The sequence below is a fragment of the Actinoplanes siamensis genome (assembly GCF_016862395.1).
Taxonomy (GTDB): Bacteria; Actinomycetota; Actinomycetes; order Mycobacteriales; family Micromonosporaceae; genus Actinoplanes; species Actinoplanes siamensis.
Genome location: NZ_BOMW01000008.1, coordinates 55,230 through 111,473, shown reverse-complemented (window position 1 = coordinate 111,473; position 56,244 = coordinate 55,230). Strand labels below are relative to the sequence as shown.

The following is a 56,244-nucleotide window of genomic DNA, read 5'->3' as shown; positions in this document are numbered from 1 at the left end:
CCGCCTCACCCCGGAGGGCGAGGAGCGCACCCGGTTCACTCTGGAGCACACCGCGCACGTCGACGACCGCTGGGACCAGTTCGGACCCGGCGCGGTCGGCTTGGGCTGGGACTCCGGGCTGCTCGGGCTGGCCATGCACCTCGCCGCACCGGACGCGCCGCGCGACCCCGAGGCGATCATGGCCTGGCTGGGCTCCGAGGAGGGCAAGCGCTTCCTGCGGCTGAGCAGCGACGCGTGGGCCGAGGCGGACATCGCCTCCGGGACCGCCCCGCAGGACGCGCGGAGGCGGTCCGCCGCGACGTTCGCCGCCTACACCGGCGCCGCTTGATTTTCCGCGGTACGCCCTGATCGGCCGTCCCCGCCGGTCGTGCCCGCGGCGCCGCCGCCACTCCGGGCCGCGGCGCGACTCCCGCTTCCGCCTGGGCGTGATGGCGGCGCGTGCCCCGCGGTTCGGGGGCGGCGCGTGCCGCGCGGTTCGGCGGCGGCGCGTGCCCCGCGGGGTTCGAGGGCGGCGCGTGCCCCGCGCCCGGCCGGGGGCCGCTGGCGGCAGCGCGCGGCCCTTGCCGTTGAAGGACGCCGCGACAGCGCTCGGCGCTGTGCCGCGGAAGGGACCGGCCGTCAGCGGCACGGCGGTGCGACCGAGTGGCCGCGGGGCCGGCGTCGCCGTTCCCGTACCGATCGGTTTAGGGTCGTATTCCTGGACCGGGTCCGTCTAGGAAGTGGGGTACGGGATGGCAGCCGGGATCGTCGTGACCGGTGTCGCGCAGCACGAGGCCTGGCGGGCGCGCGTCCTGCCCCCGGTGGAGCGGCTGACCGACGGCGCCTGGACGCTGCCGGCGGCGGGCCGGCTGACCTGTGGGATCTGGTCGGTGCCGGTGCCGATCCCGGACAATCCGCTGCGATACACCATCTGTTACCTGATCCCGGGCGACGACGGGGTGGTGGTCGTGGACCCGGGCTGGGACAGCGACGAGGGCTGGGCGGCACTGCGGGACGGGCTGGCCGCGGCCGGGGCGACCGCTGACGACGTGGCCGGTGTGGTGGTCACGCACGTGCACTCGGACCATCACGGGCTCTCCAAGCGGCTCCAGGACCGGGGCGCCTGGGTGGCCATGCACCCGGCCGAGCGGGACGCGCTGACGCCCGGCGGCTCGCCCGCCGAGTGGCTGCGGGCGCACCAGGTGCCGGAGGACGAGATCGCGGTGCTGGCCGGGACGATCGGGCAGCACCGGCTCTCCGCACCGGCCAAGCCGGACGTGCTGCTCGAGGACGGCGACCCGGTGCCGGTCAAGGGGCGCAGACTGACCACGGTGTGGACCCCGGGGCATACCCCCGGGCACATCTGCCTGGTCGAGGCGGACGCCGGGGTGCTGCTCACCGGCGATCACCTGCTGCCGCGGATCAGTCCCAACATCGGCCTGCAGCGGCCCGGCTCGTCGCCGCTCGAGGCGTTCCTGGAATCGCTGACGAAGGTGGCGGGGTACGACGAACTGGAGGCGCTGCCCGCGCACGAGTACCGGTTCCGGGGCATCGCGGCGCGCGCCCGGCAGTTGCGGGCGCATCACGACCAGCGGTGCGAGGAGGTCGTGGCGGTCGTGGACAAGCTGGGGGCGCCCACGATCTGGCAGCTGGCCGCTGGCCTGACCTGGTCACGGCCGTGGGCGCAGATCGGTGCGATGCGGGTCGGCGCGATCGCCGAGACCATGGCGCACGTGCGTTATCTGGCCGACCGCGGGGCGCTGCGCTGGTCCGGCGAGGTGGTGACCCGCGCCGGACAGGACGCCGCGGTCCCGCCGCCGGTGCCGGGCACCGGCGGCGGGGCGCAGGTCAGGCGACCTTCTTGGACTTCTTGATCGCGGCGGTCAGGGCCTCCAGCAGCGGGGCGGCGCCGTTCCACGAGTAGATCGGGACGGCCTGCCACGGGAACACCTGGTTGGCCTTGACGGCGGGCAGCGCGTTCCAGGCCGGCTTGGACACCAGGTCCTTGGGCTGCAGGGTGCCGGTGCGGGAGTCCAGGAAAATGATGTCGGCCTTGTACTTGTCGGCGTTCTCCCAGCTCAGGGACTCGTAGTAGTCCTGGCCCTTGACCTCGGGGAGGATCAGGTCGACGCCGAGCTCCTTGAAGTACATCAGGTCGGAGCTGACCGCGGCGCTGGAGACGTAGAAGATGTCCGGGCTACCGGAGCCGAACAGCACCTTGACGCCGCCGGACGCCTTGGCGGCGGCGGTCAGGTCGGCGGCGGCCTTCTCGAAGCGGGCCTTGGCCTCGGCGACCTTCGGCGCGGTCAGGTCGGCGCCGAGGGACTTGGCCAGCTCGGCGTAGCGCTCGATCGGCTTGGTCAGCGGGACGCGGCCGACGGAGATCGCGGCCGCCGGAGCCACCGCGAGGATCTTGTCCTTCGACTCGTCCGGGACGTACCAGTACGCGCCCGGGTCGAACATGTGCGTGATCAGCACGTCCGGGGTGAGCGCGGCGTACTTCTCGACGGAGAACTCACCCCACGCGTTGCCGATGATCTGGACCTTGCCGATGTCCAGCGAGCCGGCCTGCTCCTCGGCGGTGCCGTCGGACTTCTTGGTCTCGCCGAAGACACCGACGATCTTGTCCTGCAGCCCCAGGTCGGCCAGCGCGGCAGCGGTTCCGGTGAAAGCGACGATCTTGGACGGCGTCCGGTCCGCCGTCAACTCCTTGGGCACGTCGTCGGTGAAGGACCACGGGCCGGAGGCGGCGGCCGAGGAAGCCGGCGAGGACGTGTCGTCATCCTTGCTGCCACATGCGCTCAGCACCGCGCCGGCGGCGACGGCCCCGCCGGCCGTCAGCAGGCCACGACGGGACAGGGGAAAGGAGGAAAGTGACATGTTCACATCTTTCGCAGAACAACAGGCCGGTCGCTCGACCGGATGAATGGTTAGGCTAACCTAACGAGCCGAAAGCGCGTCAACAGGATCCGCCGGAAGCGAACGGGAGCCCACCACTGTCCACCATCGACACCCGTTCTGAACAGCGGGTCCGCAGCCAGGGGAGGCTCGCGGCCGGGCTGCTGGCCGCGCTCGCGGTGCTCGCCGTCGTGCTGGTGCTCGGCATCGGGTTCGGCGCGCGTTTTCTCGCCCCCGGCGAGGTCTGGTCCGGCCTGGTCGACTCCGGTTCGCCGTACTACCGGATCGTTCACGAGATGCGGCTGCCCCGGACGTTGCTGGGCCTGCTCGTCGGCCTCGCCCTGGGCCTGGCCGGCGCGATCATGCAGGCGCTGACCCGCAACCCGCTCGCCGACCCGGGCCTGCTCGGCATCAACGCCGGCGCCTCGGCAGCGGTCGCCACGGCCGCCGCCTTCCTGGGCATCGCGACCTTCTCCGGATACGTCTGGTTCGCTCTGATCGGCGCCGCGATCGTCACCGCGCTGGTGTACGCGGTGGGCGGCGGGCGCGCGGCCACTCCGGCCCGGCTGGCGCTGGCCGGCGCGGCGCTGAACGCCACCCTCTACTCGTACGTGAGCGCGGTCCTGCTCGCCCACACCGAGTCGGTCGAGGCGATGCGGTTCTGGACGGTCGGCTCACTGGCCAGCGCGGACTTCCCGACGATCCACCGGGTGCTGCCGTTCATCCTGGCCGGCCTGCTGCTCGCGCTGGCCACGGCCCGCCCGCTGAACGCGCTGGCTCTCGGCGACGACGCGGCCCGCGCCCTCGGCGCCCGGCCCGGCGTCATCCGGGTCCTGGTGATCGTCGCGGTCACCCTGCTCTGCGGCGCGGCCACCGCGGCGTGCGGCCCGATCATCTTCGTCGGCCTGCTCATCCCGCACCTGGTCCGCCCGTTCACCGGGCCCGACCTGCGCTGGATGCTGCCCTACACGGCGGTGCTCTCGCCGGTGCTGCTGGTCGGCGCCGACGTGCTCGGCCGGGTCCTGGGCAGCCCCGGCGAGCTGCAGGTCGGCGTGGTCACCGCGGTGCTCGGCGGTCCCCTCTTCCTCTACCTCGTGCGAGTCGTCAAATGATGGCCACCGTCCGTCCCCGCGCCGTGCTCGTCGGCGCCGTCGCGCTGGCCGGCATGGCCGTGCTGGCCGTGCTCACGCTGGGCACCGGAGACTTCCCGATCGCCCCCGGCGACGTGGTGAGGACCCTGGCCGGTCAGGGCACCGCCGCGCACGCGTTCATCATCAACGAGCTGCGGCTGCCCCGGGTGGTCACCGCCGTCCTGGTCGGCATGGCCCTGGCCGCCTCCGGCGCGACCTTCCAGTCACTCACCCGCAACCCGCTGGGCAGCCCCGACGTGCTCGGCATCGTCAACGGCGCGAGCACCGCGGGGCTGGCCGTGGTGGTCCTCGGCGGCACCAGCGCCCAGCTCTCGCTCGCCGCGGTGGCCGGCGGTGTCGCGGCGGCCCTGCTGATCCAGCTCGTCGGCGGCCGGCGGGGCCTGCACGGGTACCGGTTCATCCTGGTCGGCGTCGGCATGGCGGCGATCCTCAACGGGATCAGCGGCTGGCTGCTGACCAAGGGCGTGCAGATGGAGAACGCCAGGGCGATGCTCTGGCTCACCGGCAGCTTCGACGGACGGGGCTGGGAGGAGGCGCTGCCGCTGCTCGGCGTGCTGGTGGTGGCCGTCCCGTTCCTCGCCCTGGCTTGCGGTCCGGGTCTGCGGATGCTGGAGATGGGCGACGACATCGCGGCCGGGCTGGGCGTTCCGGTCCGGCGCGTGCGCACCGGCGCGCTGCTCGCCGCGGCTCTGGTGGTGGCGTGCGCGGCGGCCGCGGCCGGGCCGGTCAACTTCGTCGCGCTGATCGCGCCGAACATCGCCAGGCGGCTGACCCGCGCGCCGGGCCCGAACCTGCTGCCCTCGATGGCCGTCGGCGCGCTGCTCACCGTCGGCGCGGACTGGCTGGCCATGCACTCCGGCTATCCGCTGCCGGTGGGCGTGGTGACCGGGGCGCTGGGCGGGGCCTACCTCGTCTGGCTGCTGGTCTCGCAACGCAAGGCCGGCCGGATTTGATCCCCGTATTCGCGAAGACCACCACAGGAGCGCAGGAATGAGCCGACTGAGCGGGACCGGGATGACCCTGGCGTACGACAAGCGGGTCATCGCGGAGGAGCTGAGCGTCGACATCCCGGACGGCTCGTTCACCGTGATCATCGGCCCGAACGCGTGCGGCAAGTCGACACTGCTCCGTGCCCTGGCCCGGCTGCTCAAGCCGGCGGTCGGGACGGTGCTGCTGGACGGCAGCGACGTGCACACGCTGCCCACCCGCACCGTCGCCCGGACGCTCGGCCTGCTGCCGCAGTCGTCCACCGCCCCGGACGGGATCACCGTGGCCGAGCTGGTCGCCCGCGGCCGCTACCCACACCAGAGCCTCCTACGCCGCTGGTCCACCGAGGACGAGACAGTGGTCACCGAGTCGATGGCCGCGACCGGGGTGGGCGATCTGGCCGACCGCAGCGTCGACGAGCTCTCCGGCGGCCAGCGCCAGCGGGTGTGGATCGCCATGGCGCTGGCCCAGCAGACGCCGCTGCTGCTGCTGGACGAGCCGACGACGTACCTGGACATCGCACACCAGATCGAGGTGCTGGACCTCTGCGCCGACCTGCACGAGAAGCAGGGGCGCACGCTGGTCGCGGTGCTGCACGACCTGAACCACGCCGCCCGTTACGCCACGCATCTGATCGCCATGCGCGGCGGGCGGGTCGCCAGGGCCGGCGCGCCGGCCGACGTGCTCACCGCCGCGCTGGTGGAGGAGGTCTTCGGGCTGCCCTGCCGGGTGATCGACGACCCGGAGACCGGCACCCCGCTGGTCGTCCCGGCCGCACGGAAGAAGTCCTCGGCGCACGCTGAAGTCTGACGGTCGGGAAGGGCCCCGGGGCTGCTGCTCGGTTTCGGCTGCGCCGTCCCGGTGGTCCGGTTCGCCCCTGGGCGCCGGTCGGCCCGGCTGGACGGCCCGGGTCAGTCGAAGATCGCGTGCAGGACGTGCTCGGCGATCGCCAGCGACGACGTCGCCGCCGGTGACGGGGCGTTGCGGATGGCCGTGACGGCGCCCATCCGGTGGATGCGGAAGTCGTCGACCAGGCTGCCGTCGCGGTCCAGCGCCTGGGCACGCACGCCGGCGCCGGCCCGGACCACGTCGGACGCGCCGATCTCCGGCACGTACCGCTGGGCCTCGGCCATGTAGCGGGTCTTGGAGAGCGAGCCGCGCACCTCTTTGACGCCGGTCCGCCAGTGCCGGCGGGCCATCCGCCAGGTGCCCGGCCACGCGGCGACGGCGGCCAGGTCGCGCACCGAGAGCCCGGAGCGCCGGTAGCCCTCGCGGGCGGTGGCCAGCACCGCGTTCGGGCCGACCTCGACCACGCCGGTGACGCGGCGGGTGAAGTGCACGCCGAGGAACGGGTAGCGCGGGTCGGGGACCGGGTAGATCATGCCGCGGACCAGTCCCGCCTTGGCCGGTCCGACCCGCATGTACTCACCGCGGAACGGGACGATGGCCGGTTCCGCGCGGTCCCCGGCGAGCCGGGCGACGCGGTCGCTCTGGAGGCCGGCGCAGACGATCAGACGGTCGGCGGTCAGGGTGCGCCGCCCCGCGGCGATCACGGTGCGACCGCCGTACTCCGCGATCTTGTCGACCGGCCAGCCGCAGCGGACCTCTCCCCCGGCGGCGGCGATGTCGGCGGCGAAGGCCCGGGCGACGCCCGGGAAATCCGTGATGGCGGTCTCCGGCGAGTGCAGCGCGGCGAGGCCGGCGGCATGCGGCTCGATCTCCCGGATCCCCGCGGGATCGACCCGCCGCAGTCCCGGTACGGCATTCTCCCGCGCCCGCTTCTCCAGGTCGTCCAGTCGCCCCAGCTCGTCGGCCCGCACCGCCACGACGAGTTTCCCGCACTCGTCGTACGCGATGTCCCGCTCCTGGCAGTACTCCTTGAGCAGCGCCCGCCCCCGCGTGCACAGCCGCGACTTCAGGCTGCCCGGCGCGTAGTAGATCCCGGCGTGCACCACCCCGGAGTTGTGCCCGGTCTGGTGCAGCGCGACGTCGTGCTCCTTCTCCAGCACGACGACCCTGGTCCCCGGGCGGCGAAGGGTGATCTCCCGGCCGATCGCCAGCCCGACGATGCCGGCCCCGACGATCGCGATCGTCTCGTCACTCATCGTTGTCACGCCTCTTCCGCCAGGTCGCAGTGCCGCCGAAGTGGACGGTGCACGTCTTGATCCTGGTACAGGACCGCGCCGCCTCGCCGCCCGGAGTCGGGAAACCGTCCAACCGCCGGCCGGTCCGGGGCGGGACCGGCGGACCGCGCCGAGTCGCGCGCGTGTCGTGACCACTGGCCCGCGAAGGCGGCCGAGGCGGCGATGCGCGACCACCTCACCGGTGTCGTCGAGGCGCTCCGCTCGATGGACCACCTCGGCCCCGCCTGACCGATTCGCGGCGCGCCCGCGGCCGGCGGCCGCCCCCGGGGGCGCGGGCCGGGACGCTTGGCGCTACGCCGCGGCGAGCGGCTGGGCCGGGAGCCGGATCGTCACCGTGGTGCCGGCACCGGGCGCGCTGGCCGGGGCGGCGGTGGCGCAGCCGCCGTGCTGGGCGGCGGTCTGGGCGACGATGGCCAGGCCCAGACCGGAGCCGGGCATCGAGCGCGCAGCCGGCGCGCGGTAGAAGCGGTCGAAGACGTGCGGCAGGTCCTCGGCCGCGATGCCCGGGCCGCCGTCGGTGACCGTGAGGACCGTCCAGCCGGGCTCCGCGGTGGTCAGACGGACCTGGACCGAGCCGCCGGGCGGGCTCCACTTGGCGGCGTTGTCCAGCACGTTCACCACCATGCGCTCCAGCTCGCCGGGCCGGCCCAGGACCGGGGCCAGGTCGAGCGCCGTGTCGTAGGCCAGGCCGGGCACCCGGATGCGCACCCGGTCCAGGGCCGCGGACACCACCTCGGCGAAGTCGAGCGGTTCGATCGTCTCGCGGGTGGCCTCCTCCCGGGAGAGCTCAACCAGCTCGGTGGTCAGCGTGGCCAGCTCGCGTACCTGGGCGTCCAGGTCGGCGAGCAGCTTGGCGCGTTCCTCCGGAGGCAGGCGATGCGCCAGCTCCGGGCGGCGTTCCAGCTCCAGCAGCAGCTCCACGTTGGTGCGGATGCTGGTCAGCGGGGTGCGCAGCTCGTGACCGGCGTCCTCGACCAGGGTGCGCTGGGCCCGACGGGAGGCGTCGATCGCGGCCAGCATCGCGTTCACCGAGCGGCCCAGCCGGGCGATCTCGTCGGCGCCGTGGACCACGATCGGCTGGTCCAGGTCCTGGGTGACGGCGACGTCCTCGACCGCCGAGGTCAGGCGTTCCACCGGGGCCAGGCCGGCGCGGGCCACCGTGCGCCCCAGGAACGCCGCGCCGGCGACGCCTGCCGCGCAGCCCAGCGCGAGCAGCACCCCGAACGCGGTGAGCACGCGCTCGCCGGGATCCTCGTCCATGCCGACCTGGACCGCTCCCCCACCGGCGAGCGGCACGGTGAGCATCATGTAGTCGTCCGGACCGAGCACGATCTTCTCCTGCACGGCCTCCTCCCGCGTGCCGGTGGCGATCTCCTTGGCGGTGGTGGTGATCGGCAGCGTGGTGCGGCTGCCACCGGCCGCCGTGCCGTCCGGGTCGAGGATCTGCCAGCACGGGCCGATCTCCCGGTCGCGGCCCGCGCCCTTGCCGTACGCCGGGCGGTTGCCGTCGTCCCGGGTCCGGGAGGACTCGGTCGCCAGCCACTGCTGCGGGTTGGCCGCGATGGACGCGGCGTCGCTGCTCAGCTCCAGCGCCACCTGGTGCCGCTGGATCTGGCCGACCGCGATCCAGGCGCCCGCCGCCACCACCAGCACGGCCGCCCCCACCGCGCCGGTGACCAGCAGCGACAACCGGGCGTGCAGCGGGCGCGCCCGCCACCACCGGCCCGGCGGGAGCCGCGCGACGAACCCGCGCACGGCGGCGCCTCCCCGACGGTCGTTCACAGCGGCTCCTCCCGCAGCACGAAGCCGACCCCGCGCACGGTGTGCAGCAGCCGCGGCTCGCCCCGCGCCTCCAGTTTGCGCCGCAGGTAACCCAGGTAGACGTGCAGGCTGTTCGATCCCTCGCCGAAGTCGTAGCCCCACACCTGCTCGAAGAGCGCGGCCCGGGTGAGCACCTGACGCGGGTGGCGCAGGAACGCCTCGAGGATGTCGAACTCCGTACGCGTCAACCTCAGCGGCCGTCCGGCCCGATGGACCTCGCGTGTGCGGGGATTGAGCCGTACATCCGAAAAGGCCAGCCACTCGCCCGCCCCGGTCTCCACCGGGGCGCCGGCCGGCGCGGTCAGCGCCGACCGGCGCAGCAGGGCCCGGATCCGGGCCAGCAGTTCCTGCAGGGCGAAGGGTTTGACGAGGTAGTCGTCGGCGCCCGCGTCGAGGCCGGCCACCCGGTCGCCGACGCCGTCCCGGGCGGTCAGCATCAGCACCGGCAGCAGCACCCCGCCGGCGCGCAGCCGGCGGCAGGCCTCCAGGCCGTCCATCCGCGGCATGCTGACATCGAGGATCAGCGCGTCCGGCTGGCCGGCGCGGACCGCGTCGAGGGCCTGCAGCCCGTCGCCGGCGATCTCCACCTGATATCCCTCGAAGCGCAGTGTGCGCGCGAGCGAGTCACGCACCGCGGCGTCGTCCTCCACCACCAGGATCCGCATGCCGTCCACCCTGCCAGCACCTCACGCCGGCGGTCAGAGGTGGGCCGCGTCGAGCGTGGACGCAAGGGCTCGAGGTGCCCGTCGCCGGCCGCTGTCGCGCCGGAGACGCCCCAGCAGCGGCGCCGCCGGCTGGGCGGTTCGGTGGCGACCGGCCTGGTACGGGCCGCCCGCTGGCCGGTCGTGGTGATTCCGTGATACGGCCACATAACGCACCAAAAGCTGCCACCATCCCCCAATGACCAGAGTTACGAGGGTTGCCGGAGTGGCCCGTATGCCGTGGCGGGCGCGGCTCGCGATGGGGCTCGGATGTCTGCTGATGGCCGGCAGCCCGGCGGCCGCCGGGCTGGCCGCGGTCACCATCAGCGGCCCGCTCAACATCCTGCTCGTGGGCATCGACCCGCGGGACGCGCACACCGCGCCGCTGGCCGACTCCATCATCGTGGTGCACGTCCCGGCGGACCGGGGCGCGGCCACCCTGTTCTCCATCCCGCGTGACCTGGTCGTGGAAATCCCCGCGTTCCCCAGGTCGGGCAGCCCGGCGCAGCGCACGAAGATCAACGCGGCGATGGCGCTCGGGAGCCGGATCGGTGAGCGGCGGTACGACCCGGCGCAGGGCTTCGAGCTGCTGGCGCGGACCGTCGGCGCGGTGACCGGGATCAGCGCGTTCGACGCCGGGGCGGTGATCAACTTCGGGGGCTTCCGGAGGCTGGTGGACGCGATCGACGGGATCAGCGTGCCGGTCGACCAGGACGTGGTCAGCGAGCACCGCAAACCGGACGGCACCATGCGGGACCGGCTGCCGCAGTGCCCCGGCCACGACAACTGCCACCGGCCGTATGTCGGGGTGCAGAAGACCTACCCGAGCAGCGCCACACCGGTGCACTTCAGCGGCTGGGAGGCCCTCGACTACGTGCGGCAGCGCTACGGCCTGCCGCACTCCGACTACGACCGGCAGCGGCACCAGCGCCAGTTCGTACAGGCGCTGGCGAAGAAGATGAAGCGGAAGATCCTCACCGAGCCCGGCAAACTGGCCCAGATCACCGCGGCGGTCGGCAGCTCGCTGACCTTCGTCGGCGGCGGGCACGACCTCGCCGCGTGGGCACAGGCGCTGCGGGCGCTACGGGTCAGGGAGATGAACTCGGTGGGGCTGCCCGGGTTCGCGCTGTTCGAGGAGGGGACCTACCGCGGCGAGCAGCTGCCGGCCACGGTGCGGCCGTTCTTCGCCGCTGTCGTACAGGACCGGGTGGCGTCGTTCCTGGCGGCCAACCCGGGCGTGGTCAGCGTTTCTCCGCCTGGATAGTGGTGTCGTCGCCGTGCCCGGTGTGAACCACCGTCGCGCCGGGCAGGGTGAACAGCTTGGCCTCGATCGACGCGACGATCAGGCCGGCGTCGGAGTAGGAGCGGCCGGTCGCGCCGGGACCGCCCTGGAACAGGGTGTCGCCGGTGAAGACGCAGCCCAGCTCCGGGGCGTACAGGCAGACCGCCCCGGGCGCGTGGCCCGGCGTGTGCAGCACGGTCAGGGCGGTGCCGGCCACCTCGATCCGGTCGCCGTCGGCCAGATCGGAGTCCCAGGTGACGTCGCTCCCGTGGGTCAGCTCCCAGAGCGGCCGCTCGGCCGGGTGCAGCAGGATCGGCGCGCCGGTGCGCTCGCGCAGGGCCGGCGCGACCCGGACGTGGTCGTCGTGGGCGTGGGTGCAGACGATCGCGCTGACCCGGCGGTCGCCGACGACCGCCAGGATCGCGTCGGCGTCGTGCGGGGCGTCGATCACCACACACTCGGTGTCGTCCCCGACCACCCAGACGTTGTTGTCGACGTCGAAGGTCTGGCCGTCGAGGCTGAACGTTCCGCTGACCACACCGTGATCCACCCGTGCCTGCCGCATGCCCCCGATTCTGCCCGACCGCCTCAGCGGCGGTGCGGCCAGGAGGGAGAACGGGTCAGTCAGCCCGGCTGACGCCTTCGCTCGGAGCCGACCGGCGGCGCCGGCTCCTGGTCGGGCCGCGCCACCGCGGCGTTCCGCGTCCGGTACGACGACTGCCTGGGCGGCCTGCCCGACCCGGTGGCGCACCGGGAAGCGGTCATGGACGCTGCCGGCACCTGAACCGCACCCGGCCGGCACCGGCATCGCACCGCGGGATCGGCACTCTTCGGAACATGACCAATGCCGTGAGCGCCGTAGCGGCCAGACGTATCGCAGGCTGGCACGTGTGCCTGGCCGCCGCCCCGCTGGCCATCGCCGCGTACTACCTGCTGGTCCACTTCGGCCTCTGGCCGGGCACCCAGGTGGCGCTCTACGTCAGCGCGAACGCCACGTTCGCCGCGTGCGCCCTGGTGACCGCCCGCCGCAACCGGGAGCTGCGGCCGATCATGCTGCTGATGGCCGGATCGGCCCTGGCCGGCATGGTGGCCGACATCACGTTCTACTTCCTGGCGCTGGTCAACGAGGAGGTCGCCTACCCGAGCGTCGCGGACATCGGCTACCTGCTCGCGTACCCGCTGATGGCGGCGGGCCTGCTGCTGATCATCCGGCGGCGCACGCCGGGCTGGGACGGCGCCAGCGCCATCGACGCCGCGATCATCGCGGTGGGCGCCGGCTACCTGGTGTACGAGTACATCATCGGCCCCACGGTCAGCGTCACCCCGGGCACGTTCACCAAGCTCGTGTCGGCGGCGTACCCGGTCGGCGACCTGATGCTGATCATGGTGGGCGCCCGGCTGGTGCTCGGCGCCGGGCCGCGCAGCTTCGCCCTGCGCCTGGTCGCCGGCTACCTCGGCACGGTGCTGTTCGCCGACACCTTCTACAGCGTGCAGTCGCTGAACGGCACCTACCACGTCGCCAACTTCCTCGACGCGATCTGGATGGCGGGCTGCTTCATGTTCGCCGCCGCCGTGATCCACCCCTCCGCGGCCGAGATGATCACGCAGTCCAACGCGGTCACGCCGGACGCGACCACGAGCCGCCTGGCCGTGCTGGCGCTGGCCGCGGTGACCGCCCCGGCATCCCTGCTGATCCAGTACGTCACCGACCGCCGCCCGCACGTGATCGCCGCCGCGGCCGTCTGCATCGTGCTGTTCCTGCTGGTGCTCGCCCGGATGGCGGGCCTGGTCCGGGCCCAACGCCTGGCCGCCATCACCGACGGCCTGACCGGTCTGCGCAGCCGCCGGTACTTCGAGGAGGCGCTCGGCAACGAGGCCGCCCGCGCCGGACGCAACGGCCTGCCGCTCGGCGTGCTGCTGCTCGACATCGACCACTTCAAACGGGTGAACGACACGTACGGGCACGCCGGCGGCGACCGGGTCCTGGTCGAGGTCACCCACCGGCTGCGCGAGCTGGTGCGCCCCGGCGACGTGGTGGCCCGCTACGGCGGCGAGGAGTTCGCCGTGCTGCTGCCGGCGACCAGCCCCACGGAGGCGCTGGACATCGCCGAGCGGGTCCGGCGCGGCGTGGCGGCGGCGCCCATCGCGGTCGGCGACGGCCAGCTGGCGCGCGTCTCGGTCTCGGTCGGCGTGGCCGGCATGCCGTCCAGCGCGACGGTCGGCGAACTGGTGCTGGCCGCCGACCGGGCGCTGTACGCGGCCAAGCACGCCGGCCGCAACCAGGTCGCCGTCGCCGAGCGGATCACCGGCAGCCCGCTCGCGGCGTGAGCGCGGGCGTCCGGCCCCGACCCGACCGCCGGCGAGCACCGGGACGGACAGCGCGCCGCGGCCGGCCGGGGCCAGGAAGTCGCGCCGGGTGGCGTCGGAACGTTGCCCGCAACCTCCGATAACGTGCCGCTCATGACGTTCTCGATCGTGGGCCGGTCCGCGGACGGCGCGGCCCTGGGTGTGGCCGTGGCCAGCAAGTTCCTCGGGGTGGGCGCGGCGGTGCCGGCGGCGCTGGCCGATGTCGGCGCGCTGGCCACCCAGTCGTACGCGAATCTGGCCTACCGCCCGCAGGGCCTGGCCCTGCTCTCCTCCGGGGTGCCGGCCGGCTTCGCGGTCAAGGCGCTGATCGCCGGCGACGACGGGCCGGTCGGGCACCGCCAGGTCGGGGTGGTCGGCGTGTCCGGCGAGGGGGCCACGTTCACCGGCGACGACTGCCACCCGTGGGCCGGCGGGACGGCCGGGGACGGCTATGCGATCCAGGGCAACATGCTGGCCGGCCCGGCCGTCGTGGGCGACATGGAGAGCGCGTGGCTGGGCTCCGCGTCCGAGTCACGGCTGGCGTATCGGCTGGTGGCGGCGCTGCGCGCCGGAGACCAGGCGGGTGGGGACCGGCGTGGGCGGCAGAGTGCGGCGCTGCTGGTGGTCGCCAAGGGACTGGGGTACGGCGGGACCGGCGACGTCCTTGTCGACCTGCGCGTCGACGATCACCCCGATCCGGTCGCCGAGTTGTCCCGGCTGCTGACCATGCACACCCTGTACTTCGAACGCCCCGACCCCGCGCTGCTGATGCCGCTGATCGGGCCGCTGGAGACCGAGGTACGCCAGCGTCTGAACGATCTCGGTCACCAGGACGCCGACCTCGACGAGGCGCTCGCCTCCTGGGCCGGCATCGAGAACCTCGAGATGCGCCTTGTGCCCGGGTCGATCGATCCCCTCGTGCTCGCGCACCTGCGGGCCGCCTGAGCAGCGCTCCGACGCCATCGATCCCCCTCCACCATTTCCGGAAAACGGCATATCCAAGTCTTTCCGCCCTGCAATGATCATTCGGGTGTAAACGGCGGGGGACGGTGGGACGGATGGGACACGAGGAGCGCGCCGCGGCGCCGGTGCTGAACCGGCGCGGCATAGTCACCCTGGATCTCCCGGGGCAGGCGCCGGCGATCTGCCGACTCAGCCCCGTGCGGGCCGCCCCGGACCGCCGGTTCACGGTGCGGCGCGAGCTGGCGCCGGCCACCGGCGGCGTGCTCATGATGCTGCGGATCCGGGTTCTCGACGCGGCCGGCCGGCCACTGCCCGGCGCGGTCCTGGAGATCACTCATCGCCCGCCGTCCGCGCCGGGCGAGCCGCTGCGCGGCGCCCAGGTGACCGATCCGCATGGATATGCCGAGTTCAAGACGGTGTTCCCGGGCTGGGACGCGGAACAGCCGGCCGGCATGGACCTGCTGCTGCACCTCGCCGGCGCCCGGGACGGCGGCCGGCTCGACTTTCCCGGGCAGTTGGCCGTGCAGATCGCGGCGCTGCCGCCGTACCGCCGGAATCCCGCACCGGTCCCGCCGCCCGGACCACGCGCCGGGATCCCGCAGGTCGTCCCGCGGGATCGCTACGATCTGTCCGCCGGCCTGCTCGCCACGATCAATGCGGTCACCGGCCGCTGATCCCGGTCCGCAGACCGTGGTTCCGGCACGGCCGCCCTCCCCCTCAGGACGCGGGGCCACTGATCGTCGCGAGGGATTTCCGCATCCCGGACCGATGCCCGAGGGTCCATCGAGCAGCGCCCAGATCAACGCCACACGAACACTTCCCCGTGCGCCCCCGATACCCACAGCGCGTGGCCCAGGCCAGCCCGCCCCTGGCCAGGGCGCGGCCCATCATCCCGGTACGGGGTAGCGCTCGGCGGTCAGCGCGCCGCCTGCTCCTGTCACCCGCGCAGATAGGCGAGAACCGCCCGCACCCGCCGGTGATCGTCCGCATCCGGTGGCAGGTCCAGCTTGGTCAGCAGGCTGTTGATGTGTTTGGCCACCGCCGCCTCGGAGACCACCAGTGCCCGCGCGATCGCCGTGTTCGACCGCCCCTCCGCCATCAGCGCCAGCACCTCCCGTTCCCGCGCGGTCAGCCGATACAGCGGCGCCTGACGCCGTGACAGCAACTGGCGAACCACCTCCGGATCGACAACGGTCCGCCCCCGCGCCACCGCCACCAGCGCATCGACGAACTCCACCACCTCACCGATCCGGTCCTTGAGCAGATACCCCACCCCGGCGCCCCGCCCCGAGTCGAGCAGCTCGGCGGCGTAGGTCTGCTCCACGTACTGACTCAGCACCAGCACCGGCAACTCCGGGTCCGCGGCCCGCAGGGCGATGGCCGCCTGCAGCCCTTCGTCACTGAACCCGGGTGGCATCCGCACATCGGTGACCACCACGTCGGGCTGGTGCTCCGCCACCGCCGCACGCAGCTTCTCGGCGTCCCCCACCGCGGCCACCACCTCGTGCCCGAAGCGCCGCAGCATCCCGCTGACGCCCTCCCGGACGATCACCCCGTCCTCGGCGATCACCACCCGCAGCCCGTCACTCACCCCGGCACCCCAGTCCCGTCCACCTTGTCCTCGCGCCACAGCCCCCACGCCCGCCGCCGATGCACGATCCCGCCGCCGGCACCCACAGTCACCCACGCCACCGCCATCGCAGCCACCGCAGCCACCATCGCCGCCACCCGCTGTCCGCGCCACCGCAGCCACCGCCACCGCCATCGCCGCCACCCGCTGTCCGCAACACCGCAGCCACCGCCATCGCCGCCACCCGCTGTCCGCGCCACCGCCGACCGCCATCGCCGAGTGCGGCGCAACCTGACCTGGCGGTCTGGAATGACCGGCGAACCGAAACGGGGAGCACACTCGGCGACCTGGCGGCATTCATGTCCACACCTACGGTGCCCGCGCACCGCGCGCGGCGGGCGGCGAGCCGCTGAGCGCGGGCTCGTCCGGTGAGAGCGGAATCTCGACGCGCAGCGTCGTAGGGCCGCCGGGTGGACTGGCGAGCGCGACCGTGCCGTCGACCACCGCGACACGATCGGCCAACCCGAGCAGGCCCGAGCCCGCGGCCGGATCAGCGCCTCCCCGTCCGTCGTCGCAGATCTCCACCACCAGGCGGCCCTCTTCCACCCGGCCATTGACGGCGGCGTGGGCGGCGCCGCTGTGCTTCGTCACGTTGGTGAGCGCTTCGGCGATCACGAAGTAGGCCGCCACCTCCACCGCGCTGGACAGTCGGCCGGGCAGCGAGAACTTGAGGTGGACCGGCAGCGGCGCCGTCGACGCCACCTCGCCGGCCGCCGCGGGCAGGCCTCGATCGGTCAGCACCTTCGGGTGCACGCCGCGGATCAGCTCGCGGATCTCGGTCAGCGCCTGTTTCGCCAGATTCTCCGCCTCCAACACATATTTCTCGGCTGGACTGTCGGGCGGCATCTCCAACCGCGCCATGCCCAGTTGCAGGCGCATGGCCACCAACCGCTGCTGGGCGCCGTCGTGCAGATCCCGCTCGATCCGGCGGCGCTCCACTTCGAACGCGTCGACCAGCCGGGCCCGCGACCGGGTCACCTCGATCAGTTTCTCGTTGGCGTCGTGCGCCCGGGGCGCCAGGATCGCCCGCGCCATCGCGGCCCGCGCTCCGGCCCAGGCGGTCACCGGCCAGGCCAGCACCAGCGTGAGCGGAATCCCCGCCGCGGCCAGGGCCAGCCGGGACGACATCGGCTCGTCGTGCATGTAGAACGGCGCGCCCAGGGTGGTCATCACCTCGTAGACGACCCCGCCGATGACCAGGGAGTCCATCCAGCACAGGAGACTCGCCGAGAGCATCGCGTACCCCAGCTCGCGCCAGGTGACCTGCTCGCGGAGACGGACGGACAACCAGGCCCGCACACCGGGCCGCAACACCGGCCGGTGCGGGTCGGGCAGCGTGTCGTCGTCGACCAGGCGCATCCGGCGCCGCTCCATGCGGGCCACCACGATGCCGGAGAGCACGGTCGCCACATAGGCCGCCAGCCCGATCGCCACGATCGACAGCAGGGCCCCGGCCAGCACCAGGACGACCACGCAGAGCATCGTGACGCACCCGAGCATGGCGCCGCCGCCCAGATAGACCAGTGAACGCCACGGCCAGGCCGACCGCAGGAACACGGTCGGCCGGAGAGTGAGCGCCTCGAGCGCGTTGCGGACCGGCATGTGTGGCACGGTACCGGCGCGATTCACGATCGTCGGTAGTGCTGGCGTTACCTTCGATCCTCACTCCTGCGTGAATGTGCCGCGCCGCGCGACCCGGTTGGCTGATGCCCATGACGACGCGAGCAGAGACAGCCGCTGTGGAGATCCGTGCGGTCACCAAACGGTATGGCCAGGCCGACAACACGGTCACCGCGCTCGACGCGGTGGACGCACGGTTCGACCCGGGCACGTTCACCGCCGTGATGGGGCCGTCCGGCTCCGGGAAGTCCACGCTCCTGCACTGTGCGGCGGGGCTCGACCGGGTGACCAGCGGTGAGGTGCTGATCGACGGCGTGCCGGTCAAGGACCTGAGCGAGCGGGCGCTGACCCGGCTGCGACGCAGCCGGGTGGGTTTCGTCTTTCAGGCCTTCAACCTGATCCCGGCGCTGACGGCCGCGCAGAACGTGGTGCTCCCGCTCCGCCTCGCCGGCCGCCGGCCGCGGCCCGGCGAGGTGGCCGCGATGCTGGCCGAGGTGGGTCTCGCCGAGCGCGCCGGGCACCGCCCCACGGAGCTGTCCGGCGGCCAGCAGCAACGGGTGGCGATCGCCCGCGCGCTGGTCACCCGGCCCGCGGTGATCTTCGCGGACGAGCCGACAGGCGCGCTGGACGCGCGATCCGGGCTGGAGATCCTGCGCCTGCTGCGCGCCGCGGTCGACCGGCACGGTCAGACGATCGTGATGGTCACCCACGATCCGGTGGCCGCCGCGCACGCCGACCGGGTGCTGTTCCTGGCCGACGGCCGAGTGGTCGACGACGTGGCCGGGCCGGTCGGCGCCGAGAAGATCGCGGTGCACACCGCCCGGCTCGAGGAGTCGGCCCGGTGACCGCGTGGGCGATGGTCCGGCACCGGTTTGCGAGCTTCGCCGGCACGTTCGTGGCGATCGCGCTGGGAGTCGCCGTGGTCGCCGGCTCGGTGACGCTCTATCTGTCCTCGCGGCCGCAGCCGCCGGAGCGATACCGAGCGTCGCCGGTGATGGTGCAGGCGCCGTCGGTGGGCATCAACGACTACGGCGAGCCCGAGATCCGCTCGTGGACCCCGGACGAGCTGGCTGAGGTGTCCGGACGGCTCGAGCAGGATCCACGGATCACGGCCGCGATCCCCGACCCCTTCTTCTACGTGCAGAGGCAGGGCACGGCCGACCACGGGATGGCTCGGCTGGCCGGTCATTCCTGGTCGTCAGCGGCGCTGGGCGGATACCAGCTGGCCACGGGCCACGCACCGGCGAAGAAGGGCGAGGTTGTCGTCGGCGCCTCGCAGGGCGAGGTCAGCGTCGGCGCCCCGGCGGACGAGGCCGGCGCCACGGCGGGCCTGGTCCCTGGCGGCACGATCGAGGTGCTCACCGCGGTCGGGCCGGAGACGTGGACGGTCACCGGGACGACCGACGGGCCCGGCTTCTACGTGAGCGATGATGACGCGCTGGCGCGGGCTTCCGGCGTACGGGTGATCGGCCTGACCGTGACCGGTGATCAAGAGCAGGTGGCGGACGGCGCGCAAGCCCGGATCGGCGGGGCCGGAACGGTCCGCGCGGGACCGGAGCGCGCCGCCCTGGAGCCGGTTGAGGTGACCCGGATCCGCTGGATCGGGGCTCAGCTGCTGATCGCGATGGTCACCCTGGGAGCCTTCGCGACCGTGTTCGTGGTCGCCTCGACGTGTGCGCTGACCGCCGCGCAGCGACGACGGGAGCTGGGACTGCTGCGGACGGCGGGCGCGACTCCGGGCCAGGTCCGCCGGATGATGTACGCCGAGACCGCGCTGATCGCCGTGTTCGCGGGTCTGGTCGGTGCTCCGGTGGGGTCCGCGCTCGCGCCTCTGCTGGCCCGGCCGATGACCGACCTCGACCTGGAGCCGCCCGGGTTCGAGGCGACCTGGCAGCCGGCCGCGGCCGGTGGAGCGATTCTGCTCGGCCTGATCGTCGCCCTCGCCGGGGTAGCCGTGGCGGCACGCCGGGCGAGCCGGGTGCCGCCGCTGGCCGCGCTGCGGGAGGCAGCCGCCGAGACCCGCTCGATGACTCCGGCCCGGTGGGTGTTCGGCCTGCTCAGCGCGGCCGGCGGGGCGGCGTTGCTGGCAGCCATGCCGGCGATGGCCACGCAGAGCAAGACGACCGCCGGGATGGGCGCCGCGATGCTCCTGATCACCGCGGCCGCGCTGCTCGCTCCGGTCGTGATCGGACCGCTGGTGCGGCTGGTGACCGCTCCGTGGCGGGGTTCGGCGACCGGGATGGTGGTCCGGGAGGGGACGCTGACCGGAGTGCGGCGGGTCGCCTCGACGGCCGCGCCGGTCCTCGTCACCGTGGGTATGACGGTACTGCTCGTCGGCATGGTGGCGACGATCAACGAGGCCGCCGGCGTCGACGAGGCCGCCGACATCCCGGCGGCTACCGTGCTGGCCCCCGACGGTACTCCCGGGCTGAGCGAGGCCGCCGTGCGCGGGCAGGCGGGCAGTTCGCGGCTCGACACCCGGGTACTGGTCACGCACGGCGCGGCGACCACCGGGGAGTACGCGGCCGGCATCGCGGGCTCGGCCGTCACACTGACCCCGGAGGCTGCCGGCGAGGTGGGAGCGTCGGTCGGATCGGCGATCACGCTGCGGTTCGCGGACGGCGCGCAGACGTCGCTCCCGGTGCGCAGAATCGACGCCGGCGCCGCCGCGCCTGTGGTGCTTCCCCGTGACCTGGTTCGCAAGCACGATCCTGATGCCCTGACCAGCATGGTCGTGCTGACCGGGGAACCGCGGCCGGCCGCTGGCGCGCGGGTGATGACCGCTCGTGGCTACGCGGAGGAACAGGTCGCCGAGGAGGGCGACCTGGTGGACCTCTTCCTCCGGGTGCTGATCGGGCTGACCGCCGGGTACACGGCGATCGCGGTGTCGAACACCTTGCTGATGGCCACCGCGGCACGCCGGCAGGAGTTCCGTGCGCTGCGGCTGGCCGGGGCCGGACTGGGCCAGGTGCTGCGGGTCACCACGGCCGAGGCGGTGCTGGCCGCGGTCGTGGGGGCGCTGCTGGGCGGGGCGGTGGGAGTGTTCTCGCTGGCCGGCGTGCGCGCAGCGGTCGAGGACGAACTGGGCCGGAAAGTGGCGCTGATGATCCCGTGGGACGCCGGCCTGGGAGTGACCGCGCTGTGCGCGCTGCTCGCGGTGGGGGCCACAGCGGTACCGGTGTTGCGCCGACCCGGCCTGGCCCGATGACCCGGGGGTGGCCGGGACGTGGGGGCAGCCGGGGTGTTTCCACGGCAGATAGGTCAGCGGCGGCGTCTGGGGTTGAAGCGGTGAGCGGCGGTCAGGGTGCGGGTGGACCAGCGCATGGCGTCCAGGGCCGGGACGGCGAGGTCCTCGGAGCCCGGCTCGCCGGATTCGTAGGCCCGGACGGCGCTGAGGACCTGGCCGAGGCGGCCGGTGCCGACGGTGAGGGCGTCCGAGACGTCGGCGGTCAGCGGGAGCTGTTCAGCCATCGCGGCCGGGGTGAAGCCCATCAGGCGGGCCATGCCGGTGACCAGGCCGGCCACGAAGGCGGCGCCCGGGTCGGTGTTGAATCGGGCGGCCAGGTTCTCGCAGAGGCGGGCCTGGGTGAGCGCCGTGAGCAGCTGTTCCTCGGGGGCCTCGGCCACGTCGTCGACCACCATCAGGGTGGCCCAGCGGCGGATCCGCGTGAGACCTACCAGCATGACGGCCTGGCGGACCGAGGAGATCCGGCTGACCACGCCGGCGGCGACCGAGTTGCTGACCCGCAGGACGCGCAGGGCCAGGGCCGGGTCGCTGACGATGATCGAGGTGATCTTATCCAGCGGGACGTCCGGGGACATCAGGGCGGCGACCAGCTCGAGACGGCGCAGGCGGGACGGGGACAGGCTGGGCGTGCTGAGCACCTGGGGACGGCTCAGGGCGTACCCCTGGCGCAGTTCCATCCCGTAGCGGTCCGCGATCGCGACCTCGGCCTCGGTCTCCAGACGCTCGGCCACCAGCTGGATGCCCGGGTATTTGCGGCAGGCGGCGACGATCTCGTCGAGGCGGCTCAGGTCGCCGTCCAGCAGGTCGAGCTTGACGTAGGAGGCCAAACCGAGCAGCTGTTCGTGGCCGGAGCCCCAGACGAAGTCGTCCAGGGCGATCCGGTAACCCGCCTCGGCCAGCGACGTGATTCCCTCGATCACCTCGTCGTCCACCGCGACCGTCTCCAGGACCTCCAGCACCACCTGCTCGGGGCCGAACGGCAACGGGAGCCGGCCGGTCACGAACTCCCTGGTGAGGTTGATGAAACAGGGGCGGTTGCCGGCCACCTCGGCGATGCCGAACTCGGTGAACGCGTTGATCATCACCGTGCTGGTGGCATAGGTGTCCTGCCGGCCCGACGCGACGTCGTTCATCCGGCCACGGAACAGCAGCTCGAAGGCTACGACAGAGCCTTGAGCGTCGAAGATCGGCTGACGGCCGACGTGTACTGCTTCCATCACCGGAATTCCCACGCCGACGCCATCGGCACAAAACCCGGCGAGCTGACGAATCCCGGCCGGGAAACACGCGTCGGCTTCCCGAAAACTCTGCCGGAACGGTGGTTCCGCCTCAGGGGCCACTCATGTTGATATGAGACCGCCGTCACAACCCCAAGCCAACGCCGAGGTCAGACCCGAGGCGGAGGCCGAAGGCGAGGGCGGACGCCGGAACCGGGGCCGACGCGGAAGCGGACGCCAAGGCTGACGCTGACGCCGAGGCCAGCGCCGACGCGGACGCGGACGCGGACGCCAACACGGAAGCGGACGCCGGGGCCGGCGCGGACGGAAGACACCAAGGCCGGCGGCAACCACCAGCACCAACCGACGGCACCACCTGAAGGGAACCCAACGGATGCTCAACCTCTCCGTTCTGCTGGAGGACAGCGCCCGCCGCCACCCCGACCGCGACGCCGTCGTGCTCGGGGCGCAGCGCCTCACCTACGCCCACGTCGAGGCGGCGGCGAACCAGGTGGCGAACCTGCTGGTGGCGCGCGGGATCCAGCCGGGCGACAAGGTCGCGCTCTCCTGCCCGAACCTGCCCTACTTCCCGATCGTCTACTACGGCATCCTCAAGACCGGCGCGGTGGTCGTCCCGCTGAACGTGCTGCTCAAGGGACGCGAGATCACGTACCACCTGAAGGACTCCGAGGCGAAGGCGTACTTCTGCTTCCAGGGCACCCCGGAGCTGCCGATGGGCGCCGAGGGTCACGCCGGGTTCGGCGGCGCCGACGGGTGCGAGCACTTCTTCCTGATCACCGCGGACCCGGCGGCCGCCTCGCCGATCGAGGGCGCCGAGACGCTCGGGCAGGCGCTGGCCGGGCACGGGCCGGTCTTCGAGACCGTGCTGCGCGCGGAGACCGACGCCGCGGTGATCCTGTACACCAGCGGCACCACGGGTCAGGCCAAGGGCGCGGAACTGTCCCACTCGAACCTGGTGCTCAACGCGCTGACCTGCAACCGTCTCTTCGCCTCGCAGCCGGCCACCGACACGCACCTGCTGGTGCTGCCGCTGTTCCACTCGTTCGGCTCGACGGTGAACATGAACGCCGGCTTCTCGGTAGCGGCCACCCTGGTGCTGCTGCCGCGCTTCGACGCGAACGCCGCGGTGCGGCTGCTGCAGAGCGAGAACGTGACGTTCTTCGCCGGCGTCCCGACGATGTACTGGGGGCTGCTCAACGCGCTGGGCGAGGACGTCGACGTGGAGCGGATCGCGCGCAACATGCGGGTCGCCGTCTCCGGCGGCTCCAGCCTGCCGGTCGAGATCATCAAGGCTGTCCAGGAGCGCTTCGGGGTCACCATCCTGGAGGGGTACGGGCTGTCCGAGACGTCGCCGGTCGCCACGTTCAGCGACCCGGGCGCCGAGCCACGCCCCGGCTCGATCGGTATCCCGATCTGGGGCGTCGAGGTCAAGCTGATCGACCCGGACTGGAACACGGTCGGCGGCGCGGACGAGATCGGCGAGGTGGCGGTGCGCGGCCACAACATCATGAACGGCTACTACAACCGGCCGGAGGCGACCGCCGAGGTGATGCGCGACGGCTGGTTCCGCACCGGGGACCTGGCCCGACGCGACAAGGACGGCTACTACTACATCGTCGACCGGGCCAAGGACATGATCATCCGGGGCGGGTTCAACGTCTACCCGCGGGAGATCGAGGAGGTCCTGATCGGCCACGAGGCGGTCTCGCTGGCCGCGGTGATCGGCGTGCCGCACCCCAGCCACGGCGAGGAGGTCAAGGCGTTCGTGATCCTCCATCCCGGCGCCACCGTCACCGAGGAGGAGCTGGTGGCCTGGGGCAAGGAGCGGATGGCCTCGTACAAGTACCCGCGGATCGTCAAGATCGTCGAGTCGCTGCCGATGACCGCGACCGGCAAGCTGCTCAAGCGTGAGCTGAGTTAGCAACCGGTGGAACAGCGGCGCCCAGCGGATACCCGCCGGGCGCTGCTGCTCCCTAGACTCGCACCACGCAGGCCCGCCGTGATCGCTTGCACCGGTGACGCACAGTGGACGGGCAGGCACCCCCGGCGTACAGGAGGCGAGCGTGACCACAGTCCTGGCGCAGCGGCCCCCGGAACGACAGCGTCCCCCGGAGGAGCAGAAGCAGCGACCGGCGGCGGCCTCGCCCTACTCGCCGCCGTCCCGCGGCCTGCTGCGGCGGGTCAGCGGCCTGCGCCACCACTCCCCCGGCCGCCTGCAACTGATCCTCGCCGCCCTGCTCGCCCTGGGCCTGCTCACCGGCCTGGTCGGCGGGCTCACCGCGCACGCGGCCAGCGCCGGCACCGCGGGCCTCGGCGACCGCGCCCAGCCGCTGCTGGTCGAGGCCGAGACCATCTACACCGCACTGGCCGACGCGGACACCACGGCGGCCCAGGCATTCCTGGCCGGCGGCCTGGAGCCGGCCACCCTGACCGAGCGCTACAACGGCGACCTGGCCCGCGCCGGCACCGCGCTGACCAGGGCCGCCCGGCTGGTCCCGGACGACAGCGCGGCGGGCCGGGCGGTCGAGGGTCTGTCCACCGGCATCGCGAAGTACTCGGCGCTGGTCGCCACCGCCCGCGCGACCAACCGCCAGGGCCTGCCGCTCGGCGCCTCCTACCTGTCCGCCGCCTCCCAGCTCAGCCGGGACACGCTGCAGCCGCAGGCCGAGGCGCTGTTCCGGATCGCCGCCGGCGAGATCGACGAGGGGTACGACGCGGCCCGCAGCTCCTGGTGGCTGATCCTGCTGCTGGTGCTGGTCGTGGCGCTCGGCGCGGCGCTGTTCTGGACCCAGATCTACCTGAGCCGTACCACGCACCGCACGTTCAACGTCCCGCTGGTCGCCGCCACCGGGCTGTTCGCGCTGCTGGTGCTGGCCACCGGCACGCTCTTCGCCAACCAGCGGGCGCGCCTGGAGAGCGCGGCCCGGCAGGGTTCCGCCCCGGTCGAGTCGCTGGCCCGGATGCGGATCCTGGTGCTCACCGAGCGGGCCGACGAGGCGCTCACCCTGGCGGCGCGCGGCTCCGCCGACCGGGAGGCGGACTTCGACCGGGCCACCGCCGCCATCGACTTCGACGACGCCCGGCTGAGTTCCGTCCGGCGGTACGTCGAGCAGGCGCGCACGCTGCACCAGTCCTACCTGGCCACCCACGACGAGGTGCGCCGGCTGGACGCCGAGGGCGGCGACTACGACGGGGCGGTGGCGCTGGCCGTCGGTGACCGGGCCACCACCACGTTCAACGACCTGACCGGGACGCTGGACCAGGCGATCACCGATCGCAAGACCGCCTTCACCGGCGAGATCGGCGACGCCGGCGCCGGACTGGACCTGCTGACCGTGCTGGCCCCGCTGCTCGCGCTGGCGGCCTGCACGCTCGCCGCGATCGGCATCCGCGCCCGTCTGGAGGAGTACCGGTGATGCGCACCAGACTGGTTCTGACCGTTGCCCTGCTGCTCGCCGCGGCCGGCTGCTCCGGCGACTCGTCGCCGCGCTACGACGCGGACAGCGCGCGGCCGGGGCTCACCCAGGCCGCGCCGGGGCAGGCGCAACCGTCCGGGGAGTCGTCGAGGAAGACCGCCGGGAGCTGCAACCCCCGGGCCAGCCTGCGCCCCACCGGCGCGCTGCCGCAGCCGGGGAGGATGCCGGACGGCACCTGGATGGCACAGATCCGCAAGCGCGGCCGCCTGATCCTCGGCACCAGCCAGGACACGTTGTTGTTCAGCTCACGCAATCCCTTCACCGGCCAGGTCGAGGGCTTCGACGTGGACCTGGGCCGGCTGATCGCCCAGGCCGTCTTCGGGGACCCGGGCAAACTGCAGATCAAGGTCATCGGGTACGACCAGCGCATCAACGTGGTACTGAAGAACGAAGTGGACCTGGTGGCCGACACGATGACCGCCAACTGCGCGCGCCTCAAGGACGTCGACTTCTCCACAATCTACTACGAGGCCGGGCAGAAGGTGCTGGTCAGCAAGAACTCGACGGCCAAGAGCATCGAGGACCTGGGCGGCAAGCGGGTCTGCTCGGCGGCCGGCTCGACGTCGTACGACAACATCGGCAAGGTGCGGAGCCGGCCGATCCCGGTCGCCAAGGCGAACTTCGGCGACTGCCTGGTCGCGTTCCAGCAGAACGAGGTGGACGCCATCTCCACCGACGACACCATCCTGGCCGGGATGGCGGCCCAGGACCCGTATGCGAAGGTGATCGGCGAGCGATACACCCAGGAGCCGTACGGGATGGCGATCAGCAAGGAGCACCCGGAATTCACCCGATTCGTCAACGGCGTGCTGGAGCAGGCGCGCCGGGACGGGACCTGGGCGAAGAGCTACGAGAAGTGGCTGGGCAGGTTCGGCCCGGTCCCGCAGCCACCGGCGGCCCAGTACCGATGACCGCCCCCTCGGTAGCCCCCGCCGACGCCGAACTGGCCCGCCTCGAGACCGCGGTGGAGGCGATGTCCCGCAATCTCGTGGAGCTCGACCAGCTTCCGGCCCGCCAGGAGCTGGACAGCGCGACGCTGACCGGCCGCACCGCCGCCGAGTGGGCGCAGGCGAGCGTCGCGATGGCCACGCTCTGGGACGGCTTCCGGATGCTCTCCGAGTCGATCGCGCGCGCCCAGTCGCTGCGCGGCCGGCGGCGGCTCAGCGACAGCGACCGCGCGACGTACGTGCACGAGGTGCTCGGCCCGTCGATTCTGCTCTCCACCAGGACCGTGCCGCTGGCCCAGCGCGGGTTGCTCGGCGCCGGCCAGGTCGCCACCACCTGCTCGCCTGCCGAGTTGCTGGCCGCGATGGAGCGGTCGTTCACCACCGCGGTGCACGTGGCCACCCGGGCCGCCGACGCGTGGCAGCGGCTGCTGCCGGCCGCCGGTGACGCTGCCGCCGCGCTGCGGCGGGCCCGGGAGTCGGGCGCCCCGGCCGTCCTGCTGGACCAGGCGGACCGGCTGCTCGGTGAGTTGACCGGCACGCTGGCCGGCGATCCGCTCGGCGCCGACCCGGCCATCCTGGACCGGGTACGCGAGCTGATCCGGCGGGCCGAGGCGGAGCGCACCTCGGCCGTGGAGCTGCGGGACTCGCTGACCCGGCGGCTGTCCGAGGCGCGCCGCCGGGCGGACGAGCTGGACCGGGCGGAACGCTCCGCACGGGAGGCCCGTGAGCGGGTGGACGGGCGGTTTCCGGCCGGGCAGATCGCCGCGGTGCGGCCGGTGAACCTGCGTCCCGACCTGGCCGCCGTCGAAGCGCTGGCGGCCGCCGGGCAGTGGGCGCTGATCAGCCCGCGGCTGGCCCGGTGGTCCCGGGAGGCGCGGGAGCGGCTGGCCGCGCTCACCGTGGTCCGCGCCCACAACGAGCGGCTGCTCGCCGACCGTGCCGAGTTGCGTGGCCGGCTCGGCGCGTACCAGGCCAAGGCATTGCGGCACGGCCTGGGCGAACATCCGCGGCTGACCCCGCTCGCCGAGCGGGCCCGCGCCCTGCTGCACACCGCGCCGTGCGAGTTGGAGCAGGCCCGGGCGGCGGTGGACGCGTACCAGGAAATGCTCACCGCCACGATCGCGAGGGATGCCCGGTCATGAGATGCCAGCGCAACTGCCCCGGGAGCATCGAGGACGGATACTGCGACACCTGCGGACTCGCCCCGGCCAAGGAGAAGGCGACCCCGGCCAAGGAGAAGGCGACCCCCGCCGAAGAGGAGAAAGCGACCCCGGCCGAGGAGGCGGCTACGCCGGCCGCCGCCGGGACCACCGGCGGCGCGTGCCGGCGCGACGGCTGCGACGGCGCCATCGAGGACGGCTACTGCGACACCTGCGGCCTGGCCCCGGTCAGCGCGGCCGGCGCCGGGGTGGACATCCCCCGGCAGCGGACCACCGCCACCCACAGCTCGGCGCGCACCACAGGCACCGGCGCCCTCTCCACCCGCACCGGCGGCAGCCGCCGCGGCAGCGGCCGGACCGGTTCGAGCCGCCGCTTCGGCAGCGGCCTGGTGGAGATCGCCCCGATCGCCAAGGTCGACCCGACCGGCACGCTGATGGCGAACCCGGAGGTGCCGGAGGCCAAGCGGTACTGCGCCAAGTGCAACAACCCGGTCGGCCGTGCCCGCGGTGACCGCCCCGGCCGCACCTCCGGCTTCTGCCCGCACTGCGGGGAGGCCTTCAACTTCACCCCGAAGCTGGCCAAGGGCGACGTCGTCGGCGGCCAGTACGAGGTGGCCGGCGCTCTGGCCCACGGCGGCCTGGGCTGGGTCTACCTGGCCGTCGACCTGAACGTGTCGAAGCGCTGGGTGGTCCTCAAGGGCCTGCTCAACTCCGGCGACGAGGACGCGCTGGCGGCCGCGCTGGCCGAGCAGCGGTTCCTGGCCGAGGTCGAGCACCCGAACATCGTCAAGATCTACAACTTCGTCGAGCACGACGGCGCCGGTTACATCGTGATGGAGTACGTCGGCGGCAAGTCCCTCAAGGACATGCTCAAGCAACGCCGCGCGGCGAACGGCGGGGAGGCCGACCCGCTGCCGCTGGACCAGGCCCTGGAGTTCCTGATCGAGATCATGCCGGCGTTCGGCTACCTGCACGAGCATGGCCTGATCTTCTGCGACTTCAAGCCGGACAACGTGATCCAGTCCGGCGACCAGATGAAGCTGATCGACCTCGGCGGCGTGGTGCACGTCGACGACGAGGAGGCGGCGATCTACGGCACGGTCGGGTACCAGGCGCCGGAGATGGCCACCGACGGCCCGTCGGTCGCCTCCGACCTCTACACCATCGGCCGGACGCTGGCGGTGCTCACCACCGACTTCCGCGGTTACCAGAGCACGTTCAAGGAGAGCCTGCCGGACCGCGACTCGTTCGAGGTCTACCGGCGGCACGAGTCGTTCCACCGGCTCGTCGACCGGGCCACCCGGCCGCATCCGGACGACCGGTTCGTGGACGCGGGCGAGATGCAGGAGCAGATGCTCGGCGTGCTGCGCCAGGTGGTCGCCGCGCAGGGCACGCCGAAGCCGGCGCCGTCCAAGGTGTTCACCGGCGAGCTGCGCACCGACCTGAAGTCGGACGCCCCGCGCTGGCCGGACCTGCCCACCCCGCTGATCGACCTGGCCGACCCGGCGGCCGGCTTCCTCGCCTCGATCACGGTGACCGATCCGGCGGAGGTGCTGGCCCTGCTCAAGCACGCGCCGCAGGAGACCGCCGAGGTGCGGTTGCGGGCGATGCGGGCGGAGATCGACCTGGGCGCGCGCAACGGGTTCTTCGGCGACGCGCAGCAGGCCCGGGACAGGTTCGCCGGCATCGACGGCACCGACTGGCGGCTGGCCTGGTACGACGGTCTGCTCGCGCTGGCCGTGCAGGACTGGGCCACCGCGCGGGCCCGGTTCGACGCGGTCTGGTCGGCGCTGCCCGGTGAGCTCGCGCCGCAGCTGGCGCTCGGTTTCGCCGAGGAACTGGCCGGCCGGCACGCCGCCGCCTCCGGGTACTACGACGTGGTCAGCCGCACCGACCCGGCGTACACGACGGCCGCGGCCGGGCTGGCGCGCTGCCGTCTGGCCGGCGGGGACCGGGCCGGGGCGGTGGAGGCCTACCAGCGGGTGCCCGGCACCTCGTCGGCGTACGCGATCTCCCAGGTGGGCGCGGTGCGGGCGCTGGTCCGCGCACACCCGGCGGCCACCGTGGACGTCACGTCGCTGGCCGACGCCGCGGCGCTGATCGAGCGGCTCGAGGTGGAGCGGGTGCAGCTCGCCGAGCTCCGCGCCGAGTTGCTGGAGCAGGCGCTGACCTCGCTGCGCGCCGGGATGCGGGTGCCGGCCGCGGTGCTCGGCGGGACGCGCGCCGGTGACACCGGCGAGAGAGACGTGCGGTTCGCCCTGGAGGACGCGTACCGGGAGATGGCCCGCGCCGCGCACGGACCGGAGAAGATCCGCCTGGTCGACCTGGCGAACGCGGCCCGGCCGCGGACGCGTACCTGACCCCCGATGGCACCGTCTGTGAGAGAAGGCAAGTTGATTCTGACCGAGTGCGACTCCTGCGCCGAGGGGCGCGCTTCCGGCGCTTCGTTCTGCGAGGCGTGCGGGCGCCCGCTGAACGAGACCGCCGCCGTCGGCGACGGTGCGGGCGGGACCGACGACCGGAGCGGGGAGACGAGCGAGGAGACGACCGGGAGCGGGACCGGCGGCGGTACGGAGGGTGCCGCCCGGCCCGGCCCGGAGTGCCCGCACTGCGGGACGGCCGGCGCGGTGGGCCCGGACGGGTACTGCGAGCAGTGCGGGATGCTCGCCGGGCGGCCCCGCGACCACACCGAGGCGGACGGTGACGTGGTGGCCGCCGCGGTCAGCGACCGGGGCCGGCGGCATCACCGCAACGAGGACGCGATGTGGCTGGCGGTCGGCGCGGACGCGGCAGACGTGGTGGTCTGCGACGGCGTCTCGTCCTCGTTCGACCCGGACGCGGCCTCCGACATCGCCGCCAAGGCGGCGGGTGAGCTGATGGCGCGCGCCCAGCATCCCGCCGAGCCGGCCCGGCGGAGAGCCGCCGAGGAGCAGGCCGAGCCGGCCCCGGCCGTGCCGGAGATCGCCCCGGGGGCGGACGCGACGGACGGCCCGGAGGCGATCGAACCGCCGGACCCGGCGCTGCCGATCGCCGAGGTCGTCGGCCTGGCGATCCAGGGCGCCGGGCAGGCGGTCGCGGCCCTGGCCGCCACCGGCGACCCGCGCCGCGCGGTCTCCAACCCGGCCTGCACGATCGTCGCGGCGGCCGTGCGCGGACCGCACGTCGGCTTCGGTTGGGTGGGCGACAGCCGGGCCTACTGGGTACGCGACAGCGGTCCCGCCGAGCAGCTCACCGAGGACGACTCCTGGGCCCGGCACGTGATCGAGATGGGCGCCGACCCGCGGGTCGCGATGAACGACCCCAAGGCGCACGCGATCACCGCCTGGCTGGGCGCGGACGCCGGCCCGATCATCCCGCACATCGGCGCGTTCACCGCCCGCACGCCCGGCCACCTGGTGCTGTGCAGCGACGGGCTGTGGAACTACCTGACCGACCCGGCCGATTTCGGCGAGGCGGTGCGGTCCGCGCTGAGGCTGGCCACCGGGCCACGGCCACTGCTGGAGGCGGCGCGCGCGCTGGTCACGTACGCCAATTCCGCCGGAGGGGCGGACAACATCACGGTGGCCATCGTGCCCGTACACCCGCAGGTCGAGGCGGAAGCCGAAGGCGACGCCGAGAACGAGCCCAGCGAAGCATAAGGAGTCTTCCGTGTCCTACCGCGCCGAGGCTTTTCAGAACGAGTACCTCGCGATGGGCGCCAGCGAGGTCAACGCGATAGTGACGGTGACCTCGTCGGGCGGCGAGGGTGGTCGCCGCACCGCCGAGGCCACCGAGATCATCATCGTCGACGCATCCGGGTCGATGCAGGCCGAGGGCCGGATGGCGGCCGCGCGGCAGGCCGCCAAGGCGGCGGTGAACGCGCTGGACGACGGCGTCCGGTTCGCCATCATCGCCGGCGTCAGCACCGCCCAGCAGCTCTTCCCAGAGCCCGGCCGGCTCGCCGTCGCCGGTCCGCGGTCGCGGGCCGACGCGCTGCGCGACATCGACCGGCTGCAGGCCAGCGGCGGCACCGCGATGGGCGCCTGGCTGCTGCTCGCCGCGCAGCTCTTCGAGCAGCGGCCGGGCGACATCAAACACGCCATCCTGCTCACCGACGGCGACAACGGCGAGCGGTACGGCTATCTGGAGAGCGTCCTGGAGCAGATCGCGGGCCGGTTCGTCTGCGACTCGCGGGGCGTCGGCACCAACTGGAAGGTCTCCGAGCTGCGCAAGATCGCCACGGCGATGCTGGGCACCGTCGACATCGTGGCCCGGCCGGAGGGGCTGACCGCCGCGTTCGAGCAAATGATCACCGGGGCGATGGGCAAGACCTCGGCGGACGTGCAGCTCAAGGTGTGGACGCCGGTCAACGCGTCGGTCCGGTTCGTCAAGCAGGTCGAGCCGCAGGTGATGGACCTGACCGGCAAGCGGGTCGAGGACGGCCCCCGCGCCGGCCGCTATCCGCTCGGCTCGTGGGGCCAGGAGAGCCGCGACTACCACCTCTGCATCGACGTGCCACCGGGCCGGGCCGGTGACGAGATGCTGGCCGCGCGGGTCTCCGTGGTGCAGGGCGACACGGTGCACGCGCAGAGCCTGGTCCGGGCGGTGTGGACGGAGGACACCGCGCTCTCCACCCGGATCAACCGGCAGGTCGCGCACTACACCGGGCAGGCCGAACTGGCCGACGCGATCCAGGAGGGCATCGCCGCCCGCGAGGCCGGCGACGACCGGACCGCGACGCTGAAGTTCGGCCGGGCCGCGCAGCTCGCGCACGCCAGCGGCAATACCGCCACCGAGGAGTTGCTGGCCAGGGTGGTGGAGATCGAGGACGCGACGACCGGCACGGTCCGGCTGCGGCGCAGGGTGAACGCCGCGGACGAGATGGCGCTGGACACCCAGAGCACCAAGACGGTCCGCGTCGGGCGGTCGCAGTGAGCGCTCACACCTGTCCGAACGGGCACGTCTCGGGTGAGGCCGACTACTGCGACACCTGCGGGGCGAAGATTCTCCCGGGTGATGCGCCCTCGCTCGCCGGCACGCCGGCGGCGCCGGTGACGCCGGCGGCGAAAGGCGAGGAGTGCCCGCACTGCGGCACCCCGCGCGGCGGGTCCGCCCGGTTCTGCGAGGACTGCGGCTACGACCACACGACCGGCAAGATGCCACAGCTCACCGAGGCCCCGCCGGAGCCGGACGGGCCCGCCGGGGAGTGGACGGCGACGCTGTTCGCCGACGCGGCCTATTTCGCGCTCAACGAGGCCGAGGGGGTCACGTTCCCGGCCGGCTCCGGCGAGCGGACCGTCACGCTGACCCCGCCGCAGGTCCGGATCGGGCGCAGCAGCACGTCCAAGGGCACCAGCCCGGAAATCGACCTGGCCGACTCCGACCCGGGCGCCTCACACAACCACGCGCTGCTCACGCTCAACGTGGACGGGCAGTGGCTGGTGACCGACCTGGGCTCGACCAACGGGACGTACCTGAACGACGAGGACCAGCCGCTGACCGCGGGGCAGTCACGTGCCCTCAAGGACGGCGACCAGGTCCACGTCGGCGTCTGGACCACCCTTACGCTGCACGCTCCGTGAAATAGCCGGCCGGCACCGGCGCCGAGGTGCCGAAGAGCCGGTTGACGGTGGCCGCCTCGGTGCTGCTCGGATTCGCGTTCGTGCAGCTCACCGGGGCGCTGCTGCCGGACATGAGGTCGCCGCACAGGCCGGTGCGGCGGTCCGGCAGGCCGAGGATGTGCCCGAACTCGTGCGCGGCGATCCGCGGCTTGTAGTAGCCGTCGTTGACCGCCTCGCGGCCCATGTACCAGTACCCGTTGCCGAGCGACGAGGTGTACGTGCGCGGCCAGCCGTTGTCGGCGTACACCCGGATGTTGGGTGTCCGCCCGGCCGGGACGGGTTCCAGCCGCACGTTGGTGACCCGGCTGTTCCAGATCTGCGCGCCCTGGTCGACCACGGCGACGAACTCCTGTGCCTGGCTCGCGTCGTAGTAGAGCACCCGGACTGCGGCCTGTGCCGGGGTGGCCCAGGCCAGCGCGAACACGAACACCAACGCGGCGGCGACTCTCTTCATCAGCATGCCCCGACCCTACGAAAGACAACGATCGATATCGATATATCCAGTCATACCGATACCGACCTACGACCCGCGTGATGTCAGCGGTTCCGCGGGAGCGCGGGGAGTCGCTAGGCTTTCCACACCTTTTCCGGCGCGCAAGGGAGATGAGCATGCGCCTCGACATGGACCCGGTCGCCGCCTCGCCGCGAGAGCGCGCCGTCTGAGCTGTTCCCGCAGGTGCCGGCTCCTCGCCGCGAGCGGTCCCCCACGACCGCTCTCGGCGCGCTGCTGCCGGCGGTGGTCGCGCCGGACCGCCTGGAACGGGCGAACGCCCGGCTCGGGGCGACGTTCACCATCGCCTATCAGTTCGCGGCCCTTCGGAGTGCACACGACGCTATGGGGCGTGCTGGTCTCGGCGATCCGCCAGCGGGCCGTGCCGGATCCGCTGCGCGGGCGGGTGGGCAGCGTGCACGGCCTGCTGGAGACCGGCGGAGCGGCGCTCGGATGGCTGCGCGGGGCGGTGCTCACGCAGTTCTGGACGGTCACCACGCCGTTCTGGATCGCGGCGTTCGCGATGGTGGTGGTCACTGCCGCGGCCTGGCGCCCGGTCTCGCTCTCCAGCCCGATTCCCGGTACTGCGTCAGCCCGCCCGTGACCGGCCCGGCGGCCCCGGTCCGGCGGGCCGGGGACGCCCTCCCACCGGCACCGTCAGGCAGCGCCCACGCCCAGGTGTCCCCGGCCGACAGGCCGGGCACGCCGGTGCGCGGGCGTCCCCGGCCCGACAGTCCCGGGGTGTCGGGTTGCCGAAGCCGTCAAGCGCCGCCCGCGCCGGAGCGCCGCGGGATGCCCCTGGAGTCCGCTGTCTGCGCCTTCTCCTTCCGCAGGATGCGCAACGACTCCTCCAGCAGGGCCGGGTCACTGGCGAACACGAACGGGCCCCGGTCCGGGCGGTCCTGGCCGGCCAGGCCACGGAACACGCCGCCGGCCTCCGGGATGATCACCGAGCTGGCCGCGAAGTCCCAGATCTCCCCGCCGGTCTGCACCGCCACGTCCAGGTCGCCCTGCGCCACCAGCAGCGGCGGGTGCACCGGCCACGGCTCCTCGGCCGCCACCTCGACCAGCGGCGCCGCGACCTCCCGGCCCCAGTCGATCGGCACCACCCCGAGCCGGGCCGCACCGATCTCCGGCGGCGGGCCGGCGACCCGGATCCGCTCGGCGTCCACCAGGGCTCCGTCCGTGACCCGCCCCCGGTACGCCCCCCGCCCGCGCTCCGCCCACCAGCCCAGGCCCTGCGCGGGCACGATCTGGACGCCGACCGTCACCACGCCGTCCACCTCGAGGGCGATCAGAACCAGCCACCGGTTGTCGCCACGAACGAAGAGCGCCGTGCCGTCGATCGGATCGATGATCCACCGGCGACCGTTTCCGCTCACCGTCTCGCCGTGCTCCTCGCCGAGGATCGCGTCGTCCGGCCGGGCCGCGGTGAGTACGTCGCGGATCGCGTTCTCGACCGCGCGGTCGGCGAGCGTCACCACGCTTCCGTCCTTCTTCGTCTCCTGCGGCAGGTCCGCGATCACCGCGAAGTGGCGAAGCGCCTCGCCGGCGCCGGTCAATGCGGCCCGCTGGGCCAATTCCAGATCCGTCTCCACAAGCTTCATCCTGCCCAATCGACGCGGAGCTCTTGTCGGGTGACGCCGAACGGCGTGGGAAGGTTGGAGTAACCACACGTACTCAGATGGGACCTCCGCCCGTGCCGGACCGCACCACCAGCGGGGACGCCGGACCCGAACGTGACCGGACGCCCAGCGGGAAGGCCGCGCCCGCCCTCGATCGCATCGCCAGTGGCGTCATCTTCACGGTCCCGGCGGCTCTGCCCCGCGGCCGCCACGAACTGCCCCGCGAGCGGGTCGTCGCGGCGCAGCGGGAGAAGATGCTGATCGCCGCGACCGAGTTGCTGGCCGGTGTCGGTCACCGGGCCTTCGGGGTGCGCGAGATCTGCGCCCGGGCGTCGGTGTCGCGCGCCGCGTTCTACGAGTGCTTCGCCGACAAGGACGCCTGCGTCTACGCCGCCTACGACCGGTTCATCGCGGTGTTCCTGGACCGGCTGGCCGCAGGCGCCGGTGACGACTGGGGCGATGTGGTCGGGGGCTTCGTCACGGCGTACCTGCACGTCCTCACGAGCGACCGGGTCGCGGCCCGCGCCTTCCAGGTGGAGATGGACGCCCTCGGCCGGCCGGCGCGGCAGCGCCGCCGCGAGGCGATCAGGCAGCTCGCGGAGTTCGTCCGCGCGGCGCACCCCGGGAACGCGCCGTTGAGCGCCTGCGTCGGGGCGATCTGCGCGCTGCGCCAGATCGCCTCGGACGCCCTGGACAGCGGCGACCCGCCGGACCTCGTCTCGCTCGCGCCCGAACTGACCGCCTGGCTGACCCGCACGCTCGACGACCCGAACTGACACCTGGCCGACCCGCACGTCAACACCCGAACTGACCGCCTGGCTGATTCCCATGCTGGAGGACCCGAGATGACGCAGACCTGCACCGCGCCCGCCGGCGAGGAGGCCACGCTGGCGAAGCTCCAAGAGCACGAGCCCACCTCGTTCGGCGCGATGTTCCTGGACCGCGCGGCCCGGCAGCCGGACGCCGTCGCCTACCTGCGGCCCGGGCCGGACGGCTGGCAGCCGCAGACCTGGGCACAGACCGCGCGGGCGGTCACCGAGATCGCGGCCGGGCTGCTCGCGCTCGGACTGCGGCCCGAGGACCGGGTGGCCATCATCAGCGGCACCCGGGTGGAGTGGATCGAGGCGGACTTCGGAGTGATGTGCGCCGGGGGCGCCACCACCACTGTCTACCCGTCGTCGTCACCGGACGAGGTCGCCCACATTCTGACCGATTCCGGCAGTCGTTTCGCCATTGTCGAAAGCCCCGATCTCCTTTCCGGAACGATTTTCGACGGTACGCCGGTCGAGCACCTCATCTTGATCGACGGCAACGATCCGCGGGCTATGCCGATGGCCGACCTGCGTGCGCTCGGCGCCCCTGCCGCGGTCCGCGAGGCCGTCGCCCGGGTCCGTCCGGACGACCTGGCCACGCTGATCTACACCTCCGGCACGACAGGGCTGCCCAAGGGCGTGCGCGTCACCCACCGCGCGTGGATCTACCAGGGCCTGGCGATCCAGGCGATGGGCATCGTGCACCCCGACGACCTGGGCTATCTCTGGCTGCCGCTGTCCCACGCGTTCGGCAAGGCGCTGCTGAGCTGTCAGCTCTCGGTCGGCTTCCGGTTCGCCGTGGACGGCGACGTCAGCCGGATCGTCCAGCGACTGGCCGAGGTGCGCCCCACCATCATGCCGGCCGTCCCGCGGATCTTCGAGAAGGTGTACGCCGCGGTGGGCGCCGCTCCCGGCGTACGGAATCGGCTTCTGCGCTGGGCCGTGGGTGTCGCGGAAAAGCGCAAGTCGGGCTGGCGGTTCCTGATCGCCGACCGCCTGGTCCTGTCGAAGGTGCGGGCGCGTTTCGGCGGGCGGATGCGGTTCTTCATCTCCGGGGCGGCGGCGCTCTCCCCCGACATCGCGCGCTGGTTCGACGCGATCGGGCTGCCGATCGCCGAGGGTTACGGCCTCACCGAGTCGTGCGCGACGACGATCTTCAACCGGCCGGACCGCCCGGAGTACGGGACGGTCGGCAGGCCGCTGCCCGGCACGTCGGTGCGGATCGCCGAGGACGGCGAGGTCCTGCTGCGCGGGCCCGGCCTGATGCAGGGCTACCACCGGCTCGACTCCGGATCAGTCCTGGTCGACGGCTGGCTGCACACCGGGGACATCGGGGAGATCACCCCGCACGGCTCGCTGCGGATCACCGACCGCAAGAAGGACCTGATCAAGACGTCGAACGGGAAGTACGTGGCGCCGCAGGCGATCGAGTCGCGGTTCAAGGCGATCTGCCCGCTCGCCGGGCAGGTCGTGGTGCACGGGGAGAAACGCAAGTACATCACCGCGCTGATCGACCTCGATCCGGACGCGCTCGCCGCCTCGGGGATCACCGGGGCGGCGGCGATCCGCGCGGAACTGCAGGCCTGCGTCGACCGGCTCAACCAGACCCTCAACCCGTGGGAGACGATCAAGCGGTTCGCGGTCCTCGACCAGCCGCTGAGCATCGAGAACGGCGAGCTGACGGCATCGCTCAAGCTGCGCCGGCGGGTGATCGAGGAGCGTTACCGCCCGGTGCTGGACGGTCTCTACACGTAGAGTCGGATCATGCATCGAAGCCGGTTGTACGGAATCTTCATCGACACCCCGGCCGGCGAGGCCGACGCCGCGATCACCTTCTGGGCGGCGGCCCTCGGCGGATCCTCCCGCCAGGTGCCCGGGGAGCCGGCGTTCACCCAGATCACCGGCGCCGTGCCGGGGCTGGCGGTCGACGTGCAGTCCATCGGCGACCAGGCGCGGTACCACGTGGACATCGAGACCGACGACGTCGAGGCGGAGGCGGCGCGGCTGCTGCGGCTGGGCGCGGTGCTGGTGACCGACCACGGCGGGCACAAGATCCTGCGGGCTCCGGGCGGGCATCTGCTGTGCGTGGTGCCGGTGCAGAGCGCGGAGCACTTCTTCGCCATCGAGGCCGAGGTGTGGCCCTGAGCCGGTGATCTCCGAGTTCACCCGGCCGGCGACGAGCAGCCCCGCACACCCCTCACTCCCGGCCCGGCACGCACCGGCTGGCAACCAGAGGCCCCTCAATCCGTCCGAGACACCCCCACCGCCGGCCCGCCGGCCGGCAGCCAGAGCCGCGGCCGCCCTCAGTCCACGCTGAACAACTCGGCGGCCCGCGTGGCCCACAGCAGCCAGCGCAGGTGCGGCTGGGGATTGCGCAGATGGCACGTGGCGTCCCGGGCCTGCGCCACACAGCGCGCCGCCACCAGCATGCGCAAGCCGGCCGCGTCGCAGAAGTCGACATCTGTCACGTCGATGTGGATCTGGCGGACCGGCATGCTCAGGCCGAGCACGTCGTACACCCGGGTGAGGTCGTAGAGCTGGGTCTGCAGGGCGGTCACCGACATCGCGTCGAGGCTGCCCCGCAGGTGGATCGTCAGCCGGTCGCCGGTGCGCGCGCCGGCGATTCTCGTGCCCGCGAAGGCGGGATCTGGGGTCATGACGGCACCTCCGGCCGGTTGCGCAGGATCGCCCACACCAGTTTCCCGCCTCGGGCCGGTAAAGCGCCCCACGCCGACGCCGCAGCTCCCACTATTCGCAGACCCAGACCCCGGTCGGTGAGCGCCGGGCCGAGCGGGCCGGGCACCGGGTCGCGGACCTGCGGCAGATCCGGGCTGCCGTCGTAGACCGCCAGGTGCAGCGCCGCGGTGGCGTCCTCGCCGCGCGGTGACACGATCACCTCGATGTCGGTGCCGGCGTGCTCGGCCGCGTTGACCACCAGCTCGGAGACGACCAGCCGGCCGCGTTGCAACAGGTACGGCAGGTCCCAGCCCGCGCAGGCGTCGCTGATCAGGGACCGGGCCAGGGTCGCGGCGGCCGGGTCGGGCGGCAGGGCCAGGTGCATCCGGTCGATCGGCGGGCGGCGATGCGCCAGGGCGGTGCGGGCCTGCCCGACCGAGGCGTACATGACCAGCCAGTCCCGGGCGCCGAGCCGGCGCAGGCGGCGGGCCAGCGGGGTGGGCGCCGGCAGGCACACGCAGATCGCGATCGGCGGCCGCATCGCGGCGCCCTGCGCGCACAGGGTGAGCCAGAGCGCGGCGCTGACCGCGCGGGTGTCGCTCAGCCGGTGCAGGTCGACGATCATGCCGGTGGGATGCTCGGCCAGGCACTTGTCCAGCACGGTGCGGGCCCGCCAGGACAGGTGACGATCCCAGGGGCCGCACACGGTCACTTCGATGACCGCCGTGTCCGGGTCGATGACGGCCTTCACCGATTCGTCTGGTGCGTCCCCGGACCACCCGATCAGATGCGGCGAGTCCGCGGCCATGTCCTCCTCTTCCGGGCGAACGCACTCAGCAACATCAATCACTGTCGCCCGCAATTCTTGAATTGTCCCAAAGACACCGTCAACGCAGATTCACCATGCGCCGATGATCGCGGCCACCGAGCCGGCCTCCGAACCGGAAGCCGGTCCGGGACCGAGCCGGATCCCTCAGAGACCGCCCTGGTACGCCAGCACCCCCCGGTTCACCGCGGTGATGGCCTTACGCGCGGTCTCCTTGACGCTGGGCGACGCCGCCGAGGCCTCCCGGATCTGCCCGAGCAGGTCGAGCACCTGCCGGGCCCACCGCACGAAGTCGCCGGCCGGCATGTCCGCTTCGTAGTTGTGCCCGCTGGCCAGCACCCGGGCCAGCGGCTCACCGCGCGCCCACCGGTACATCGGCCAGACGAACCCCGGGTCGGGCTCGCGGGTCAGCGTCAGCCCGTGCTCCGCCTCGTCCGCCGCGATCTCGCCCCACAGCTTGGCGCAGGCGTCGACGGCCGCGCTGATCGGCCCCTTGGGAACCGACGCGCGGTCCTCACCCTCGCGGCGGGACTCGTAGAGGACCATGGACACCGCGGCGGCCAACTCCTCCGGGTCCAGCCCGTCCCACACGCCCTGCCGCACGCACTCGGCGACCAGCAGGTCGGCCTCGGACCAGATCCGGCCCAGCATCCGGCCGGCCTCGGTGACCTCGCCGTCGCCGGACAGGTAGCCGCGGCCGGTGAGCACCGAGCAGACCTGGTCGAACGTGCGGGCCAGCGACCCGGTGCGCCCGGCCACCTTGTCGCGCAGCGCGTCGGTGTCGCGCTGCAGCCGGTGCCGCCGCTCGGCCCAGCGGGCGTGCTCCTCGCGGTCCGCGCAGGCGTGGCACGGGTGCTGCCGCAGACGCACCTTGAGCAGCGCGATCTCGGCGTCCTCCCCCGGGTTGGCCCGGCTGCGGCCGCCGCGGCGGCGGTCCGGGTGCCGGTCCAGCCCGGTCGCGCTGACCTGCGCGGCCAGGTCACGGCGGGCGCCCGGGGAGCGGTGGTTGAAGTTCTTCGGGACGCGGACGCGGGTGAGCACCTCCACTTCGCCGCCGAAGTCGGCCGGGCTGACCCGGCCGGCCCAGCGGTCCTGGGTGAGCACCAGCGGGCGCGGCTCGCCGAACCCGCCCGCGGCCGGCTCGAGCACGACGGCCAGGCCGGCCCGGCGGCCCTGCGGCACCCGGATCACGTCACCGATCCGCAGCCTCGCCAGGGACTCGTTGGCGGCCGAGCGGCGCTGCGCCACACCCTGGCGGGCCAGCGCCTTCTCCCGGTCGGCGATGGCGACGCGAATCCCGAAGTACTCGTCGAAGTCGCCGTGGTGGCAGGCGGCGTCCGTCCCGTACGTCTCCATGGTTTCGACGTTGCGCTGCACCTGCCGGGCCAGGCCGACCACCGAACGGTCCGCCTGGAACTGGGCGAACGACGACTCCAGCAGCTCACGAGACTTCTCCGCGCCGACCGTGCCGACCAGATTGACCGCCATGTTGTACGACGGGCGGAAGGACGACCGCAGCGGATAGGTGCGCGTGGAGGCCAGGCCGGCCACGTGCCGCGGATCGACCTCGGGGCTCCAGAGCACCACGGCGTGGCCCTCGACGTCGATGCCGCGGCGCCCAGCCCGGCCGGTGAGCTGCGTGTACTCCCCCGGGGTGAGGTCGACGTGGGCCTCGCCGTTGAACTTGACCAGGCGTTCCAGGACCACGCAGCGGGCCGGCATGTTGATGCCCAGCGCCAGCGTCTCGGTCGCGAACACCGCCTTGACCAGACCGTTGACGAAGCACTCCTCGACCGCCTCCTTGAAGGCGGGCAGCATGCCGGCGTGGTGCGCGGCGATGCCCCGTTCCAGCCCGTCCAGCCACTCCCAGTAGCCCAGCACGGACAGGTCCTCGGCGGGGATGCTGGCCACCTTGGCCTGGGCGATCCGGCGGATCTCGGCGCGCTCCTCCGGCCCGGTGAGCCGCAGGCCGGCGCCGAGGCACTGCTGCACCGCCGCGTCGCAGCCGGCCCGGCTGAAGATGAACAGGATGGCCGGCAGCAGCCCGGCGCGCTCCAGACGGTCGACCACCTCGGCGCGGGGCGGCGGCTGCCAGCGGCGGCCCCGGCCACCACCGCGCCCGTTCCACCCGCCGGCGCGCTCGCCCATCTCCAGGCGACGCTCCATCTCACGCGCGTAGCGGAGCAGCTCGGGGTGGACGTCGTGTTTCTTGGCCGCGTCGGCGTCGTGGAACAGGTCGAACATCCGCCGGCCGACCAGCATGTGCTGCCAGAGCGGGACCGGCCGGTGCTCGCTGACCACCACCTCGGTCTTGCCGCGGACGGTGACGAGCCAGTCGGCGAACTCCTCGTAGTTGCTCACCGTGGCGGAGAGTGAGACCAGCGTCACCGAGGACGGGAGGTGGATGATCACTTCTTCCCAGACCGCGCCCCGGAACCGGTCGGCCAGGTAGTGCACCTCGTCCATCACCACGTAGGCGAGGTTCTTCAGCTGGGTGGAGCCCGAATAGAGCATGTTGCGCAGGACCTCGGTGGTCATCACCACCACCGGGGCGTCCGCGTTGATCACGTTGTCGCCGGTGAGCAGGCCGACCTTCTCCGGCCCGTACCGATCGACGAGGTCGTGGAACTTCTGGTTGGACAGCGCCTTGATCGGCGTCGTGTAGAAGCACTTGCGCTCCCCCGAACGCAACGCCAGGTGCACCGCGAACTCGCCGACCACGGTCTTGCCGGCGCCGGTCGGCGCGCAGACCAGCACGCCGTTGCCCCGCTCCAGCACCTCGCACGCCTCGCGCTGGAAGTCGTCCAGGTCGAAGCCCACGTCGAGCATGAAGTCGTCGAGCGCCGGGAACTCGGCGACTCGCGCCGCCCGCCGCTTGGATTCCGCATACCGTTCGGCGGGACTAGTCATGAACACAAGGCTAATCCGCCGGTATGACAATCTGCGACACGGTAGTGGCCGTCGGGAGGCGAATCGGGCATCGGTAAGGTGCACGAGTGCCGCAGACCACCGAACCTCCCCAGTCCGCGCGGCTCGTGGAAGCCGTGCTCTTCGACTTCCACGGCACACTCGCCCAGGTCGAAGACCCGGTGACCTGGGTCGTGGCGGCAGCCGCGGCGTGCGGCGCCGAGTTGGGGCTGGCCAAGGCCACGATCCTGGCGGATCGCCTGGTCACCGCCGGTCGCGCCGGTGGCCCGCTGCCGCACCGGGTGCCCCCGCACCTGGCCGAGCACTGGGCCGACCGGGATCTCTACGAGCGCAGCCACCGCGCCGCGTACACCGGCCTGGCCTCGACCGTGCACACCGATGTCGAGGGACTGGCCGACGCGCTCTACGACAGGTTGCTGGTTCCGGAGGGCTGGTTGCCTTATCCGGACACCGAGCCGACGCTGCGGCGGCTGCACGAGGCCGGGATCAAGGTGGCCGTGGTGAGCAACATCGGCTTCGACATCCGACCACACTTCGCCCACTGGGGCCTGAGCGGGCTGGTCGACGCGTTCGCGCTGAGCTACGAGGTGGGCCGGGCGAAACCGGACCCGGCGATCTTCCTGCGCGCCTGCGGCATGCTCGGCGTTGATCCGGAACGGACGCTGATGGTGGGTGACACGCCAGCCGACGCCGGCGCCGTGCAGGCCGGCTGCGCGGCCCTGGTCCTGCCGGCCGCGGAGGCCGGCCGCAACAACGGCCTGGGCGCCACGCTGGCGCTGGCCGGCTGCAACTGATCAGACGGTACGCGACGCGAGCCGGGCCGTACCCTGGCCTGTCCCGCGTCACCGGCACACAGCCGGACCCCGGCGGTGTCTCGAACCTCTCCCGACACCCCTGGAGACCGGCCGGGAACCACGAGCCGCGAGCCGGCGCCGGACCGGGTGGCGTGCCGAGGTCTCAGAGGTAGCGGTCGAGGATGGTGCCGCGACGCGCGCCCTTGCCGGCGGCGGCCGGCCCGGCCGCGGCCGGGCCGCCGACCTGGGAGTTGGTGGCCGCCTCGGCGATCGCCTTGAACGCCTCGCGGGCGTTGCCGAGGACGGACGTCGCGAGGGAGGCCATCGAGGACGTGTTAGCGGAGACCGTGTTCATCGCCATGCCCTCAGATTCGGGCCGCTCCCGCGGAAACTGACAGCCGGCTCAGCGGAGCAACCGGATCGCACCCGGCACACATGTCAAGTCCAGCGGCAACGGCCCGAGCCGCTCGCCGTCGGCGTACCCGACGATGCCGTCGGCGTGCACCCGCACGTGCCGGCCGCGCAGCACGGTGACCCGCGGGTCGGTGACGTGCGTGCCCTGCCGCAGCCCCGGTGTGAGCCGGGCCAGCCCGCCCCGGCCCAGCGGCCGCGCCCAGATCACGTCGAGCAGCCCGTCGGCCGGGTCGGCGCCGGGCAGGATCCGCATGCCGCCGCCGTAACTGGCCGCGTTCCCGACCGCGACGATCTCCGCGGCCACGGTGCGCACCTCGCCGTCGATCTCCAGCGTGTAGGACCGCGCCCTCAGCCGTGCCAGCTCCAGCACGATGGCCAGGTCGTAGCGGCGCGGGCCGCGTGGCCGCGCCATCCGGTTGGCGCGCTCGTTCACCAGGGCGTCGAACCCCGCGGCGAGCACCGCACAGAACCACCTCTCGCGCCCGGCGGCATCCGCCGCCAGGACGGCGTCGAACCGGTGGTCCCGGCCCGCGCGCAGGGCCGCGGCGATCCCGGCGGCGGCTTGCAGAGGATCTCCCGGTACGCCCGTGGCGCTCGCGAAGTCGTTCCCGGTCCCCGCCGCGACGATGCCGAACCCGACCGCCCGCCCCGCCACGGCCTGCAGCACCCGGTGCACAGTGCCGTCCCCGCCCACAGCGACCAGCGCGACCGCGCCGTCCGCCACGGCCCGGTGACAGACCTGCTCGGCGGCGGCCCCGCTGTCCGCCTCCAGCAGCCGCACCGGCCGGCCGGCCGCACCCAGCTCCTGCAGGACCCCGGGAAGCAGACCGCGGTGCCGGCCCCGCCCCGCCCGGGGATTGGCCAGCACCGCGATGAAGTCGCCAGTCACAGCCGAGCACGGTACCGCGTCGGCCGCGAAACGCCGCCGGCGAGGCGGCGGCTGATCTCCTGGCGCCCGCGGGGTTCGCGGGACGCGGGCGATCAGCTGCCTCCTCGCCGGTGTCCGACCGTCGACGTGGAGCGGCCGGGCTAGGTCATGTCGTCGAAGCGCCGCTCGATCGGGCGTGGGGCCTCCACCGGGGCCGGCGCCTCGACCGGGGTGGGCGCGGCGATCGGATCGGAGGCGGCGACCGGGACGCGCTCCTCCTCCAGGGTGGAGATCTCGTCGTCCGACAGGTCCGCGTAGATCTCCTTGCCGCGGCCCTTGCGCCGGTCGTTGATCATCGCGACGCCGACGGCGACGAAATACAGCGCCGAGATGCACGCCGCCAGCAGGGTCATGCCGAACGGGCCCGGGTCGGGAGTGGCGATCGCCGCGAACACGAACGCCAGGAACACCACGGCCCGCCACCAGCTGAGCAGCCGGCGACCGGTGACCACGCCGGTAAAGTTCAGCATCAGCAGCAGCAGCGGGAACTCGAACGCCGCGCCGAACAGCAGCAGCATGTTCATCACGAAGCCGACGTACGACGTGACCTCGAGTTTCGTGGGCTCGCCCAGCACACCGCTCTCCATGATGAAGCGGAGGCTGTGGCCGATCACGAAGTACGCCAGGATGACGCCGGCGCTGAACAGCGGGACGGCGATGGCGACGAACACGTACGCCCACTTGCGCTCGTGCCGGTGCAGGCCGGGGGCGACGAAGGCCCAGAGCTGGTAGAGCCAGACCGGCGAGCCGACGAGCAGGCCGACCCAGAGCGCGATCTTGAGGCGCAGCATCAGCTGGTCGGTGACCGCCAACGTGATGAACTCGCAGCTGCCCGTGTTCGGGTTGAGCGAGCTGGGCAGGACGCAGTAGGGAGCCTTCAGGAGGTCGAAGGCCCACTTGGAGATGACGAAGCCGACGATCAGGCCGACGACGATGCCGAGCGAGGCGACGAAGAGCCGGCTGCGCAACTCCCGCACGTGCTCGATGAGCGTCATCGAGCCGTCGGCGGCCTGCTCGAACTTGCTCGGGCCCTTGTTACGGCGCAGGCTCAGTGCCATCGATCCGGGTCAGCGGTCGTTGGTGCGCTGCACCGGGTCGACGTAGGGCTGGGCCGGCGGCTGCTGCGGCTGCTGGTAGCCCGGCTGCTGCTGGTAACCCGGCTGCGCCTGGTAACCGGGCTGCTGGACGTCACCCTGCAGCGGCTGGCGCGAGTACTGCGCGTCGGCTTTCTCCGCCAGGTTGTCCTTGTTGTCGTCGTCGACGAGGCCCTTGGTCTCGGCCTTGATGATCCGCAGCGAGCGCCCGAGGGAACGCGCGGCGTCCGGCAGCCGCTTCGCGCCGAACAGCAGCACGAGGACGACGACGAGCAGAATGATGTGCCATGGCTTGAGGACACCCATGGGAGGACTCCAGTCGGTCGGATCAGGTTGCGGGGTCCATCGTACGTGTCGATTCCGGCGATGCAGCACCCCGGAACCCGCGAGATTCTTACGGATCCGGGTACATCCCGGACAACGGGACCGGAACCCGCCGGTTCACTTGCCGAGCCCGGCCTGGATCCGTTCCACCTGCTCCTGGGCCTGCCCGGCGCGCTGCTGCAGGCTCAGAACGGTCTGCTCCAGCCGCGCGGCGCCGGCCCGCAGGCGCATCGCCTCCTCCTGCCGCCGCTGCAGCTTGCGGGCCGCCCGGCTCAGCTCCGACAACCGGCCCGACAGCCGCAACCCGGCCCAGGCGAGGACGATCAGCGCGACCGCCACCACGGCGATCCAGACCCACATCAGCACGGCGCCACCCTATCGGCAGCGGGCCGGGTCCGCCGCACGTGCCTACGGCGCGGCGTACTGGTCCAGGGCGGCGTGGGCCGCCGCGCGGATCTGCTCGACCAGCTCGGGCGGGCCGGTGACGGTCACGTCCGGGCCCAGGCCGACCAGGAAGCGCTGCGCCCAGCCCAGGTCGGTCACCCGCATCGTGACCAGCCACTCCCCCGGTTCCTTGACCACCTGCTCGACCGGGTAGTACTCGGTGATCCACCGGCCGCCGCGGCCCACCCGCAGCGTGACCAGGGGCAGCTCCGGGCCGGGCCGGAAGACGCCGCCGCTGACGTCGTGCGGCACCGCCTCCATCGGCGGCCGGGACGGCTCGTCCAGCTCGGTGAACCCGTCGATCCGGTCGATCCGGAACAGCCGGGTGCCCTCGGCCCGCCGGCACCACGCCTCCAGGTAGGCGAACGTGCCCACGGTGAGCATCCGCATCGGGTCCACCACGCGGTCGGTGGTCTCGTCCCGGGCGGCCGTGTAGTACGTCAGGCGCAGCGCGTGCCCGGAGTCCACCGCGGCCCGCACCGTGGCGAGCTTCTCCTGGTTCGCCGGGAGTTTCACGGCCACCGGGGCGTCCGCCAGGTCGCCGGCCGCGCTCTCGATCTTGGCGAGCGCCCGCTCGATCGCGTCCCGCGAGCCGATCCCGGGCGTCTCGGCGAGCATCCGCAGCGCCACCACCAGGGCGAGCGCCTCGTCCGGGTTCAGCCGCAGCGGCTTGTCGATGCCGGCGTCGTGGCTGATCGTCACGTGGTCGCCGTCGAACGCCATGTCGATCAGGTCGCCCGGCCCGTACCCGGGCAGCCCACACACCCAGAGCAGCTCCAGGTCCTCACGCAGCTGCTTCTCGGTGACGCCCAGGTCGGCGGCCGCCTCGGCGACCAGGATGCCCGGACGGGCCAGCAGGTACGGCACCAGGTTGAGCAGCCGGCCGAGACGGTCGGCGGAGGTCCGCGGCGTGGTCACGACGCCACCGCCGGGGTGGCCGGCTCGTGCCGCGCGGCGAGCTCCTTGAGCTGCTGGATGACAGCGGCGCGCAGCTCCGGTGGACCGTCCGCGCGGGCGTCCGGCCCGTAGCCGGCGATCCGCGACGCGAGCCACTCCGGATCCCCGTACGAAATGATCAGCTGGTCGCTCCCGGCCCCGGGAATGATCTCGCGGGCCAGCCGGCGCAAGCCGGCAGCCCGCCCGTGCCGCACGGTGACCGTGGCGCGGCTGTTCCGGGCGATCGGCCCGGAACTGTGCGCCACGTGGCCGATCAGATCGGCGTCCGCGGGCGGGGTGAACGCGCCGGGGCGGCCGGCCGCGCGGACGTCGCCGACGATCCGGGACAGCCGGAAGCAGCGGGTGGCGTCGCGGTCCTTGTCGTGGCCCACCACGTACCACCGGCCGCGCCAGCAGACCACGCCCCACGGCTCCAGGCGGCGGGCGCTGGGATCGTCGACCTCGGGCACCCGGTACTTGAAGGTGACCGCGCGGCGCTCCCGGGCGGCCGCGGTCAGCGGGCCGAACGCCGGGTCGACCGTGACCACCGGCTCCACCCCGAGCGTGGCCTGCGGGTCCACCTCGACCCCGGCGGCGCGCAACTTGGCCAGCCCGGACGACGCGGCCGCGGCCAGCCCGGCGTGCTGCCAGAGCCGCGCCGCGATGCCCACCGCGGCGGCCTCGTCCGGCTCCAGCAGGATGTCGGGCAGCGCGTACTCCCGCTGGGCGATGCGGTACCCCGGCTCCTGGTCGAAGATGCTCGCCGTGCCGGTCTCCAGCGGGACGCCGAGCTCCCGCAGCTCGGCCTTGTCCCGCTCGAACTTGCGCTGGAAGGCTTCGTGGTCCCGGGGATCCGAGGGGTCGTGCTCGTAACCGGGCACGGTCAGGGCGATCTGCGCGGCGGTCAGGAACCGCCGCGTGGACAACAGGCAGATCACCAGGTTCACCAGGCGCTCGGTACGAGTGCGCGACACGACAGGAAACCTAGCAGCCCTGGTGGCCGGACCGTTACTCGTGACCTCAGGCGGGGAACCAAGGCCGTCGTGACGATCGCACCCGAGCCCCGGACCACACCCGCCGGACTGCCCGGCACCGAGCCGCGCGCCGACACCGAGAGCGTCGGCACGGTGCTGCTGGCGCTGCTCGCGAACCTGGTCATCGCGGTGGCGAAGCTGGTCGCCGGGCTGATCTCCGGGTCCGCGGCGATGCTGTCCGAGGCCGCGCACTCCTTCGCCGACACGGTCACCGAGGTCTTCCTCTACGTCGCGTTGCGCCGCGGGGGAAAACCGGCGGACGAGGAACACCCGTTCGGGTACGGCAAGGAGAGCTACGTCTGGGCGTTCATCGCCGCGCTGTTCACCTTCGTCGGCGGCGCCGGATTCTCGATCTACCACGGCGTCGGCACGATCGTCAGCGGCGAGGGCGCCGGGGAGTACCTGTGGTCGTACGTCGTCCTGGCGGTCTCGTTCGTCGCCGAGGGCACCTCGTTCCTGCGCGCCCGCCGCCAGGTCCACGAGGAGTCGCGCCGGTGGAACGTGACCGCCTCCCGGTTCCTGCGGCTGACCCCGGACACCACCGTGAAGGCGGTCTTCTTCGAGGACTCGGCGGCTTTGATCGGCCTGCTGGTGGCCGGGGCCGGGCTGGGCCTGGCGCAGCTCACCGGCGCGGAGCTCTTCGACGGCCTGGCCTCGATCGTGATCGGGCTGCTCCTGCTGGTGGTCGCGTTCGTCCTGGCCCGCAGCAACGTGTCGCTGCTGGTCGGCCGGGCGGTGCCGCGCCGGGTGCACAACCAGATCGCCGCCGACCTGCGCTCGATCCCGGTGGTCACCGCGGTGCCGACGCTGCTGACCATGCAGATCGGGCCGGGCGACATCCTGGTGGCGGCGAAGGTGGACTTCGACGACGAGGTGCCCGGCAAGGAGATCGAGGCCGCCTCCGACGAGGCCGAGCGGCGGCTGCGGGAACGCTACCCGGAGATCCGGTACGTCTTCCTCGACCCGACCCGCGGCGTGCCCGGACGCGACCACATCGACGGCGGCCTGGACCGATAGGGTCCTCGTCCATGGTGCGGTGGCGGTCCGGGACGGTTCTCGCGGTGCGGCGCAGCTGGCGGGGGGCCGTCGAGCTGGACGTCTCGACCGGCGACGGGCCGGTGCGGGCGCTGGCCTACCCGTCGCTGGTCGGCGACCCGGCGCCCGGCGATCGGGTGCTGCTCAACGTCGGCGCGCTGGTCATGGGCCTGGGCACCGGTGGATACGCCCTGGTGGTGGCCCTGCCCGACCGGTTGCCCGCGGACCCCGCCGACGACGGCGCCACCCGCGACGCGGGGCACCTGGTGAAGGCCCGGTACACCCCGCTGCAGCCGATCGTGCTCGGGGTGGACGAGGAGGCGTCACCGCATCGCGCGGTGCTGGCGACCGCCGAGTCGCTCGACGGCATGCCGGTGGTCACCGCCGACCTGCACTCGGCGCTGCCGGCGATCCTGGCCGGGATCCACGCCGACCGGCCGGACGCCCGGGTTGCCTACGTGATGACCGACGGCGGGGCGCTGCCGGCCTGGTTCTCCCGCACCCTGGACGGGCTGGCCGGGCACCTCGCCGGGACGATCACCACGGGGCAGGCGTTCGGCGGGGACCTGGAGGCCGGCACGGTGCACACCGGGCTGCTGGCCGCGCGGCACGTGCTGCACGCCGACGTGACGATCGTGACGCAGGGACCGGGCAATCTGGGCACCGGCACCACCTGGGGGTTCTCCGGGGTCGCGCTGGGCGAGGTGGTCAACGCGACAGGGGTGCTCGACGGGCGGCCGGTCGGCTCGCTGCGGATCTCCGACGGGGACGGGCGGGAACGGCACCGTGGCGTGTCGCATCACAGCCTCACGGCGTACGGCAGAATCGCTCTGACCCCGGCGGACCTGCCGGTGCCGGAGGGTCTTCCGGCGGCCCTGACCGCCTCCCTGGCCCAGCTGGGCGAGCGCCACCGGATCGTGCACGTCCCGGTCAGCGGGCTGGACGCGGCGCTGCGCGCCAGCCCGGTGCCGCTCTCCACCATGGGCCGCGGCCTGGACCAGGACCACACGTACTTCCTGGCCGCGGCGGTCGCCGGGCGGCACGCGGTCAGCCTGTTGTGAGACCCGGCACCGCGATCCGGTAGCGGCCGCCCGCTCGCCGTTCCAGGCCCGCCGGTTCGGCAGCCCGGTCAGCCGGAGTCGTCTCTGCCACGCCTGTCGGGCCCTTCTCCGGTCGCGCCGCCGGACCGTTCTCAGTCGCGCCGCCGGACCAGGGTGACGCCGTCCCGCACCGGCAGCATCACCGACTCCACCCGGGCGTCGCGCACGATCCGGTCGTTGAGCTCCGCGATCGCCCGGTCCGCGGGTTCCGCGGGCGCCAGCACCCGCCCGCCGCGCAGCACGTTGTCCAGCGCCAGCAGCCCGCCCGGCCGCAGCCGCGTCACCAGCTCCTCGTAATACACCGGATATCCGATCTTGTCAGCGTCCACGAACGCGAAGTCGATCACCGGGTCGGGCGCGAGCGCCCGCAGCGTCTCGATCGCCGGGGCCAGCCGCAGCTCGATCCGGTCGGCCAGGCCCGCCTTCGTCCAGTACTCCCGGGCCACCTTGGTCCACTCCGGAGAGACGTCGCAGGCCAGCAGCTTGCCACCGGGCTGCAGGCCGCGGGCGATGCAGATCGAGGAGTAGCCGGTGAAGACGCCGACCTCGACCGCATACCGCACCCCGGTCAGCTTGACCAGCAGGGTGAGCAGCGCGCCCTCGTCGGCGGAGATCTGCATGCCGGCGTACTCGGGTGGCAGCGAGGCCCTCGTCTCGGCGGCCAGCTCCAGCAGCACGTCGTCGGCCGGCGAGCAGTGCGCCAGCAGGTAGTCCTCGATGCCCGGCTCCAGAATCCGCGTCATACCACGCAGCTTCCCCCAAACCCGGCGGCCCCGCCAGAGCCACCCCCGTTCAACCCCCCCGGGCGGCCCCGCCAACCCCGCCCGGCATCCCGCGACCGAACACCGTCCGGCCGCCGCGCGACGTAGGCCGGGGATGCCGCGAGTCCCACCGCGCGCGCTCCCGGCACTCACGGGTGTCCCACCCCACTTGGACACACTTCTCACCCCCGGCCCGGCCGACTCGGCCGGCCCCCCAGATGTCCCTGACGGCCACCGACACACCCTCGCGACCAGCCGAGAGCGTGCGGCCGGCGCCCGGAGGCGCCTGCCGGGACGAGGACGTCCGGGGAGCGCCTGGACGGGCCGCGGGCGTGGGGGCTGGTGCGGAGCGTCGCGTTGGTCGGGTTCCGGGACCAACAGCGCAGAATGAAGGGGGCGGCGATCGTTCTGGACGCGTCAGCGGCCAGATCGCCGCGCCCGGCCCCGGCGGGAGCGGCGGCCTGTACCCCGCTGGGCCTACGCCATGGAGGTTCTGGTCCTATTTCGTGATGATCAAGTAAAGCCAGCCGGCCAGGATCAGGGCGAGGATCACCGTCATCAGCCAGGTCGGCACGACCCGGCGGCCGTGGCGCGCCTGCTGGACCTGCTCGCGGATGCGCTCCCGGCGCCGGTCGGCGCGGTTGAGGCGGGCCTTGCGGTCGGGATCGGGCTGGCCGGGGTGCGACGTCGTCATAGCCCGGCCAGCCTACTACCGGGTGATTCACATGCTCGCGATGAGCCTCTCCACCCGCTCGTCGTAGGCGCGGAACGGGTCCTTGCAGAGAACCGTGCGCTGGGCCTGGTCGTTGAGCTTGAGGTGGACCCAGTCGACGGTGAAGTCGCGGCGCTTGTCCTGGGCGTGCTTGATGAACTCGCCACGCAGGCGGGCCCGGGTAGTCTGCGGCGGCGTCTCCTTGGCCTCGAAGATCTGCAGGTCGTTGGCGATACGGTCGACCTGCTTGCGCTTCTCCATCAGGGCGTAGAGCCCGCGGCCGCGGCGGACGTCGTGGTACGCCAGGTCGAGCTGGGCGATCCGCGGGTGCGACATCGGGATCTCGTGCTTGGCCTGGTACCGCTCGATCAGCTTGTACTTCGAGACCCAGTCGATCTCGCGGGAGACCGGGTCGAGGTCGCCGCTCTCGATCGCGTTGAGGACGCGGCCCCACAGCTCGACGACGCGCTTGGCGACCGGATCGCCGCCGCGGCGCTCGACGAACTCGGTGGCCTTCGCCAGGTACTCCTGCTGGATCTCCAGCGCGGAGACCTCCTTGTTGTTCGCCAGGCGAATCTTGCGGCGGCCGGTGATGTCGTGGCTGACCTCGCGGATCGCGCGGATCGGGTTCTCCAGCGAGAGGTCGCGCATCACCACGCCCGCCTCGATCATGCGCAGCACGATGTCCGCGCTGCCGACCTTGAGCAGCGTGGTCACCTCGTTCATGTTCGAGTCGCCGACGATCACGTGCAGGCGGCGGTAGCGCTCCGCGTCGGCGTGCGGCTCGTCGCGGGTGTTGATGATCGGGCGGCTGCGCGTGGTGGCGCTGGAGACGCCCTCCCAGATGTGCTCGGCGCGCTGCGAGAGGCAGAAGACGGCGCCGCGCGGGGTCTGCAGCACCTTGCCGGCGCCGCAGATCAACTGGCGGGTGACCAGGAACGGGATGAGCACGTCGGCCAGGCGGCCGAACTCGCCGTGCCGGCTGACCAGATAGTTCTCGTGGCAGCCGTACGAGTTGCCGGCGGAATCGGTGTTGTTCTTGAAGAGGTAGATCTCCCCCGCGATGCCCTCGTCGTGCAGACGCTTCTCCGCGTCGACGAGCAGGCCCTCGAGAATCCGCTCGCCGGCCCGGTCGTGGGCGACCAGGTCGGTGACGGAGTCACATTCGGGGGTGGCGTACTCCGGGTGGGAACCGACGTCGAGGTAGAGGCGGGCGCCGTTACGGAGGAAGACGTTGCTGCTGCGACCCCACGACACCACTCGGCGGAACAGGTAGCGGGCCACCTCGTCCGGCGACAGCCGCCGCTGTCCCCGATAGGTGCACGTGACTCCGTACTCGGTCTCGAGGCCGAAAATTCGCCGTTCCATGTCAGAACACTAGCCGCAGTCACGGCGTAACGAAACGGGCGCGGCGGCAAAGCCACACCCGTTTCGTAGATCGGCCGGTTACTCCGTGTCCTCCGAAGCGGCGGACTCGGTGGGCTTGGCGTCAGCCGGCGCCGGCGGGGCGGCGTCGGTCTCGCCGAGGTCCGCGTCCGGCACCGCCTGGTGGCCCAGCAGCGTGGTCAGCGCCGCGTCGGCGATGCGGCGGAAGGTGCGGCCGGTACGGCGGCGGTCCAGCACCGCGACCTCGAGCTGCTTGGCTTCGAGGGTGCGGGTCTGACCGTTCTCCCCGCCGACGCTGCCCAGCGCCTCGGCGGCCAGGGCCAGCGCGGTCGGCAGGTCGGCGGCCACGTCGTGCCGCTCGCGCAGCACGTTCGCGATCGCCTCGGCCTGGCCGCCCATGGCCATGAAGCCCGGCTCGTCCAGGGCGGAGCCGTCGTACATGATCCGGTACAGCTCGTCCTGCTCCGGTGTGGCGCCGACCTGCGCGATGCAGATCTCCACCTCGTACGGCTTCTGGGTCTCCGAGAAGATCGCGCCCAGCGTCTGCGTGTACGCGTTGGCCAACGCCCGCCCGGTCACGTCGCGCCGGTCGTAGGTCAGGCCGATGGTGTCGGCCATCCGCACCCCGGCCCGGCGCAGGCTCTCGAACTCGTTGTACCGCCCGACGGCCGCGAACGCGATCCGGTCGTAGATCTCGCTGATCTTGCGCAGGGTGGTGATGTTCTCGGCGACGAGCAGAATGCCGTCCTCGTACGACAGCACCACCGCCGAGCGGCCGCGGGCGATGCCCTTGCGGGCGTACTCCGAGCGGTCGCGCTGCACCTGCTCGGGTGATGCGTAGAACTGCATGGCCACGGGTGGCTACTTCCTCTCTCGCGTGTAGCGGATCAACCGCCCGGGTTCTCCATGCGTCCGGAGACGACCTGCTCGGCCACCGTGGTGATGTCCTCGTCGCTGAGCCGGTGGGTGCCGTTCGCCGTAGCGGTCATCACCACCGGGAAGATCTTGCGGGTGAGGTCCGGCCCGCCGGTCGCGGTGTCGTCGTCCGCCGCGTCGTAGAGCGCCTCGACCGCCAGCCGCACCGCTTCCTCGGTGCTGACGCCCTCGCGGTACTTCTTCTTCAGCGCCGCCTTGGCGAACAGCGAGCCGGAGCCGATCGCCTCGTAGCCGGTCTCCTCGTAGAGGCCGCCGGCCACGTCGAAACTGAAGATCCGCCCGGCGCGCGCCGAGTCCACCGGCGACAGGTCGAAGCCGGCGAAGAGCGGGACCACGGCCAGGCCCTGCATCGCCGCGCCCAGGTTGCCGCGGACCATCGCGGCCAGCCGGTTCGCCTTGCCGTCGAGCGAGAGCATGGCGCCCTCGGTCTTCTCGTAGTGCTCCAGCTCCACCTGGAACAGCCGGATCAGCTCGATGCCGATCCCGGCGGTGCCGGCGATGCCGATCAGCGAGTAGGCATCCGCGGGGTGGACCTTCTTGATGTCCCGGCTGGCGATCAGGTTTCCCATGGTCGCCCGGCGGTCACCGGCCATCACGACGCCCTCGGACGTCGCGATCGCGACGATCGTGGTGCCGTGCGGCGCGACGTCGCCGGCGTTGAGACCGGGAGGAAGCGGCCGGCGGCCCGGCAGGAGCTCGGGGGCGGCCGCGCTCAGGAACTGCGTGAAGGAGGACGTCCCCGTGTTGAGAAAGATATCCGGTAAACGCCCGGATGGATCAAAACCCGTCGCCACGTGGTTCCTTTCAGGTACGTGATCGCACCGGCGCGTGAGGGCCGCCGCTGCGGTTGAAGCACAATATCCCGCGCACCCGGCCGGTGCGTCGATCTTTCATTCTCGTGTCGCCGCCGCTTATGACAACCGGGCGCCCATAAGGACGCCCGGAAATCGGACAATCTAGGTCACTCTCCGCCTTTTTGCACGTAGCCGCGGACGAACTCCTCGGCGTTCTCCTCCAGGACGGAGTCGATCTCGTCCAGCAGGTCGTCGACGTCCTCGGTGATCTCCGCGTGCCGCTCCGCTACCTCCGGGTTGGCCTCGACGGTGACGTCCTCGATCTCCTGATCGGTGGAGCTCCGGCCACTCTGCGACTGACCACCTGTGTCTCGGGTTGCCATGGATGTCCCCCTTCATTGCCGGCCAACTGCGAAGCCACCCGGAGCCTCGAGCAACCCCGGGTACGAAAAACCTACCTCGCCCCTGTGACGAAACACCGGGGCGCAACGGCTGTTTTATTACCGACTGGTGATCACTTCAAGGAGGTCCTTCGCGCTCTCACAGGTGTCGAAGAGACCTCCGACGTGCTTCTTCGTGCCCCGCTCGGGCTCCATCATCGGCACCCGGACGAGCGACTCCCGCCCGACATCGAAGATCACCGAGTCCCAGCTGGCGGCGACCACTTCGGAGGCGTACTGGGCGAGGCAGCGGCCGCGGAAGTACGCCCGGGTGTCGTCCGGCGGCTCGTACATCGCGCGTTGCGTCTGCGCCGGATCGAGCAGGGTCTTCATCGACCCGCGCGCCACCAGCCGGTGGTAGAGGCCCTTCTCCGGGCGCACGTCCGCGTACTGCAGGTCGACCAGCTGCAGCTTGGGCGAGGACCAGTTCAGGTTCTCCCGCTCCCGGTAGCCCTCCAGCAGCCGCAGCTTGGCCACCCAGTCCAGGCTGTCGGAGCACAGCATCGGGTCGCGGCCGAGCTTGTCCAGCACGTCCTCCCAGCGGTGGAGCACGTCGCTGGTCTGC

The 56,244-nt window shown here is 72.7% G+C and carries 53 protein-coding genes (2 of these 53 running past the window's edge); 26 read left to right on the top strand and 27 right to left on the bottom strand.

Annotated elements, in window-relative coordinates:
• Nucleotides 1–328, top strand: the 3' portion of a protein-coding gene (locus tag Asi03nite_RS04040) for an SRPBCC family protein (RefSeq protein WP_203677021.1). The gene continues 305 nt to the left of window position 1, outside the view; only the last 328 of its 633 coding nucleotides appear in the window; the start codon falls outside the window, past its left edge; its stop codon occupies nt 326–328.
• Nucleotides 329–731: 403 nt separating this feature from the next.
• A complete protein-coding gene (locus tag Asi03nite_RS04035) occupies nt 732–1,853 on the top strand; it encodes an MBL fold metallo-hydrolase (RefSeq protein ID WP_203677020.1) in 1,122 nt (373 codons plus the stop codon).
• On the opposite strand, the gene Asi03nite_RS04030 is transcribed toward Asi03nite_RS04035, so the two are convergent.
• On the bottom strand, nt 1,828–2,865 hold the full coding sequence (locus tag Asi03nite_RS04030) for an ABC transporter substrate-binding protein (RefSeq protein ID WP_203677019.1): 1,038 nt from the start codon (nt 2,863–2,865) through the stop codon (nt 1,828–1,830). The genes Asi03nite_RS04035 and Asi03nite_RS04030 overlap by 26 nt on opposite strands.
• 110 nt (nt 2,866–2,975) lie before the next feature.
• On the opposite strand from Asi03nite_RS04030, the gene Asi03nite_RS04025 reads away from it, so the two are divergent.
• From Asi03nite_RS04025 to Asi03nite_RS04015, 3 genes are read left to right on the top strand one after another with little or no spacing between them, the layout of a single operon-like run.
• Nucleotides 2,976–3,989 carry a FecCD family ABC transporter permease gene (locus Asi03nite_RS04025; RefSeq protein ID WP_307833987.1) on the top strand — a complete coding sequence of 338 codons (1,014 nt, stop codon included), beginning with the start codon at nt 2,976–2,978 and terminating at the stop codon, nt 3,987–3,989.
• Nucleotides 3,986–4,981, top strand: a complete 996-nt coding sequence (locus Asi03nite_RS04020) for a FecCD family ABC transporter permease (protein ID WP_203677018.1) — start codon at nt 3,986–3,988, stop codon at nt 4,979–4,981. Before Asi03nite_RS04025 ends, Asi03nite_RS04020 begins: the two co-directional genes overlap by 4 nt.
• 37 nt (nt 4,982–5,018) lie before the next feature.
• Nucleotides 5,019–5,825 carry an ABC transporter ATP-binding protein gene (locus Asi03nite_RS04015; protein ID WP_203677017.1) on the top strand — a complete coding sequence of 269 codons (807 nt, stop codon included), beginning with the start codon at nt 5,019–5,021 and terminating at the stop codon, nt 5,823–5,825.
• 101 nt (nt 5,826–5,926) lie between these two features.
• Here Asi03nite_RS04015 and lhgD read toward each other — a convergent pair whose 3' ends face one another.
• From lhgD to Asi03nite_RS04000, 3 genes are all read right to left on the bottom strand, one after another.
• Nucleotides 5,927–7,120, bottom strand: coding sequence for an L-2-hydroxyglutarate dehydrogenase (lhgD, locus tag Asi03nite_RS04010; RefSeq protein ID WP_203677016.1), 1,194 nt, complete (start codon nt 7,118–7,120; stop codon nt 5,927–5,929).
• Between the two features lie 330 nt (nt 7,121–7,450).
• The gene (locus Asi03nite_RS04005) at nt 7,451–8,941 is read right to left on the bottom strand and encodes a HAMP domain-containing sensor histidine kinase (RefSeq protein ID WP_239102367.1); all 1,491 of its coding nucleotides are present in this window, start codon (nt 8,939–8,941) and stop codon (nt 7,451–7,453) included.
• A complete protein-coding gene (locus Asi03nite_RS04000; protein ID WP_203677015.1) occupies nt 8,938–9,645 on the bottom strand; it encodes a response regulator transcription factor in 708 nt (235 codons plus the stop codon). The genes Asi03nite_RS04005 and Asi03nite_RS04000 overlap by 4 nt, the downstream gene beginning before the upstream one ends.
• A gap of 271 nt (nt 9,646–9,916) precedes the next feature.
• On the opposite strand from Asi03nite_RS04000, the gene Asi03nite_RS03995 reads away from it, so the two are divergent.
• Nucleotides 9,917–10,945: an LCP family protein gene (locus Asi03nite_RS03995; protein WP_203677071.1), complete on the top strand. Its 1,029-nt coding sequence runs from the start codon at nt 9,917–9,919 to the stop codon at nt 10,943–10,945.
• On the opposite strand, the gene Asi03nite_RS03990 is transcribed toward Asi03nite_RS03995, so the two are convergent.
• Nucleotides 10,923–11,528 (bottom strand): MBL fold metallo-hydrolase, encoded by a 606-nt coding sequence (locus Asi03nite_RS03990; protein WP_203677014.1) that lies wholly within the window; start codon nt 11,526–11,528, stop codon nt 10,923–10,925. The genes Asi03nite_RS03995 and Asi03nite_RS03990 overlap by 23 nt on opposite strands.
• Before the next feature lie 272 nt (nt 11,529–11,800).
• Here Asi03nite_RS03990 and Asi03nite_RS03985 point away from each other — a divergent pair, with 272 nt between their 5' ends.
• From Asi03nite_RS03985 to Asi03nite_RS03975, 3 genes are all read left to right on the top strand, one after another.
• Nucleotides 11,801–13,291 carry a GGDEF domain-containing protein gene (locus Asi03nite_RS03985; RefSeq protein WP_203677013.1) on the top strand — a complete coding sequence of 497 codons (1,491 nt, stop codon included), beginning with the start codon at nt 11,801–11,803 and terminating at the stop codon, nt 13,289–13,291.
• A gap of 132 nt (nt 13,292–13,423) precedes the next feature.
• A complete protein-coding gene (locus tag Asi03nite_RS03980) occupies nt 13,424–14,254 on the top strand; it encodes a DUF1028 domain-containing protein (RefSeq protein ID WP_203677012.1) in 831 nt (276 codons plus the stop codon).
• A gap of 113 nt (nt 14,255–14,367) precedes the next feature.
• Nucleotides 14,368–14,946, top strand: a complete 579-nt coding sequence (locus Asi03nite_RS03975; protein ID WP_203677011.1) for a peptidase associated/transthyretin-like domain-containing protein — start codon at nt 14,368–14,370, stop codon at nt 14,944–14,946.
• A 263-nt stretch (nt 14,947–15,209) separates the two neighbouring features.
• Here the strand turns inward: Asi03nite_RS03975 and Asi03nite_RS03970 are convergent, their stop codons facing one another.
• Nucleotides 15,210–15,863, bottom strand: coding sequence for a response regulator transcription factor (locus Asi03nite_RS03970; RefSeq protein ID WP_203677010.1), 654 nt, complete (start codon nt 15,861–15,863; stop codon nt 15,210–15,212).
• Nucleotides 15,864–16,211: 348 nt separating this feature from the next.
• On the bottom strand, nt 16,212–17,504 hold the full coding sequence (locus Asi03nite_RS03965; protein ID WP_203677009.1) for a sensor histidine kinase: 1,293 nt from the start codon (nt 17,502–17,504) through the stop codon (nt 16,212–16,214).
• Between the two features lie 104 nt (nt 17,505–17,608).
• Here Asi03nite_RS03965 and Asi03nite_RS03960 point away from each other — a divergent pair, with 104 nt between their 5' ends.
• Nucleotides 17,609–18,367, top strand: a complete 759-nt coding sequence (locus Asi03nite_RS03960) for an ABC transporter ATP-binding protein (RefSeq protein ID WP_373872085.1) — start codon at nt 17,609–17,611, stop codon at nt 18,365–18,367.
• A complete protein-coding gene (locus Asi03nite_RS03955; protein WP_239102365.1) occupies nt 18,364–20,730 on the top strand; it encodes an ABC transporter permease in 2,367 nt (788 codons plus the stop codon). The genes Asi03nite_RS03960 and Asi03nite_RS03955 overlap by 4 nt, the downstream gene beginning before the upstream one ends.
• A gap of 53 nt (nt 20,731–20,783) precedes the next feature.
• On the opposite strand, the gene Asi03nite_RS03950 is transcribed toward Asi03nite_RS03955, so the two are convergent.
• A complete protein-coding gene (locus tag Asi03nite_RS03950) occupies nt 20,784–21,986 on the bottom strand; it encodes an EAL and HDOD domain-containing protein (RefSeq protein WP_203677007.1) in 1,203 nt (400 codons plus the stop codon).
• 394 nt (nt 21,987–22,380) lie between these two features.
• Between Asi03nite_RS03950 and Asi03nite_RS03945 the strand changes: the two genes are divergently transcribed.
• The 8 genes from Asi03nite_RS03945 to Asi03nite_RS03910 all read left to right on the top strand — a co-directional run bounded on the left by Asi03nite_RS03945 (nt 22,381) and on the right by Asi03nite_RS03910 (nt 33,151).
• On the top strand, nt 22,381–23,928 hold the full coding sequence (locus Asi03nite_RS03945) for a long-chain-fatty-acid--CoA ligase (RefSeq protein ID WP_203677006.1): 1,548 nt from the start codon (nt 22,381–22,383) through the stop codon (nt 23,926–23,928).
• Between the two features lie 142 nt (nt 23,929–24,070).
• Complete coding sequence (locus Asi03nite_RS03940) at nt 24,071–25,423, top strand: GlnX family signal transduction membrane protein (RefSeq protein ID WP_239102364.1); 1,353 nt, start codon at nt 24,071–24,073, stop codon at nt 25,421–25,423.
• Nucleotides 25,423–26,394 carry a glutamate ABC transporter substrate-binding protein gene (locus Asi03nite_RS03935; RefSeq protein ID WP_203677005.1) on the top strand — a complete coding sequence of 324 codons (972 nt, stop codon included), beginning with the start codon at nt 25,423–25,425 and terminating at the stop codon, nt 26,392–26,394. Before Asi03nite_RS03940 ends, Asi03nite_RS03935 begins: the two co-directional genes overlap by 1 nt.
• Nucleotides 26,391–27,572, top strand: a complete 1,182-nt coding sequence (locus Asi03nite_RS03930; protein ID WP_203677004.1) for a hypothetical protein — start codon at nt 26,391–26,393, stop codon at nt 27,570–27,572. Before Asi03nite_RS03935 ends, Asi03nite_RS03930 begins: the two co-directional genes overlap by 4 nt.
• On the top strand, nt 27,569–29,950 hold the full coding sequence (locus Asi03nite_RS03925) for a serine/threonine-protein kinase (RefSeq protein WP_239102363.1): 2,382 nt from the start codon (nt 27,569–27,571) through the stop codon (nt 29,948–29,950). Before Asi03nite_RS03930 ends, Asi03nite_RS03925 begins: the two co-directional genes overlap by 4 nt.
• Before the next feature lie 33 nt (nt 29,951–29,983).
• On the top strand, nt 29,984–31,228 hold the full coding sequence (locus Asi03nite_RS03920) for a PP2C family protein-serine/threonine phosphatase (RefSeq protein ID WP_239102362.1): 1,245 nt from the start codon (nt 29,984–29,986) through the stop codon (nt 31,226–31,228).
• A gap of 10 nt (nt 31,229–31,238) precedes the next feature.
• Nucleotides 31,239–32,504 (top strand): vWA domain-containing protein, encoded by a 1,266-nt coding sequence (locus Asi03nite_RS03915; protein ID WP_203677002.1) that lies wholly within the window; start codon nt 31,239–31,241, stop codon nt 32,502–32,504.
• Nucleotides 32,501–33,151 carry an FHA domain-containing protein gene (locus Asi03nite_RS03910; protein ID WP_203677001.1) on the top strand — a complete coding sequence of 217 codons (651 nt, stop codon included), beginning with the start codon at nt 32,501–32,503 and terminating at the stop codon, nt 33,149–33,151. The genes Asi03nite_RS03915 and Asi03nite_RS03910 overlap by 4 nt, the downstream gene beginning before the upstream one ends.
• On the opposite strand, the gene Asi03nite_RS03905 is transcribed toward Asi03nite_RS03910, so the two are convergent.
• Complete coding sequence (locus tag Asi03nite_RS03905) at nt 33,132–33,650, bottom strand: snapalysin family zinc-dependent metalloprotease (RefSeq protein WP_203677000.1); 519 nt, start codon at nt 33,648–33,650, stop codon at nt 33,132–33,134. The two genes, Asi03nite_RS03910 and Asi03nite_RS03905, sit on opposite strands and share 20 nt — an antisense overlap.
• A 382-nt stretch (nt 33,651–34,032) precedes the next feature.
• Here Asi03nite_RS03905 and Asi03nite_RS03900 point away from each other — a divergent pair, with 382 nt between their 5' ends.
• Nucleotides 34,033–34,284, top strand: a complete 252-nt coding sequence (locus Asi03nite_RS03900) for a hypothetical protein (protein ID WP_203676999.1) — start codon at nt 34,033–34,035, stop codon at nt 34,282–34,284.
• Nucleotides 34,285–34,441: 157 nt separating this feature from the next.
• On the opposite strand, the gene Asi03nite_RS03895 is transcribed toward Asi03nite_RS03900, so the two are convergent.
• Nucleotides 34,442–35,287, bottom strand: coding sequence for an inositol monophosphatase family protein (locus Asi03nite_RS03895; RefSeq protein WP_239102361.1), 846 nt, complete (start codon nt 35,285–35,287; stop codon nt 34,442–34,444).
• Between the two features lie 77 nt (nt 35,288–35,364).
• Here Asi03nite_RS03895 and Asi03nite_RS03890 point away from each other — a divergent pair, with 77 nt between their 5' ends.
• The 3 genes from Asi03nite_RS03890 (at nt 35,365) to Asi03nite_RS03880 (ending at nt 38,262) form a co-directional block, all read left to right on the top strand.
• Nucleotides 35,365–36,081 (top strand): TetR/AcrR family transcriptional regulator, encoded by a 717-nt coding sequence (locus Asi03nite_RS03890; RefSeq protein WP_203676998.1) that lies wholly within the window; start codon nt 35,365–35,367, stop codon nt 36,079–36,081.
• Nucleotides 36,082–36,150: 69 nt separating this feature from the next.
• Nucleotides 36,151–37,872, top strand: coding sequence for an AMP-dependent synthetase/ligase (locus Asi03nite_RS03885; protein WP_203676997.1), 1,722 nt, complete (start codon nt 36,151–36,153; stop codon nt 37,870–37,872).
• A gap of 9 nt (nt 37,873–37,881) precedes the next feature.
• Nucleotides 37,882–38,262, top strand: a complete 381-nt coding sequence (locus tag Asi03nite_RS03880; RefSeq protein WP_203676996.1) for a VOC family protein — start codon at nt 37,882–37,884, stop codon at nt 38,260–38,262.
• A 158-nt stretch (nt 38,263–38,420) separates the two neighbouring features.
• On the opposite strand, the gene Asi03nite_RS03875 is transcribed toward Asi03nite_RS03880, so the two are convergent.
• The 3 genes from Asi03nite_RS03875 to Asi03nite_RS03865 form a co-directional block, all read right to left on the bottom strand.
• Complete coding sequence (locus Asi03nite_RS03875; RefSeq protein WP_203676995.1) at nt 38,421–38,774, bottom strand: STAS domain-containing protein; 354 nt, start codon at nt 38,772–38,774, stop codon at nt 38,421–38,423.
• Nucleotides 38,771–39,601, bottom strand: coding sequence for an ATP-binding protein (locus Asi03nite_RS03870; RefSeq protein WP_203676994.1), 831 nt, complete (start codon nt 39,599–39,601; stop codon nt 38,771–38,773). The genes Asi03nite_RS03875 and Asi03nite_RS03870 overlap by 4 nt, the downstream gene beginning before the upstream one ends.
• 165 nt (nt 39,602–39,766) lie before the next feature.
• Nucleotides 39,767–42,529: a DEAD/DEAH box helicase gene (locus Asi03nite_RS03865; protein WP_203676993.1), complete on the bottom strand. Its 2,763-nt coding sequence runs from the start codon at nt 42,527–42,529 to the stop codon at nt 39,767–39,769.
• An 86-nt stretch (nt 42,530–42,615) separates the two neighbouring features.
• Here Asi03nite_RS03865 and Asi03nite_RS03860 point away from each other — a divergent pair, with 86 nt between their 5' ends.
• A complete protein-coding gene (locus tag Asi03nite_RS03860; protein WP_239102360.1) occupies nt 42,616–43,341 on the top strand; it encodes an HAD family hydrolase in 726 nt (241 codons plus the stop codon).
• A 163-nt stretch (nt 43,342–43,504) separates the two neighbouring features.
• On the opposite strand, the gene Asi03nite_RS03855 is transcribed toward Asi03nite_RS03860, so the two are convergent.
• From Asi03nite_RS03855 to Asi03nite_RS03825, 7 genes are all read right to left on the bottom strand, one after another.
• Nucleotides 43,505–43,702 carry a hypothetical protein gene (locus Asi03nite_RS03855; protein WP_203676992.1) on the bottom strand — a complete coding sequence of 66 codons (198 nt, stop codon included), beginning with the start codon at nt 43,700–43,702 and terminating at the stop codon, nt 43,505–43,507.
• A 42-nt stretch (nt 43,703–43,744) separates the two neighbouring features.
• Nucleotides 43,745–44,644 (bottom strand): diacylglycerol/lipid kinase family protein, encoded by a 900-nt coding sequence (locus tag Asi03nite_RS03850; protein ID WP_203676991.1) that lies wholly within the window; start codon nt 44,642–44,644, stop codon nt 43,745–43,747.
• Nucleotides 44,645–44,784: 140 nt separating this feature from the next.
• Nucleotides 44,785–45,741 carry a twin-arginine translocase subunit TatC gene (gene tatC / locus Asi03nite_RS03845; protein ID WP_203676990.1) on the bottom strand — a complete coding sequence of 319 codons (957 nt, stop codon included), beginning with the start codon at nt 45,739–45,741 and terminating at the stop codon, nt 44,785–44,787.
• A 9-nt stretch (nt 45,742–45,750) separates the two neighbouring features.
• Nucleotides 45,751–46,083, bottom strand: a complete 333-nt coding sequence (tatA, locus tag Asi03nite_RS03840) for a Sec-independent protein translocase subunit TatA (RefSeq protein ID WP_203676989.1) — start codon at nt 46,081–46,083, stop codon at nt 45,751–45,753.
• Between the two features lie 135 nt (nt 46,084–46,218).
• The gene (locus Asi03nite_RS03835; RefSeq protein WP_203677065.1) at nt 46,219–46,461 is read right to left on the bottom strand and encodes a hypothetical protein; all 243 of its coding nucleotides are present in this window, start codon (nt 46,459–46,461) and stop codon (nt 46,219–46,221) included.
• A gap of 48 nt (nt 46,462–46,509) precedes the next feature.
• Nucleotides 46,510–47,463: a helix-turn-helix transcriptional regulator gene (locus Asi03nite_RS03830; RefSeq protein WP_203676988.1), complete on the bottom strand. Its 954-nt coding sequence runs from the start codon at nt 47,461–47,463 to the stop codon at nt 46,510–46,512.
• Entirely contained in the window at nt 47,460–48,455 is a 996-nt protein-coding gene (locus Asi03nite_RS03825) for a helix-turn-helix transcriptional regulator (protein WP_203676987.1), read from the bottom strand. The genes Asi03nite_RS03830 and Asi03nite_RS03825 overlap by 4 nt, the downstream gene beginning before the upstream one ends.
• Nucleotides 48,456–48,524: 69 nt before the next feature.
• On the opposite strand from Asi03nite_RS03825, the gene Asi03nite_RS03820 reads away from it, so the two are divergent.
• Nucleotides 48,525–49,532: a cation diffusion facilitator family transporter gene (locus Asi03nite_RS03820; RefSeq protein WP_203676986.1), complete on the top strand. Its 1,008-nt coding sequence runs from the start codon at nt 48,525–48,527 to the stop codon at nt 49,530–49,532.
• A gap of 11 nt (nt 49,533–49,543) precedes the next feature.
• A complete protein-coding gene (locus Asi03nite_RS03815) occupies nt 49,544–50,611 on the top strand; it encodes a DUF3866 family protein (RefSeq protein ID WP_203676985.1) in 1,068 nt (355 codons plus the stop codon).
• Nucleotides 50,612–50,742: 131 nt separating this feature from the next.
• On the opposite strand, the gene Asi03nite_RS03810 is transcribed toward Asi03nite_RS03815, so the two are convergent.
• The 7 genes from Asi03nite_RS03810 to dop all read right to left on the bottom strand — a co-directional run.
• Nucleotides 50,743–51,393: an O-methyltransferase gene (locus tag Asi03nite_RS03810; RefSeq protein ID WP_203676984.1), complete on the bottom strand. Its 651-nt coding sequence runs from the start codon at nt 51,391–51,393 to the stop codon at nt 50,743–50,745.
• Nucleotides 51,394–51,910: 517 nt separating this feature from the next.
• The gene (locus Asi03nite_RS03805; RefSeq protein WP_203676983.1) at nt 51,911–52,105 is read right to left on the bottom strand and encodes a hypothetical protein; all 195 of its coding nucleotides are present in this window, start codon (nt 52,103–52,105) and stop codon (nt 51,911–51,913) included.
• 27 nt (nt 52,106–52,132) lie between these two features.
• Complete coding sequence (pafA, locus tag Asi03nite_RS03800) at nt 52,133–53,491, bottom strand: Pup--protein ligase (protein WP_203676982.1); 1,359 nt, start codon at nt 53,489–53,491, stop codon at nt 52,133–52,135.
• A 78-nt stretch (nt 53,492–53,569) separates the two neighbouring features.
• Nucleotides 53,570–54,364 (bottom strand): proteasome subunit alpha, encoded by a 795-nt coding sequence (gene prcA / locus Asi03nite_RS03795; RefSeq protein ID WP_203676981.1) that lies wholly within the window; start codon nt 54,362–54,364, stop codon nt 53,570–53,572.
• Between the two features lie 32 nt (nt 54,365–54,396).
• Entirely contained in the window at nt 54,397–55,239 is an 843-nt protein-coding gene (gene prcB, locus Asi03nite_RS03790; protein WP_203676980.1) for a proteasome subunit beta, read from the bottom strand.
• 167 nt (nt 55,240–55,406) lie between these two features.
• A complete protein-coding gene (locus Asi03nite_RS03785; protein WP_203676979.1) occupies nt 55,407–55,622 on the bottom strand; it encodes a ubiquitin-like protein Pup in 216 nt (71 codons plus the stop codon).
• Between the two features lie 117 nt (nt 55,623–55,739).
• A protein-coding gene (gene dop / locus Asi03nite_RS03780) for a depupylase/deamidase Dop (RefSeq protein WP_373872084.1) crosses the window boundary here: on the bottom strand, nt 55,740–56,244 show its 3' end. Its footprint extends 1,013 nt past the window's final position; 505 of the gene's 1,518 nt are visible here — the last part of the coding sequence; its start codon lies off the right edge, out of view; the stop codon is at nt 55,740–55,742.

Bases quoted from the DNA above. Each gene is read 5' to 3' on its own strand.
- Asi03nite_RS04035 (WP_203677020.1), top strand. From the start codon at position 732: ATGGCAGCCGGGATCGTCGTGACCGGTGTCGCGCAGCACGAGGCCTGG.
- Asi03nite_RS04020 (WP_203677018.1), top strand. From the start codon at position 3,986: ATGATGGCCACCGTCCGTCCCCGCGCCGTGCTCGTCGGCGCCGTCGCG.
- Asi03nite_RS04015 (WP_203677017.1), top strand. From the start codon at position 5,019: ATGAGCCGACTGAGCGGGACCGGGATGACCCTGGCGTACGACAAGCGG.
- lhgD (WP_203677016.1), bottom strand. From the start codon at position 7,120: ATGAGTGACGAGACGATCGCGATCGTCGGGGCCGGCATCGTCGGGCTG.
- Asi03nite_RS04000 (WP_203677015.1), bottom strand. From the start codon at position 9,645: ATGCGGATCCTGGTGGTGGAGGACGACGCCGCGGTGCGTGACTCGCTC.
- Asi03nite_RS03995 (WP_203677071.1), top strand. From the start codon at position 9,917: ATGCCGTGGCGGGCGCGGCTCGCGATGGGGCTCGGATGTCTGCTGATG.
- Asi03nite_RS03990 (WP_203677014.1), bottom strand. From the start codon at position 11,528: ATGCGGCAGGCACGGGTGGATCACGGTGTGGTCAGCGGAACGTTCAGC.
- Asi03nite_RS03985 (WP_203677013.1), top strand. From the start codon at position 11,801: ATGACCAATGCCGTGAGCGCCGTAGCGGCCAGACGTATCGCAGGCTGG.
- Asi03nite_RS03980 (WP_203677012.1), top strand. From the start codon at position 13,424: ATGACGTTCTCGATCGTGGGCCGGTCCGCGGACGGCGCGGCCCTGGGT.
- Asi03nite_RS03975 (WP_203677011.1), top strand. From the start codon at position 14,368: ATGGGACACGAGGAGCGCGCCGCGGCGCCGGTGCTGAACCGGCGCGGC.
- Asi03nite_RS03965 (WP_203677009.1), bottom strand. From the start codon at position 17,504: ATGCCGGTCCGCAACGCGCTCGAGGCGCTCACTCTCCGGCCGACCGTG.
- Asi03nite_RS03960 (WP_373872085.1), top strand. From the start codon at position 17,609: ATGCCCATGACGACGCGAGCAGAGACAGCCGCTGTGGAGATCCGTGCG.
- Asi03nite_RS03950 (WP_203677007.1), bottom strand. From the start codon at position 21,986: ATGGAAGCAGTACACGTCGGCCGTCAGCCGATCTTCGACGCTCAAGGC.
- Asi03nite_RS03945 (WP_203677006.1), top strand. From the start codon at position 22,381: ATGCTCAACCTCTCCGTTCTGCTGGAGGACAGCGCCCGCCGCCACCCC.
- Asi03nite_RS03935 (WP_203677005.1), top strand. From the start codon at position 25,423: ATGCGCACCAGACTGGTTCTGACCGTTGCCCTGCTGCTCGCCGCGGCC.
- Asi03nite_RS03930 (WP_203677004.1), top strand. From the start codon at position 26,391: ATGACCGCCCCCTCGGTAGCCCCCGCCGACGCCGAACTGGCCCGCCTC.
- Asi03nite_RS03925 (WP_239102363.1), top strand. From the start codon at position 27,569: ATGAGATGCCAGCGCAACTGCCCCGGGAGCATCGAGGACGGATACTGC.
- Asi03nite_RS03905 (WP_203677000.1), bottom strand. From the start codon at position 33,650: ATGCTGATGAAGAGAGTCGCCGCCGCGTTGGTGTTCGTGTTCGCGCTG.
- Asi03nite_RS03895 (WP_239102361.1), bottom strand. From the start codon at position 35,287: ATGAAGCTTGTGGAGACGGATCTGGAATTGGCCCAGCGGGCCGCATTG.
- Asi03nite_RS03890 (WP_203676998.1), top strand. From the start codon at position 35,365: ATGGGACCTCCGCCCGTGCCGGACCGCACCACCAGCGGGGACGCCGGA.
- Asi03nite_RS03885 (WP_203676997.1), top strand. From the start codon at position 36,151: ATGACGCAGACCTGCACCGCGCCCGCCGGCGAGGAGGCCACGCTGGCG.
- Asi03nite_RS03880 (WP_203676996.1), top strand. From the start codon at position 37,882: ATGCATCGAAGCCGGTTGTACGGAATCTTCATCGACACCCCGGCCGGC.
- Asi03nite_RS03875 (WP_203676995.1), bottom strand. From the start codon at position 38,774: ATGACCCCAGATCCCGCCTTCGCGGGCACGAGAATCGCCGGCGCGCGC.
- Asi03nite_RS03870 (WP_203676994.1), bottom strand. From the start codon at position 39,601: ATGGCCGCGGACTCGCCGCATCTGATCGGGTGGTCCGGGGACGCACCA.
- Asi03nite_RS03865 (WP_203676993.1), bottom strand. From the start codon at position 42,529: ATGACTAGTCCCGCCGAACGGTATGCGGAATCCAAGCGGCGGGCGGCG.
- Asi03nite_RS03855 (WP_203676992.1), bottom strand. From the start codon at position 43,702: ATGGCGATGAACACGGTCTCCGCTAACACGTCCTCGATGGCCTCCCTC.
- tatC (WP_203676990.1), bottom strand. From the start codon at position 45,741: ATGGCACTGAGCCTGCGCCGTAACAAGGGCCCGAGCAAGTTCGAGCAG.
- tatA (WP_203676989.1), bottom strand. From the start codon at position 46,083: ATGGGTGTCCTCAAGCCATGGCACATCATTCTGCTCGTCGTCGTCCTC.
- Asi03nite_RS03835 (WP_203677065.1), bottom strand. From the start codon at position 46,461: ATGTGGGTCTGGATCGCCGTGGTGGCGGTCGCGCTGATCGTCCTCGCC.
- Asi03nite_RS03815 (WP_203676985.1), top strand. From the start codon at position 49,544: ATGGTGCGGTGGCGGTCCGGGACGGTTCTCGCGGTGCGGCGCAGCTGG.
- Asi03nite_RS03810 (WP_203676984.1), bottom strand. From the start codon at position 51,393: ATGACGCGGATTCTGGAGCCGGGCATCGAGGACTACCTGCTGGCGCAC.
- Asi03nite_RS03805 (WP_203676983.1), bottom strand. From the start codon at position 52,105: ATGACGACGTCGCACCCCGGCCAGCCCGATCCCGACCGCAAGGCCCGC.
- pafA (WP_203676982.1), bottom strand. From the start codon at position 53,491: ATGGAACGGCGAATTTTCGGCCTCGAGACCGAGTACGGAGTCACGTGC.
- Asi03nite_RS03785 (WP_203676979.1), bottom strand. From the start codon at position 55,622: ATGGCAACCCGAGACACAGGTGGTCAGTCGCAGAGTGGCCGGAGCTCC.